Source organism: Hydrogenophaga sp. (assembly GCF_018780075.1).
Taxonomy (GTDB): domain Bacteria; phylum Pseudomonadota; class Gammaproteobacteria; order Burkholderiales; family Burkholderiaceae_C; genus Hydrogenophaga.
In genome coordinates this window covers 1-47,440 of the sequence record NZ_JADMKB010000051.1, presented here as the reverse complement: position 1 = coordinate 47,440, position 47,440 = coordinate 1, and the positions used below count along the sequence as shown (strand labels likewise).

Genomic DNA, 47,440 nt, shown 5'->3' with positions numbered 1-47,440 from the left:
TGTACTTCCTCATGAAACCCCTCGAAGTTTGTCCAACTTCTGGGGGTCAGTTCAGTGTGCAGGGTTTGTGGCACACAACCGATCTTGGGCGCGATCGAATCAATGGCTGCCCACAACGACGGGTACTCGCCTCGGTGCTCCTGGACCATGCGAACGGCACGTTCGCGCACTTCGGGTGAAAACTGGTTCGACTTCTTGCTCATGGCTCTATCCTCTCAAGGAAAAGAGCCTCCTCAAAACTCGGGGCTTTTCAGTTCAGGTTTTCAAGGGGACTTCATTCCGGCCCAAGTAGCCAGTACTGATGATTGGTCGCAGCATCGAAGTAAAGTGGATTGCTCGAATCGAGAGTCCCGAAACGTTGCTTCCATTGGAAGCGCAGACGCACCACCTTGGCAAACGCTTGCAGGGCGCCATCATCTCTAGCGAAACCGATTTCATGCTCGTAGGCCCAATACGCTGAGTTGAACTGCCGCACGACGCGCTCCCTACACTCTTCAAGTGACAAAGGTTGATAGCTAGAGTAGTAACGAGACACAAAATCCCATGCAAACTCCTGTAGCGCGCGCGCCGTGCTTAACTTGACCGATTCTGGTGCGCCAGCACCGACCGGACTTCTCCGATAGATCGATGAGTACGTTACCAGTGAAACGAAGTAGCCGCCGAGCGTGGAAACGTGCACGTCATCCGAAATCAACGCATCCATCGTCTCACGCACACTACCGCGACTTACGTCAAGCAAACCGGCCCCGGTCGTCGCGCGGTTGACGAGCTCTGCAAGAGCGAGTCCGGCCGGAATAGTCACTATGCGATCGGTACGACCTTCATGAGCGAGCGCGACGTTGACGCGCGTCGCGATGCACTGCCATATTGGTGATGCAGCCCGCTCATAGGTGATCCATTTTCGGGGGTCGGATTTGTCTGAGATGCTGATCCAAGGCTCGTAGAAGTAGGTGCTGCCCGACGGATTGGCCTCGATGAAGCGATCGTGAAAATGCCTCAGGTAGCGAACCGTGTCGTTCCATACCAAGGTCCCCAGAAGACCATGTTGTTCAGTGATCAACAGAACGTCGTATTTGCGCGCGTTGATGGTGCGCGGTGAGCGCAATTCCGCCAAGACGTCCATATTCTCGCTGTCACGATTGAAGCCGGTGCGGTAGCCAGCCCATACACCCTGACTTTCATCCAGCCCTCGCGTGCGGACGCGCACGGACGAGCCGGGTACAGACTGGCGATTCCATTCGATGGTCGTCCCGAGACTGTGCGCAATGGCAACAAGGGGATCCGGTAGAGGATCTGTCAGGCTGTGACCGGAGATCAACACAGTCGCCGAAGAGCGCGGTGTCGCGTCCCACCGAGTCCCGATGATCGAAAGGTCCTTCGGAATGCCCAATTTAGGCTCATCCTGTGAACGACACCCGACCACTCCAGAAAGAAGGGCCAGGGGCAAAGCTATCAAGAGGGATAGAAAATTCAGCCGCATGCGACAAAGTGTCGCATGGTTTCAGAGTGTGAAGAAAAAACAAGGGGCCCACTCATCGCCCTCTACTGTCTCCCCCACCAGCCGTGCCTTCTTCCAAAGGCCAACGCCTGACTTTCCCCCCAGAAATAGGTTCGAGCGAACACGATACCGACAAAAACTGCAGCGACCAAGGCAATCCAGGGCATCGGTGCATGGAACAGTCGAGCTACTAGCGACTTGACTTGGTAGTGGCTAAGGTACATGAACATCGATGCCCCTGCGACCTCGCCGACGATCCTTTTCACAGGAGCCGGAACAGATATCTCTGGCCAGAAAAGCAATAACGCACAGCCCCCACAGATATAGAACGTAGCTGACGTAACGCCATGATGAATCAACACGGCGACCGTTACGATTGCCATCACCATCAAACGAGTAGATAGATCGCGAGTGACAGCACTGGCAATAAGCATTCCACATGCAACAGTCCATAGATACCATATCGGCGTTCTATGGTAAATATAGTTGGTGTCCCACATCAACTCCATCAGATAGCTCAATACAATTGCAAAAAAAATAAAAGCAGTTCCACTCATCAAAGGGTTTTCTTTGAAAGAATTTCGCACCACTTTAAAAGAGAAAACCCCCGCAATCAACAGCAGAAGTTGCATGTATATTTCAGCAAAATAGAAGTATGCAACATGGTACTGACTGGGATCAAATAAGTTCGAAATCAGCAATAAAGGCTTCAACTCAGTTTCATGAGCCCAAAGCTGCAACGCAATGATAACAGCCACCGTTGGGACGGCGATGCGAACAATGGTTCCAAAAATCGATCCTACCTTTCCAGTGCGACTGATCTCTGGCCACTGAAAACGCATGAGGCTGTAACCAGCCAATAAAAAAAGAAAATACGCGGCACCCCAGTTGCTGCTGTATACGAACGTATCAAGGTGCAAGGCCACGATACAAATCATGAAAAACGCACGTGTCAGCGTTGCAGACTCCAGGCGAAGATAGGGTTTCTTCCCAAGCGTAGCGCTGATACCGCTCTGCAATTGCGCGACAGTTAGCGACTCCCATCCGCTCGGCAGAGGGCCAAACCGATCTTCGAATCCCATTGAAAACTGGATGTATCCAAGCGAATCACCCCCAAGGACTTCAAAGCTCGCGCCGGAGTCTATCTTGCGACCAGGAAAGAATTGCCGAAAGAAATCCAGCACGTCTTGCGCCATTGGTCGAATTGGCTTGCCAGCGTTGGCATTCGCGTCAATGGCTGCGTTTGAATGATTGAAATCCTCAGTCAGGAGTCGCCGCAGAGGTTTGCCAGTTGCCGTCTGCGGAATCTCTGTCACCAGCTTAACATGCAAGGCGCCCCCCACATCCAGCCCCATCGTCTTGAGTGCCTCAAATGATGCCTTTTTGAGTTGCGCCTCATCCAAATTTTCAGAATTCGCCACGACCAAAACCCCCTCCCCACGAAGCGCGTCAGGAACTTTGGTCACGACAATCTTCCCAGTATTTCGCAATAATTTAGTGATCCTCTCTTCCAAGATGTCTGGATTGATTTTCAGGCCACCGCTGTTGATCAGATCGTCAGCCCGACCATCATAGAAAAGATACCCATTGTTCAGATGACCCAAGTCACCGGTTACCAGCCAGCCATCAGATTCAGGTAACGCTTGCAGATCATCGCCGTCGATGCGCCACCGCGCAACATGCGGACCTCGAATACGGATTCGACCGTCTGGAGAGATACTGACCTCGGTTTGGCCAACAGCACGCCCCACAGATTCGAGCAATTCTTCTGGCGCCTCCGAAATCTGCAAAAAAGTGCTGCGGGATGCCTCGGTGAGACCATAGTGCTGAACAATCCGCGCGTTGGGGAATAGCTCTCGGATGCCTCTTTTCTCCGCGGCAGTCATGTATTGAGAGCCGATTTCCATCCAGCGCAGTTTCCCGCCCGCATCGCCAACCACTTGGGGGTCTTGCAGCAAAATCCGCAGGAGGGTGGGCACTGCGGAAAGCGAGTTAACCTCCCCGGCACCGAGCATTCGTGAAAACTCCAGTGGATCAAATCCACGCGGTGGTATGTAAGACTGCCCTCCCACTGCACTGATGACGCGTATGCGTGCCATTCCGAAGCTGTGTGTGACTGGGACACCGATGTATTCGCGCACATCAGATGTCAGGCCCATCTCGGAGATGATTCGCTCAGCCGCATCGGCAAGGTTGGAGTAACTGAGGACGATGCCCTTTGGCTTACCCTCTGTGCCCGAGGTAAAGGTCACCTGCGCAGGGAGATCATCATGAATCAATGCATGGTGTTCATTGAACCAGCCACCACCTGCATCGGGAACGAGACACTCCTCTATGACGATACCGACTGGCTCCCTGGCAGACAATTCGTCTGGAAAGCTAACTAAAGGTTGATGCACTTCATTGAGTGCAAAAACGTGTTCTACGTAGGAGCGTGAATTTCGCCGAATCACCCCTGTTGCACGTAACTTTGAATCTTGCATTATCAACACCTTTAGTTCTTTCACATCCGGGTCAGGCAGGGTAGCATTGAGCCGAGTTCGGGGTGTGGAATCAAGGCTCCAGAAACCAGGCCATTGTTCGTGACATGACCTCCACTTCATCCTTGCACCACTTCTCAACAAGGGGAATTTCTTTTAGGTTTCTGGTTTTCCTGTAACAGTTCTGACGCCCCAAGGGCATCTCACGACTTAGACTTGACCCCACAAGCAAGCTGCAGGGCTTCTTTGAGCATGGCGGAGTCTCCGTGGCGCTCGATGATGGATTGGGTGATTCGGGCTGTGGGTTCGCTGAGCCACATTGGTGACTTCTTGAGGAAGCCGAACCTTTGCTCTTGCAAGGACCAATGGGGCAAGGCATAGGCAGGCCCAGTGGCTGCTGTGGCCAAGAGAATGAAACGCCGCAATTCGACCAAATCAGAACGATCCGCGGGCTGTTCAATCAGCCTCTTCTGCTCTTTGCGCAGTTCAACATCCTCGGGAATGATCAAATGTTCAACCAGATCATACAATCTCGCAGAATCAAACTGCTCCAACTCCTGTTCAAACTGATTCAAATCCAGCGTTTCACCATGACTATATCCCCGATCGATGATCCAACGACTCAGGCCTATCTCGCCCCGGCGAATAGTCAACAGCTTGTCTGAAGTGAGTTTTAATTTCCGCCAAAACCGATTGAATTCTGGATCCCTCAAAACCTGGGAACCTAACAGCAACGCGAACGAACAGTAATGCAGCCGAGGTGCCAAGGGGTCGAAGACCCAGCGCCTTCCACGACCTGCATCTGTCAAATAGTCGACCCAACCATCGTTGGAGGCCGCTCCAGCCAAGTCCACATCCAGTCGCTCGGCTTTCGCCAGCCAATCAGAAGCTGCGGGGACCGGAAACCAGACCGAATCGTTCGCGAGCAGCAGCTGACGCATGCTGGGGACAGCTTCAAGAGCCAGCAGGACGCCGTCTCGATATGCTCCGAAATCGTATCCGTAGTTGGGCCTTTCCACCAACTGCCAGCACAAGGGCAGGAGGCGCTCACGCTCGGCAGGCATTAGGGTCAGGTTGCTGACTACCAATGGCGTGAAGCCCTTGCCCACCAGATACTCCAGCGAAGCCAAGTGCGAGTCCTGCAAGCCCATTCGGGGATAAAGGACATACACCGCACAACGCTCAGATTCTGCCAAGCGGCCTCGTGTCGTCCGCGCTTTGCGCTTGAGCCACAGGTCGTACCAAAAGTTGCCTAGCCATTGATTGAGGAGTCTCCCTGGAGCCTTTCGTGCACGCTTCCACCGCCAGGCCAGGTGGACCTTTAGTCGAGCGAACCAGCGACGTGCAGGGGTAGGTGTGTCAGGCGCCACTTGCATTGCTGGGCTCAGGTGACAGATCGCCGGAACATCGCGAGGACAAACCGGTGAGCAAGCGGAGCAAAAAAGCAGGACTGCAACAGCCCCAGCAACAACAGTCTCACGAAAGGAGGCTGAACAGCCACCCAGGGCACATATTGAACGAACCACCAACCGGCGGCCACAGCTGCCAACAGCAGGAACAGCAGCAGGATCTCCACCCGGAGATTGCGCAGACCCACCTTCCAGCCCAGATATTGGCTGGTGGCCGTCGCGATCACTTCGGCACTCAGCACGGCCAACACCGCCATCTCGATGGAGTAATCGAACTGCAAATACACCAGCAGAAACAGCAGGAATACAGACACTTTGATTGCGCTGACCTTGGCAATCCATTGCGACTTTCCCATGGCCAGGAATGCCGAACCGTAGATGCCACTGAGGCTACTGAACCAGACACCCACCGCAAGAACAGGCAAAAAGTCACCGCCTTTGACATAACGATGGTCATAGGCAAGCTCGAAAAACGAACTGGCCCCATTCACCAACAGGGCGACTAGAAAAGTAACTACCACCAGCAAAGGGACTCGGGTACGTTTGAAGGCATCCTGTAGCGGGATACCCTTATCGAGCATCCGAGAGTACCAGGGGAATACAATCGCCGATTGAAGAGCGCCATTGAGCACCGTCACCATAAGGGCCAGGCTGGCAGCAATCGAATACACACCAACCTCGGCCAAAGGAAAGATGGCCGCCAAAAGCACCCTGTCGATCTGGATCGCGAGAAACGAAATCAATGTACTGAGGAAGATCCACTTGCCGAACCTGAAAATGGCACGAACTGCTTCCCTATCGAGCCGGAATTTCTCGGGTCTGCCGGGTAGCAAGGCGTAGGACAACCAGAGACGCAGCGCACTGCTCGCAAGACCTGCAAACGCGAGCGCATAAACCGATCGCAGATACCAAGCGAGCCCCACCATCAGCACTGCATTCGACAACTGCACGAGCATCTCGATCTTCGTCACGCTCGCGATGTCCATTTGGCGTGCAGCACTGAGCATGCGAGACGACTGCAAGCCATCTGTAATGGCTCCGAACGCCACCAACGGAATCAGCCACATCAACTCTTTGGCTATCGGGTCATTGGCTCCATAAATGCGTGCCATGGGCCAGGCCAGAAGGACAGCACAAATGAACAACACCAAACCCCGAAGGACCTGCAATGTCCATGCTGTCTGCAGGAAAACCGGCTCATCTCCCCGGGGGTTCTGCACCACGCTAGGCTTGAGTCCAATGTCGGAGAACATGGCCAACCCCATCATCACAGCAGAGACAATGGCCATGAGAGCAAAGGCTTCTTCGAAGAGCAAAGCCGCCAAGGCGATGTTCGCAGCGAGGCGCAGAATCTGACCTCCTCCAAACGCTACAACGATCCAGATCGTCCCTGATCTAGCTCTATCCGAAAAGCTCGCCGCCTCAAGTTTGCCGGGCAGGCCTTCGGCCTTGTGCTTTGAATGCATCAAACCCGTCTCCCAGCGGTTTCCTCAATGACTGGCTGTGACAGCACCATCTGGTGGTAGGCAACGCTCATACCCAAAAAGAGCCAGTACACGATGGGAACCGCACCGATGCTACTTACCGTGTAAATCGTCAGCATGATGGACAGCAACACGGCGAGCAGCGATCTTCCAAGCAAGACGACGTGATCGCGGCCTCGCCTCGCCTTGCGAAGGGCTCTCAGCGTATGAAGTATTGCCAAGAGAAAGGCGCCCACAAAAAAGCTTAGGCCGACCATCCCGTAGTTCAGCACCACGGCCAGATAGGTGTTGACTATGTCGATAATCCCACCTGAATACATGGTCTGAAATTCCGGCGCGGATAAATAGTCGGTAGAACCGAACCAAAAACTCCTCTCGACCACGGGTAATGCTTGGGTCAGCAAATCCTCGCGGTACTCCACACTGCCCGCCTCGTTCGCGCCAATGAAAGGCAGCAGATCCAAGAGAAACTGACCGGCCGGAAACTGCAACGCAACCAGAAACGCCACGATCCCGAGGGCGGTGGCCTTGAACAATCGACTCACCACCTTGGTTCCCGTGAAGACAAACACCAACGAGAGCAGACACAAACCGACCCAAGGCCCCCTGGACAAAGACCAGATCACTCCTCCAACCAACAAACCAACACCAATCTGCCGCCGCCAGCTGTTTGGCATGTAGGCCAGCAGGAATATATGGCAACCAACCGCCACCATCATGACGTAACCCAGCACGATCGAGTTGCTCAAGGTGACGTCCGGGCGCAGTACTCCCATACGCTCCAAATAACCTCCTAACTGCCAGGGGCTGAAACCCAAGACCGCCAACACGCCTTGGTACAGCTTCCAATAACGCAGCACCTCGAACAAAGCCAAAGCAGAAAGAACACCAGCGCCCATGACAAACCCAAAAAAGGCGCCCCGAAAGTCTTCCATGTTCCGGAGACTTCGGCTAACAACGTAATAAGGTATAAATATATCAACGAAGTACGTGAACACCTGACGCAAACCACCGGTAAAAGATGTCTCACGGAAAGCCAGCCAGCAAGTGACCGCCAAATAGCCCAGCACCATCTTGTCTACCGAAGGTTTGCCAAGCCTCACGCTGTCGCGTCGCTGAAAAAGCGTCCACGCCAACGGCACCAGGAGCAGCAAGACAAGCAACTTGTAATGGTTGATCGGAAAGAGCTGGTTGAACAGCCCAAGCCCAGGGATGAACATCGCGGCTGGGGGCGCGACGAACAGCAGAAGCAAGAACAGCCCCACCACATGCTGCTCTCGGTTGGCCACATATCGCACCCAGACGATCAGCAGCAGTGCATAAACCCAGAAGTTGTGCGACAGGAACAAGGCCAGGGTGAGACCAAACCAAGCGGTCCTCCAGCGCGAGAAGGTCTCTGCCGGAACCACCTGAATGGCCACCGGTCTGGCCATATGAAAGACAACTGCCGCGATCACCAAGATCACCACCAAGGCACGTATGTGCTCAGGCATAGGCACCGCCGTTGCTCTTTGAACTCAACAACGGCCCGCTCCTACAAACGTGGCGGACTCCGCCCGAACGACGGTGACCGTGTTCACGAACGAGGCGCCGCTTCAGTAATAGGCATTGGTCACGACCGAAGCGTCCTTGTTCAGCACCACCCCTACTAGGGGAACCTTGGACAACCGCCGTTGGGCCGCTTCAATCTCCTTTTCGGAGGAGATGCCACTCCCGACGACAAACAGCACACAGTCAACATGGGGTAGAAGAGCCAGCACATCATCGGCCGCCAGTGCAGGAGGCAAATCCACCACCACCACCCGGTCGGCGTAGCGATCACGGAGCTCACCCAACAGGTCCGCCACCCTAGGCGACGCGAGCAGCTCCGACGGCCTATCGGCAGCCTGCAGCGTTGGCAATACCACCAGACGTTCAAACCCGGGATTGACCATCGCATCCGCAACATCGACGCCACGCTGCAACACATCGTTGAGCGAAACCTTTGGGCTCAATCCCAAATACTTGGCCACACTCGGGCGCCGCAGGTCGAAATCGAGCAGCAGCGCCGTCCGTTGGAGTCGCTGGGCGATGCTGATCGCAAGGTTGATGGCCACCACGGTCTTGCCAGAGTCCAAGGTCGGGGAGGTAACCGCCACCACCCGCCAGCCGTTTTCATCCATGCGCTGAAGGACCTGGGTCCTCAATGAGTCGAACGTCCAGCTGTTAGGGTGGTCTTTTCGGTGAGCGATGATCCGGTGCTGTTCCAGGTGCGCAAGATCGGGCCGTACCACGTGTGTCCGAGCGTACGTGAAGTCAAGGGGTGCATCCGAGGGCACTGCTGGCGGGTTCCCACCCATCCGGGACACGTCCGACCGAACGACTGAGACAGGTGCCTGACGCTGCCCCTTAAGAACCGCATCTCCTGCACGCGCTTTTAAGATGGCTTCTTTGATTCGTTCCATATGGTGGGTTCAGTCGCGATAGCCGACAATGCCTGACAGTAACTCCGGCAAAGGTTGTAGAGTAAAGTGCAGAAATAATAGAACAAGCGTCACGGCTGCCATCGCGCCCCACACGAGCCATTTCTTCGTATCCTTGATCATGCGGTCATCTTCGGCGTTCTTGATGTAAGGAATCACCACCAGCGGCTTTTGCCCAGTGATAGCTGTGACGGCATTCTCGCCCCGAACGCGGGGAAACATGGCCTCCAGCATAGCTGCCACACCCAAAGCAGCTGCCAATGCGGCGATCACCCCCAGAGCTACAGTCTTCCTTCGACCAGAACTTATGGGGTACTCTGGGAGGATTGGTGGCTCGATGACAGAAAATCGATCAGCACTCTGTGCGTCAATCAAGCTGGACGCAATCTGGGCCGAGCGCTGCTGTGACCGGATGTCCTCGAACTTGGTCTGTGCGATCTCATAATCCCGTTGCATTGCGGTCAAGTCGCGCTCTGCCTGAGGAGCACGGGCCAACTGGGTACGCATCCGAGCGATGCTTCCTCTGATCGTGCTCTGTTGCCCCAGCAGCAGATTTGCCCTAGATTGAGCCGCCGCCAGCAATGCCTCCAGGCGAGCAACCGCCAGCCTCCTTTGCCCCTCAGCGGCGTCCCGAGAAGGACTCCTTGTAGACGCCTCGCGGCTGAGAGCCTGTTCCAGCGACTGAATGCGTCGCAACTGAGCCCGAAGGTCAGGATGTTCTTCCGAGTACACCGACCTGAGCTGAGATAACTCGGCTCTGGTACGCGCCAGCTCCTGTTCAGCCACGGAAGGGGCAGCGACCGTCGTACCGCCTCCTGCAATCGACAAACCCGCCCGGGCACCGACCAGCTCCACCTCCAATGTCCTTTGCTCTTCAAGAGCCGCCCGATGACTTTGCTCTACCGCACGAAGATCGGCCTCAAGTGACTGGATGCTACTCATCGCAATCGCCTGGCCTTCAATCATCGCGCCTTCGTGGGACCGTCTGTAGGCAGCAATCCGGTTCTCATATACCTCCAACTCCTTGCGAAGCTTCTCGGCTTCTTGTTCCAGAAACGCTGAAGTCCGCGCCGCCTGCTGGGTCTGCTCAAGAGAACTGCCCTCGACGAAAAGCCGAGTCAACTCGTTGACCACTTGCAAAGCCTTATCAGGATTTCCATGCTGAAAGGAAAGATCGAACACGATGGTGGCGTCCGGACGTTGCCACGTGTGCTGGTTGTCGGTTCGCAACTTAAAGCCAAGGCTGCTACGCATCAGGCGTGCCAGATCAGCCTCTTTCAATGAAGGAACGTCAGGAGCCGTCTCAAAAACGTTCAGTCGATTGGCCAAATCGACCAAATTGTCACGACTCATGATGCGCTGGCTAGCCTGGCGCATGCGATCTTCCGCAGAGACTACTGCCGCTTGACGAGCAACGTCGGCTGCAATACGGGTTCCTTCTGCCATCAATACCGCCGAAACTTGGAAGGTCCGAGGCTGAAGCAGAGCCACGACCACTGATACCCCCAGCACGGTCACGAAAGCAACTGCCATGACCCAAGCCCATCTCCGAGCGATGGCCAGGTATTCAGATAATCCCAATTGATAGTCGGCCGCCATGTAGTCTTTGCCTGTGTGTCAGAAATCGGGGTGTGAATAGGTCAGAACCAAGCCAGCCACGTTCGCAGTCGCTGAACCGCCCACATTCGGTCGTGTTCGCAATTGGCCCAGTCGGCCCTCAATGGACCAGAAGTCGCTGAATGAATGGCGCAGACCAGCCATCCACGTGGATCCAGCTGCGCCCCCTGCCCCCTGGGACCGAGCCTGGCTGGTCGCTAAGTTGATCGATGTGCGTTCGGACCATGCATAGTCCGCGGTCCAACCAAGCAGCCGGGTGGCGGTGTACCCAGCCAGGGTACTCGAGATAGCAGTGGAACGCGACCACTCCAAGGTCGATGTCAGACGTTCGCCGGCATATTCCAACCGCAGCAGCGTTGAAGGTGTGCGCGCGGAATCAAGCCCCGAAGTCCGCACTGTCCCTCTCTCGGCCACGAAGCGGAAGGCGTCGCTCAATCGGGTCGCCAGACCAACTGCGAAGCCCCTGCGGGACGAGCGGGCTATGCCCTGATCGGGATGGAGCCGCGAGCCCTCCAACCGGGCAGTCAATTGCGTTTCATCGGTAAGGTCGTAATTGAGTCCGGCGGATGATCTGAACTCGCGGTAGCCCACCAGGCTGGATGTGTCGTATTGCACCTTTGCAACACCCAGTCCCAGCTCAAGTCGGGAGACATCGCTCAGATCTCGCCTCCAGGTTCCGTCCAACTCCGTGTTGCGTAGCGTCGCGTCTGAGGCGACAGCCCCAGTTTCTGCAAATTCCTCCGCTCGGGAGGATGACTCAGACAGTGCCGCCCTGAGTCCCAGGCTACCGACTGGCAAAACCTGCTCAATCGCAAACGACAGGTTGGGGTCCGATCGGTGATTGCTGACAGCCGTGTTGCTGGATCGCTCAAGCACGCCTCCAAGCGAGAGCCGGGTCTGCGTGGATCCGCCCTGACCTACAAGGGTGTATTGGGGCGACACTCGGAAGCGGGTGACCCCGATGGCTTCGCCGGTCGTCAGGGCCGGGTTGCTGCTGTGCTCAATCTCGACGGGCACACTCACATTGCTCTGAGCCATGGACACGAGGGGCAGTCCGACCAAGGCCCCCATCAGCAACGCAGGGCTCGCGAACAGGGAGCGGTTGAGGTTGTTTGGCATGCAGGTTGGCCTTGTCAAGGAACCAAGATGGTGTCACCAGGCATCAGGACCACGTTGGTTTGCAACTCGTTTCCTTTTACAAGGTCGTTGTAGCGTACATTCAAAGTCTGCGATCCACCAGATGTGCTGCGAAGCACCCGGATTCCGTTTCCATCGGCAAACCGATCCAGCCCACCCGCCTGGCTCAGAACCTGAAGCACAGTGGTGTTGGGTGAAGTCAGCAGCACCGGGCCAGGGGTTGTCACCTTCCCAAGCACATAGACGCGACTGCCGTCGATGCCCGTGACTGCCACAGTCACGGCCGCTTCCGGGATGAACTTGACCAACCTGGCTGCGATACGCGCTTCGGTTTCACTGGTGCTCAACCCTGCTACCTCGACCCGACCTGCCAGCGGAAACGTGATGCTACCGTCTGGCAATACCCGAACCTCCATCCGAAGTGCCTCTTCTTTCCATACCGACACCATTACAGTGTCGCCATGCCTCAGGCGATAGGGCTCTGCTGCCCCTGCCGATACTGTCGACAACAGCACGACAAGCAATATGCCCAGCCTGTCAATACGCAAATACTTCATGACAATCCTCCTGAAAACACAACCGAGACCGCGCTCACTGGATTCGAAATCCCAACCAAGCCCGTAGCCGTCAGGCGCTCGGGCAGCAGGTGAACAAAAGTATCAATCGGTATCTTACGCCCTCCGCGTCGGCGCACAACCCAAAAAGGTGGTACCCATCCTATGATCGTTCCGTCGAATCACGCCTATATGCAGAGAAAATCGCTCCCACGCGGGTTGAAGCTGGGCACAGGTTCATTCGCAGCACCTCCGAGCGACACATCACCATGTTATGTTCCATCAGCCCCGACTTGAGAATGCCGACGGCACGGGCACGTACCAACCAGGCCTCAATGCCGGCTGCCAAGCACCGCAGACAGCACGCGCACTGAAAACCAGACATGGACAGTAGCAACCGATACGTACTCATCTCGCCTTGTCGCAACGAGGCCGGCTACATGCGTAGCACCCTGGAATCTGTGGTGGCCCAAAGCCTGCAGCCAGCGCTATGGGTCGTTGTCGATGACGGCTCCACAGATGACACCGCGGCCATACTGCAGGAGTATGCTCGGCGCTATCCATGGATGCGCATCGTCACCCGACGGGACCGCGGCCACCGCTCGGTTGGCCCGGGTGTCATCGATGCCTTCTACGCGGGCTACCAGACGATTGAACCATCCGACTTCGAGTTCATGTGCAAACTCGATCTCGACCTGGAGCTGCCACCCCGATACTTCGAGATTCTCATGCAACGCATGGCCGACAACCTGCAGATAGCCACCTGCAGCGGCAAGGCATACGTCCGCGAAGACGGTACCCCCGTCCCCGAGCGACATGGCGACGATACCTCGCTGGGGATGACCAAGTTTTATCGCACCGCTTGCTTCGAAAAGATCGGTGGCTTCGTTCGTGAAGTCATGTGGGACGGCATCGACAACCATCGCTGCCGCATGCACGGTTGGATCGCCTGCAGCTGGGATGAGCCCGACCTGCGTTTCATCCACTTGCGCCCCATGGGATCCAGCCAAGACAGCATCTACTTTGGACGCATGCGACACGGCTACGGACAGTATTTCATGGGTACAGGGCCGGTGTTCATGTTTGCAAGCGCCCTGTTCCGGCTCAACCAGAAGCCCTATGTGCTGGGCAGCCTTGCCATGATGTGGGGCTGGTTGAAGGCCGCGCTGCAGCGCAAGCCTCGGTATGAAGACATGGCCTTTCGCCGGTTCCTTCGCCGCTATCAGTGGCGCGCGCTCCTCCTGGGCAAGCGACGCGCGCTCACCATGACCGGGCAGCAAGCCTGATGTGCGGCATTGCAGGCATCATCGGCGCGGGAGATGGCCGACATCGCGGTGCCCTGCAGCGCATGACCGATGCCATGCGCTTGCGAGGACCCGATGCCCAAGGTCAATGGGAATCTCCAGCGACCTCAGATGGCCATAGGGTCCTGTTCGGGCACCGTCGGCTGGCCATTCTGGATCTGTCACCGCTGGGCATTCAACCCATGGTGCTTCCCGAGACGGGTGACTGCATCGTCCTCAATGGGGAGATATACAACTACGGTGCGCTGCGTGAGCAGCTCAAGGATCGCCCGACGGCCCTTCAATCGCCCGGCGACACAGCCGTGCTGCTGCGGTTGCTGGCGCAGCGGGGAGAAAAGGCCTTGCAGGACCTGCGCGGCATGTTCGCGTTCGCCTTCCGGGACCAGCGATCTGGCAATGTACTGCTGGCACGCGACCCGCTGGGCATCAAGCCCTTGTATTTCGCCTCCAACCCGGCGACGGCTGGCGACTGGACTCTCGTGTTCGCTTCGGAGGTCCGGGCCATCTTGGCATCCGGTCTGCTGGCACAGCATCGTCTCGACGCCCGCGCTGTCGAATCGGTCTTGTGGAACGGCTTCACCGTTGCGCCAGTGACGGCGGTCCAAGGGATCGAGTCCCTGCTGCCCGGCGAAGCCGCCTGGTTCGACACTTCGGGGCGCCTGATGCGGCGCTTCACTTACTGGATCCCCCCCACACCTGGCCAGGGGCCGGTGGCGACGGAGGAAGAGCTTGAGGCCGCACTGCTGGATTCGGTTAGATCCCACCTGATCAGCGATGTCCCGGTGGGCGTCTTCCTATCAGGCGGGGTCGACTCATCGGCGGTGGTCAACCTGGCCGCCCGCTCTGGCGCGTCGACCGTGAACACATTCACACTGGCCTTCAACGAGGCCGAGCGCAACGAAGGTGACATCGCCCGGCAGGTCGCCAAGGCCATCGGCACACGTCACACCGAGGTTCTTCTGACAGAACAGGATTTCCTCGCCAGGCTGGAGCCTGCCCTCAACAGCCTGGACCAGCCCAGTTTCGATGGTCTCAACTCTTTCTTCATGTCACACGCCGTCAGGGATGCCGGCTTCACGGTGGCACTGGTGGGCTCCGGCGGTGACGAGCTGTTCGGAGGGTACTCGTCGTTCCGTGACTTGCCTCGCATGCAGCAGGTCAACCGCTTGATCGCCTCTGCACCCTCAATCACCCGGCAGTGGTTGGCCTGTGGCGTCCGGCGCATCCAGCAATCGTCCGGCCAGGCCTATGAGCCCCAGACGCGCTGGGCCAAGTTGCCCGACATGATCGCCGCAGGACCCGCCGCATGCGATCTCTACCAGCTGGCCTATGCGCTGTTCCTGCCTGCCAACCAGCGCGCTCTTCGGGCGGTACGGGCCAGTGACTCTGGACTGCTGAGCGGCCTCCCGCCGGAGCGATACCGCCAGCTGGCGCAGGAAACGGCCGGCCGTTCAGACTTGGGCGCCATCGCCATGCTCGAGCAGCGTCTGTTTCTTGGCGAACGGCTGCTGCGGGACACCGATGCCACCAGCATGGCGGCGTCCATCGAAACCCGCCTGCCGCTGGTCGATACGGCCCTGCTGTCGGTCGTGCACCGCCTGCCCGACACGATACGGTTTCACCCGGTACGTCTCAAAGCCCTGCTCAGACGCACGGGCCTCAAGGGACTGGACTCTCAGTTGTTCAACCGCCCGAAATCGGGCTTCGAGCTGCCCTTTGATCGCTGGCTACGGCAGGCACTGGGGCAGGAAATCGAAGCCACCTTGTTGGATGCGGCTGCGGTTTCAGGTGCGGGGCTGGATGCGGCTGAGGTGCGGCGCCTGTGGATGGCCTTCAAAGCTGGCGCCAAAGGCCTTTACTGGACGCGCCTATGGGCGCTTTACAGCCTCATCCGCTGGACCCAGGTCAACCGCGTGGGTACGTGACATGCGTGTCGGCTATATCGTCAGCGAATACCCCAAGGTCAGTCATACCTTCATCCGGCGCGAGATTGAAGCGGTCGAAGCCTGCGGCATCGATGTCGAAAGGATATCGATCCGGGACGGGGGCCCGGTGGTCGATCCGCAGGATCGGGTGGAACATGGCCGGACCACGCGGCTGCTGGATGGCGGCACCGCAGCGCTATTGGTCGCCGGCCTTCGTTGCCTGCTGCGTGTTCCGGTGCGCACCCTGAAGACCTTCTGGCTGGCCTGCCGAATGGGCTTGGGTGCGGACAGGCCCATGCCTGTGCACTGGGTCTATTTTCTTGAGGCTGCGATGGTGGCCGATCTGGTACGACGGCGCACGATCAACCACCTTCATGCGCACTTCGGGAGCAATCCGGCTGAGGTGGCCATGTTGGCGGCGCAGCTGAGCGGCATCAGTTACAGCTTCACTGCCCATGGCACCGTCGAAACCGACAATGCCCGGGCCATCGGGCTGCCCGCCAAGATCGGCGCCGCAGCCTTTGTTGTGGCTGTCAGCGACTATGGCAGGGCCCAGATGATGCGCTGGATACCTCCTGACCAGTGGTCGCGCATCCATGTGGTGCACTGCGGGCTGGGACGCGAGTACCTGGACTGCTCCGCGCCCCCCATTGAATCCGGTGCGGGATTCCTGGCGGTGGGACGCCTGTCAGAGGAAAAAGGCCACATCTGCTTGGTGAATGCGTTTGCCCGAATATTGAAGACAGGTGCCAGTTCCAAGCTGGTGCTCGCTGGAGACGGCCCGCTTCGCGCCTTGATTGAAGGCCGCTGTCGCGAACTGGGAATCGCCGATCGGGTCAGGATCACGGGTTGGGTATCGGGAGATCAGGTTCGCCAACTGTTGCTCGAATCGAAAGCTCTGGTGCTGCCCAGTTTTGCCGAAGGGCTACCTGTTGTCCTGATGGAGTCTCTTGCCTTGGGTCGGCCAGTGGTATCAAGCTGGGTGGCTGGCGTTCCGGAACTGGTAGAGGCGGGCACGAACGGTTGGCTGGTGCCTCCCGGTAACGAAGATGCCTTGGGACAGGCCCTACAGCAATGTCTTGATGCTTCGCCCGACACCCTGGCCAGCATGGGCTCGGCCGGCCAGCATGCCGTGCGGCAACGGCACGATGCGCGCATTGAAGGAGCACGGCTGGCCGAGTTGTTTCGCGCTTTCAGTTCGGTGCATCGGGAATTGGGATGACTGCAGCCCAACCCTTGAATACCCTGCTGGGCGCCGTGGTGATCGGGCGCAACGAGGGCGAACGCCTCAAGCGTTGCCTGGCCTCCCTGGCCGTCGTATCGACCCGGACCGTCTACGTCGACTCCGGCTCATCGGACGGCTCCGTGGACCATGCGCGCCGAACAGGTGTCGACGTCGTCGAGCTGGACCTGTCCATTCCGTTCACTGCGGCACGAGCACGCAACGAGGGCTTCGCGCGCTTGCTGTCCCTGCACCCCAACCTCCCCTACGTACAGTTCGTTGATGGCGACTGCGAGGTCGTAACGGACTGGATGCAGAAGGCTGTGGCGTTCCTCATGGAGCATCCTGATTGTGCTGTCGTTTGCGGCCGGCGCCGGGAGCGATACCCTGAGCAAAGCATCTACAACTGGCTGTGCGACCGCGAGTGGGACACCCCCGTGGGTGAAGCGACCAGTTGCGGTGGTGACGCCCTGATGCGATGTGATGCGCTGCATGCCGCGGGGGGCTACCGGGCGGGCCTGATTGCCGGCGAAGAGCCCGAACTGTGCCTGCGATTGCGTCGTGCCGGATGGTCCATCTGGAGAATCAACGCCGAGATGACCTTGCACGATGCAGCCATGCAACGCTTCGCTCAATGGTGGACACGCAGTGTCCGCTCGGGACATGCCTATGGCGAAGGCGCCTGGCTGCATGGTCGAAGCCCCTACCGGCATTGGGTGAAGGAAAACGTCCGCGCGCTGGCTTGGTCCATCGGAGTACCTGCTTCGGCCATGCTGCTGAGCCTGTTACAGGGCCCCTGGGCCTGGCTGCTATTGGGCCTGTATCCACTGCAGGTGATCCGGATGTGGTTCCGATCAGGTTCACTGGCCCACGCCTTGCTTTCCGTGCTGAGCCGTTTTGCAGAAACGGTGGGCATCTGGCGATTTCATGCCGGCCGCCGGCGAGGCCGAGCCGGCGCCCTCATCGAATACAAGTAGGAAGGCAAGGTGGCTCCCTGCTACCCAAGCGTCACCTCCGAACGAACCTTTGGCAAGCCCATGAAACCGGCCATTCGCAGAATCAAGTCGTATGTCAGGGATACCGTCGGCGAAAGCCTGCGCGTCACCGGCCTTTCGTCGCCGGCACTGTGGGCGAAAGACCAGTTGACCATCGTCACCTTCCACCGAGTGCTACCGCCGACCATGCTGGCCGGTTATCCCCTGCCTGCGATCGCGGTGACACCCGAGGAACTGGACCACTTCGTCGGTGCGTTCCAGAAATACTACACCGTTGGTTCGCTGCACGACATGATGCAACTCAAAGCATCGGGCAACCATGCCGGCAAACCACTGCTCGCGATCACCTTCGACGACGGTCAAATCGACAACTACCTGTTCGCGCGCCCAGTGCTGCAGTCACGGGGCGTGCGCGCCAGCTTTTTCGTCGTATCGGCGGCGGCCGACGATGGTGAACTGCTGTGGCATGACCGCATGGCCTTTGCCATCCACCACGCGCTGGCCAAAAGGTCCGCGGAGCTGAATCGCTGGCTGAAGGACCTTGGCATCAACGCATGGGAAGTCGATCCAGTTGCACTGGCGGTCACGGCCGCCAAGGCGTTGACGCCAGGCGAAAGGGCCTCGAGAGTCAGGCAGCTTGAACGGCTTGCCGGCAAGCCGTTGCGTCCCGAATGGGATGGCATGATGGACTGGAACCACATCCGTCAGATGCTGAAGGATGGACATGAAATTGGATCCCACAGCTCAAGCCACCCGATATTGCCTCTGGTCGACGACGAAACCCTTCGCAAAGAGGTGGAGGGGTCGCGACAACGCATGGAAGCACAAGTCCAGCAACCAGTGATCTCCTTCTGCTATCCCAACGGCGATCACGATGAGCGTGTGGTCCTTGCGGTGAAGCGAGCCGGCTACGCTCAAGCAGTGACCACCCGCTACGGCATCAACCGCCGCCTTGCTCCGCCATGGACGCTGCGGCGGATCGACCTCCAGGGCCGCTATGGGCGGGACAGTCGTGGCCATTTTGTCCAAGGCGCCTTGCTGGTGCGACTCTCTGGCCGGATGCCCGGCGCACGTTGACCGACAGGATGACCGGACCCATGATGCCCCTACACCCTCCATCCACCATCGTCGGGCGATTGCGTCGACCGGCTGGGCAAGACTCAGGACCGAGCCAGCACGACCACGCCAGCCATGATGAGCAAGGTGCCTGCGATGCGCGTGGCGGAAACCGCTTCGCCCATGAATGCCCAGGCAAGTACCATCGTCACCACAAATCCCAAACCCACAAACGGGTAGGCCAGGCTGACATCGACTTTGGCCAACACCAGCAACCAGACCACGGCTGCACCCGCGTACAAGGCCAGACCGATCATCACCCACGGATGAAGGAAAACGGTCACCAAAGCGGGCAGGCGAAGCCCACCGGCCAGCGCACGAACGACGTCCGGTGCGCTCATGCCTGCCTTGAGCACGATCTGGGCGAGGGATGTCATGGCCACATTGGCCAAAATGAGCATCAGCATCGAACGGTTCACCGGTGGCCTTTCAATGGGGAGCGCGCTTGAAATGACTTCCGAATGTACTCCGTCGATGTCGCAACGCCCCTCTGAGAAACCGTTGGCGCGTGCCTTGTGTATCGATCTGGATGGAACCTTGGTTCGAACGGATCTGACGTTCGAGTGTTTGCTGGGTGCGCTCAAGGGTCGGCCCTGGCTTGTCTTTGTGTTGCCGTTCTGGTGGCTGAAGGGCCGGAGCTATCTGAAGCATCGACTGGTTCAGGCTTCGCAACTCGACGTCACGGTGCTCCCGTACCAGGCTGAGGTGCTGGCCTTGATTCAAAAGGCCCGCGAAGAGGGTCGCCACGTGGCGCTGGTGACGGGCAGCCACGAAAGCCTGGCTCAACAGGTCGCTGACCACGTGCCATTGTTCGACACCGTCCTGGCCACCAGCGAAAGCCAGAACCTGATCGGTTCCAACAAGGCAGCCCTTCTGGAGCGGACATTCGGATCCAGACAATTCGAGTACGTGGCCAACGGACGCGTGGACTTGGCCGTCTGGCAAAAGTCAGGGGCTGCGGTGACCGTTCACGCACCGAGATCGGTGGTGCGGCAGGTCGCGGGCATGGGCATCCCTCACAGGGACATCCCACACCCAGGCACTGGATGGCGGACTTGGCTCAGGGCCATCCGGCTGCAGCAATGGCTCAAGAACTTGCTGCTGCTGGTGCCGATCATCACCGCCCATGAGGTACTGAACGTCCAGGCCCTGGGCGCGGTACTGCTGGCTTTCGTCAGCTTCGGCGCTTGTGCTTCATCCACCTACCTCATCAACGACCTGATGGACCTCGAAGCCGATCGACATCATCACAAAAAGAGAATGCGGCCGTTTGCCGCTGGGCACCTCGACGTGCGTGCCGGTCTGGCCGCCATCGTCGTGTTGCTGGTTCTCGGAGTGGGTCTGGCTCTGCTCCTTCCAGTGACGTTCCAGTGGGCGCTTGCCGCCTATCTGCTGACCACGTTGCTGTATTCGCTGTGGCTCAAGCGGTTGGCCAGCTTGGACGTGATCGTGCTGGCCGGGCTGTACACCCTGCGCATCATCGCCGGAGCGCTTGCCACCGGCATCAGCCTTTCGTTCTGGCTGCTGGCCTTTTCGATGTTCATCTTTCTCTCGCTCGCACTGGTCAAGCGGGTGGCGGAACTCGTGGAGGTGCGCAAGAAGGAGGTGGCAACAGGCCTGACCCTTGGCAAACTCCGCGGGCGAGAGTATTCAACCGAAGACGTGGCCGTGCTGCAGGGCCTGGGCGCGGCCAGCGGTTACCTTGCGGTCTTGGTGCTAGCGCTGTACATCCACAGCCCCGAGGTCTCGGAGCTCTACCGGTCGTCCGAGTTGCTTTGGCTGATCGCGCCCTTGATGCTCTTGTGGGTCACGCGCATGTGGTTGGTGACGGCCAGAGGCTATATGGACGAAGACCCTATTTTTTTTGCAGCCAAAGACCCTGAAACTTGGGCCACTGGCGCTGTGGTGGCTTTGATCCTCATGGGCGCTACCCTGCTCCAGCTTTGAACCAGCCAGTTACCCCGTCTTGATCCAAGCTTTCAAACACAGAATGAACGCGCAACCGTACAACCAAGAATCTCGCGAACTGCGCTGGACCCGCTCTCTGGTCCTGCTGACGGTGCTGGCAGTGGCGTTGCGTCTCATCTGGGCCTGGTGGGTTCCCGTGATCCCCTTTTCCGACGGCGCAGCCTACGATGCTTTTGCACGGACTCTTGTGCAGGAAGGCACCTTCGGCGTGGTCGCAAGCCACCCTACTGCGTTCTGGCCGCCGGGCACCACGTTCCTTCATGCCACCCTGTACGCGCTGTTTGGTATCCGCTACGAACCCATCATCGCGATGAACATCGCCCTGTCGGTGGGCATTCTCTGGGTGACGGCAAGACTGGCGGCCCGGTTCTGGAACCAGCAGACGGCGGTGCTGAGCGCCCTCATCTTGGCCACCTGGCCCACGCTCGTCATGTACCCAACCATCCTGGCGAGTGAACTGCCCTTTGTATTCTTCACTTTGCTTGCGCTGGACCTTTGGACCCATCCCAGGCTCGGCGCCACGTCCAAGTCACTGCTGGCCGGCTTGGTGCTCGGATTCGCGGCCCTGGTTCGCCCACAGGCGCTGCTGCTGCCGCTGGTGTACGCCGCTGGCTTGCTGCTCACGTCACGGGTCACCCTGCCCGCACTCCTTGCCCAGGCCCGCTGCGTGGCCTTGGCCGGCACCGTCATGGCCGTCGTCATCGCACCCTGGACCTGGCGCAACCATCAGCTTTACGGGGAGCCGGTGCTCATTTCCACCAACGGTGGAATCACACTCTGGATGGGCAACACACCCGGAACCGACGGCCGCTATATGGTGGTGCCACCTCAGTACAGCCACCTGCCCGAGAACGAAAAAGCGCGAGTGCTCAAACAAGAGGCCATGGACTACATCCTCCAGGACCCAGCGGCATTTGCGGAACGCGCCGTCAGGAAGCTGTTGATCCTGTACACCAACGAATCTGTGGGTGTGGGCTGGAACTCGCCAGGCATTCGCCAAACATTCGGCAAGACATGGGAACACCGACTCAAGCGCATGACCCAGGGCTCGTGGGCGCTGATCTGTCTGCTGGCTGCCGCAGGGATCTGGTCGTCGCTGCGCAGGTCCGGCCTCCAGAACACCCTGTTCTCTCCGATCATGCTGAGCATCCTGTACTTCACCGCGATCCACATGGTCGTGGTGTCCCAGGAACGTTACCACCTGGCCTTTGCCGGGCAGTGGGCCATCCTGGCAGCTCTTGGCCTTGTCCAGTTGGTCAACTGGCGCCAGAGCCGGCGCTCGGTCGAAGCCAACACACCTTTGCACTGATCAGCGGAAAGTCTTGTCGACGCCATGTCCACCGAAATCAACCTGTCGCCCGCAGACATACAGCGGCTTGCTTCTCCCCTCTATGCTGGAGCAGCCAGCGCCAAGGTCAGGCTGATGGCGACATACCGTTCGCACATCTGCCCATTGCACGAGGTGATCAATGAAGTTCCAGCGCAATCGAGCGTGCTGGACGTTGGATGTGGTCACGGGCTGCTGCTGAACCTGTTGGCAAGGCTGGGCCACATCCGTCAAGGTCATGGCTTCGACGTGGCGGCTCCGGCCATTGAGGTTGCACGCCAGATGGCTGACCAGCACGGGCTTTCGGCGGTGGTTGACTTCGAACATCGGTCCATTGCGCAAGGCATTCCCGACCTGGGTCATGAAGTGGTCACCGTGATTGATGTGCTCCATCATGTACCCAACCAGCACAAGGCTGCATTTGTGGGTGCCCTGTGCGATGTGGTGCCGGAGGGGGGACTGCTCATTGTCAAGGACATGGTGGTCCGCCCGCGCTGGCGTGCGGCTGCCAACCGGATGCACGATCTGATCATGGCTCGCCAGTGGGTCGAGCATCTGGACCCTGATCAGGTGGAAGCCTGGGCCGTCCCAAGGGGTATGCGCGTGATGCGGCTAGACCATTTCAACACGTGGTGGTACGGACACTGGCTGCTGGTGCTGGAGAAGCGATCTTCGACATCGGAAAGCGAACAGGTCCGGTGAAGATCATTCACCTGCAAGGCGCGTGTGATAGCTCAAGCGTTCGTAGATCTCGCGGATGCTGCGCGCCTTTGCTGACCAAGTGAATATCCTCTTTACCTGATCGCAGCCATTTCGGGAAAGCACTGCCAATTCAGAACGGTCTTTCGCCAGTCGGGCCAACGTCTCGTGAAAACCCGCGACGATATCCTTTCGCGTACCGATGGGTATCTTCAGTCCCGTTTCAGCAGTCACCAGTTCACCAGGACCTGCATAGTCCACCACGATCGGTACGACGCCCAGCGCCATGGCCTCCAGCACGACGCCCCCGCCGAACTCACGGATGCTGGGGAACGCCAAAACTTCGCACTGGCAGAGGATATCTTGCACCCGCTCATTTGCTACCCAGCCATGAAGCGTAACCACCGAATCCAAGTTGTGTATTTGAACGAACGCACGCAGTTCGGGCATCAACGGACCATCTCCGACAATATCGATGGTCATGGATCCCGAGCGCAATAACTCCAGTGCTGACTCCAGCAACATATCCGGCCCTTTGTAGGGCACCAGCCTCCCGACGAATACCGCTCGGAGCGCACCGGAATCACGGTTCTTTGCTGTTCGCCAGAAGCGTCCAGGATCGATCCCGTTCTCCGGCATATAAATGTACTTGTCCCGATATGCAGCAGGGAGGTCACCCTGAGTAAAGCGCGACCCCACCAGGACCTTCGTTGCATACCGGTAGGTCTGACGAATGCCCGGCAACATACGGTAGGCAGCCCGCACGTAAGACAACCACTCTTTCTCCTGCCTTCGCTCCCGGTCGAACCCCTCGGGCCAAGGAACTCCGCCGTTGAGTGGTCCCAGCACAAATGGCACACCCGCCTTAGCGCATCGCTTGGCCAGGGAACTGGGCGCGGTGGGCGTCAAGGGCGTGATTCGGTGAACAACACCAAATTCGCCATTGCTGATCCGTGCCCCGAACTGCTTCCAGACCAGATGCTCAAAGTAGGGATAGGACAGGCTGGACAAAGCAGTCTGGGTGGTCCAGCCGATCCCTTGGCCACCTCGCAGCCAGCCAGCCAGCCGCCAGAAGGGTCTCTCTATGGCTTCGGAATCGATAGCGGTGAAATCCACACCTTCTTTCAAACCGGCCCGGACAAAAGCATCCCGGTTACGGATCTGGGTAACGATATGGGCATCGATCTCTCCGGCAATCGCAGTTGATAGAGACCAGCCGATCAAAGGTACGCTGGACCACTCGGGATTAGCCGCCTCGGCGATCAAAAGAGCTCGGATGGATTTCATGGTCGACAAATGAGGCTGAGTCGAGCAAGACATCGTTTGGATCGTTCCGCCATCTGGCAATGCAGGCCGGCAAAACCCGTGACATGCACATACCTCACTGCCCTGCTCCGATGCAATCCCTCACAAGGCACCAGATGCCTCGGGGGTAGTTGATCAGGTATCGATGCCAAAGTCGCTGGGGCTCTTTGGCCAAGCGATATATCCATTCCAGACCAGACTTCTGCATCCACTGCGGAGCACGGCCGCCTTCAGGTCCCAGTATCTCGAACGTACCTCCGATACCGAGCACAACCAAGTGAGGCATGCGATGCCTGAGAAGCAAGGCCAGGCGATCCTGTTTGGGAACCCCAAGTGCAACAAAGACGACACGCACGTGGTGCAGGCCCAACTCATCACAGAAGAACGACAACTGTTCGCCTGACAGATCAACTTTGCCGTCGAACACAAACGCACATGCCTCCATAGCCTGTTGACCATAGCACTTGATGGTCTCCGTCGGACTCTTTCCACCAATGACCGCAAAACGGGGCACGTTGTCAAGACGAAGCATGGCGTCCACCAGATCCACTCCAGTGGTGCGACCGACAATCGCCGCCTTCCGGCTCTTGAACTTCGATGCCCAAACAAGAGGCATGCCATCTGCGGTGATGATGTCGGCCCGCTTGACAAGGTCCCAGTAGTCCGGATCCCGCACACCACGCGCGATCATCTCAGTATTGAGCGTCAAGAGCCAACAACCGTTGCCTCGATCAGCACGATCAACCAAGTCTCGGACGTGGAAATCCAAATCGTTGCGCGAGACCGGCAATCCGCAAAGCTCGCATGCCTGATCAACAGGTTGCATCAAAAACTATGGAAGTTGTTCAGTCATCACTCCATCGTATTCGATAATGAACCGGCTGCACCAACTCGCGGGTTCGCTTGTAAAACAAGGTGAAGGCTCTCCCGCAAAGCTCACTGGCAAAACGAACATGTACGAATCCTTCTACGAGCTGAAAGAAAAGCCGTTCTCGATACAACCTGACCCCGCCTTCCTCTACATGGGAAAGCGCCATTCACTGGCCTACACCATGCTGGAGTACGCGATACGCAGTCGGGCGGGCTTCACTGTCATTTGCGGCGACATAGGGTGTGGCAAAACCACGCTGATTCGCCGCCTGCTCAACGAGTTGGGGGACGAGGTCAAGGTGGGGCTGGTGACCAACACACACCCCGACCTGGCCGATTTGACCGAGTGGATCATGCTGGCCTTTGGCCAGCCCTACGACGGACTCTCGCCTGTCGCACGCTATGACGCGTTCCAGCGCTTTCTGATCGGCGAATATGCCAAGAACCACCGGGTGGTGCTCATCGTCGACGAGGCACAGAACCTCAGCCCGGCCGCCATGGAATCGCTGCGCATGCTCTCCAACATCAACGCCGACAAGGATCAGCTGCTTCAGGTCGTGCTGGTCGGTCAACCCCAGTTGCGCGATCTGCTCAGGCGCCCGGAGCTGCAGCAGTTTGCGCAGCGGGTGGCGGCCGATTTCTTCATTTCCCCCCTGAACTCGGTGGAGGTCGGAGACTACATCGAACATCGGTTGAAGGTGGCCGGGCGCGATCGTCAGCTGTTCACGCCCTACGCCACGGCCAAGATCGCCAGGGCAGCCCATGGCATCCCCCGCAGCATCAACATCCTTTGCGACATGGCCCTCGTCTACGGGTATGCCGCTGAGGCCCGTCTGATCGATGTGCATGTGGTCGATGAAGTGCTGCGCGACCGGAGCGAGTACGGCGTGCTGGGCGACACCAATTTCAACATCGGCCAATCCGGGGACAGCCAATGGGGAGACAGCGCTGTTTAAACGCCGTCCTATCCCCCAAAAGTGTGATCTCACTCACATCAAGTAACAAATTGTTGAGTCATAATGGTTTACCCGATGGGAGTGAGAACGGGTGTTCCTACCTGAGAGATCTGTGTGACCACGCCTTCAGCCGCTTCGAACGACATTGCCATCGTCGGCATGGCAGCGCATCTGCCAGGTGCGGCCAATCCGACGGCATATTGGTCCAACCTGAGCCAGGGAATCGAATCCATCCGGCGACTCACAGAGACCGAGCTGCTGGCCGCTGGAGAAAGCCCGGAACGCATTCGGCATCGCAACTATGTGCCCGCGGCGGCACCGCTTGAAGGATTCGAGCAGTTCGACGCCGATTTCTTCGGCTTCAGCCCCAAGGAAGCGGCCATCATGGATCCGCAGCACCGCCAGTTTCTGGAGGTGGCTTGGGAAGCGCTGGAAAGTGCCGGGCACCCGCCCGAGACCTTTGCCGGACCGATCGCGGTCTATGCCGGTTGCGGCATGGGCAGCTATTTCTACTTCAACATCTGCTCCAACCCCGACCTGGTGGCCAGCACGGGCATGTTCTTGTTGCGCCACACGGGCAACGACAAGGACTTCCTGTCCACCCGGGTGAGCCACATCTTTGACCTCAAAGGCCCGAGCGTCAACATCCAGACGGCCTGCTCAACCTCATTGGTGGCGACGCACCATGCCTGCCAGTCCTTGTTGCTCGGCGAGTGCGACATGGCCCTGGCCGGCGGGGTGACGATCGAACTGCCCCAGGCCCGCGGCTACATCTTCCAGGAGGGCGAGATTCTCTCGCCCGACGGGCATTGCCACGCCTTTGACCACCGGGCACAGGGCACCGTGTTCGGTTCTGGTGCGGGCGTGGTGGTGCTGCGCCGCCTGGAAGACGCCCTCAAGGACGGTGACCACATCTGGGCCGTGATCAAGGGAACGGCCGTCAACAACGACGGCGCGGCCAAGGCCGGCTATCTGGCCCCGAGCGTGGACGGGCAGGCCAAGGCGATTGCGGAGGCGCAGGCCGTGGCTGGCGTGAGCGCCGACACCATCGACTACGTCGAATGCCACGGGACCGGCACCTACCTGGGAGACCCCATCGAGGTGGCCGCGCTGACGCAGGCGTTCCGCGAGACCACGTCGGACACCGGTTTCTGCCGGATTGGTTCGGTCAAGACCAATATCGGGCACACCGACACCGCCGCAGGAATCGCCAGCCTGATCAAGGTCGCACTGGCGCTCAAGCACCAGGAGATTCCGCCGAGTCTGGGCTATGAGCAGCCCAACCCGTCGATCGACTTCGACACCAGCCCTTTCCAGGTCAACCACACCCTGAGCCCCTGGGTGTCGCACAAAGGGCCACGCCGCGCCGGGGTGAACTCCCTGGGCGTGGGAGGCACCAATGCGCACGCGGTGCTGGAAGAAGCCCCTGCCCGAGAAGCGTCCGATCCGTCCGACTGGCCATTCCAGCTGCTCGTGGTGTCGGGCCGCTCACGAGCGGCGCTCGACGCCAACGCCAAGGCCTTGGCCGCCCACCTGCGAGCCCACCCCGAACAGCCCTTGGCCGACGTGGCCTACACGCTCAAGCAAGGGCGCCGGGCCTTTGAACACCGGCGCGTGCTGGTGGCCGAGAGCCATGAAGAGGCCGCCACCTTGCTCGAAGGCAGCGATACCCGCCGCGTGTTCAACCACAGCCACCTGGACGACCCCGAAGTGGTGTTCCTGTTCCCGGGCGGGGGCGCGCAATATGCCGGCATGGCACGTGAGCTCTACGCCACCGAGCCCGTGTTCCAGGACTGGATGGACCGCGGGCTGGACGTGCTGCAAAAGCAACTGGACTACGACATCCGGGCTTTGTGGTTGCCCGAGCCGCAACAGCATGCCGCAGCGGTCGAAAAACTCAGGCGACCGTCGGTTCAGCTGCCACTGATCATGATCGTGGAGCACGCGCTGGCGCAGCTGTGGATGTCCTGGGGGGTCAAGCCCGCCGCCCTGCTGGGTCACAGCATGGGCGAGAACACCGCCGCCTGCCTGGCGGGCGTGATGTCGTTCGAGGACTGCATCGGTCTGGTGCTGCTGCGCGGACAACTCTTCGACACCGTGCCACGGGGAGGCATGCTCAGCGTGCCCCTGCCCGCGGATGAAGTGCGCGGCCTGCTGGGCCAGGAACTGGACATGGCCAGCGTGAACGCGCCAGAGCTGTGCGTGGTGTCCGGGCCGCAGGATGCGCTGGACCGGCTGGAGGCTCAGTTGCGCGAGCGCGAGATCGAGCCCCAACGCGTCCAGATCGACATTGCTGCGCATTCGCGCATGCTGGAGCCGATCCTGGGCCGTTTCGAGGCCTACCTGCGCAGCATCCGCCTGAGCGCACCCAAGCTCCCCATCATTTCCAACCGCGACGGGCAACCGCTGAGCGCTGCCGACGCCACCGATCCGATGTACTGGGTGCGGCACCTGCGCAGCACGGTGCATTTTGCCGATGGCCTGACCACGCTGAAGAAACAGGGCCACCGGGTGTACCTGGAGGTGGGCCCGGGCAAGGCGCTGGGCTCCCTGACCCAGGCCAACGGCGTTCCTGCCTCCCAGGTGATCAACTCGCTGCGCCACGCCGACCATGCGGTGGCCGACGACGTGTGGTTCCTGGGCACCTTGGGCCGGCTGTGGGCCACGGGCGTCCAGGTGGACTGGGAGCCCATCTGGGGCGAGGCACGCCGGCACCGCGTGCCCCTGCCCACCTACGCCTTCCAGCGCAAGCCCTACTTCATCGAGCCGGGCACGGCCCGCTCGGCGCCAGAAGCAGCGCCGCAACTGGTGCGTACCGACGACATCAGCGCGTGGGGTTACCAGCCGCGCTGGCGCCCTCGCCAGGCCAACATCGAGATCGATGTCACCCAGGACCTGGCCAGCACCGAACCACAAACCTGGCTGGTGTTTGCCGATGAGGCCGGCCTCACCGACAAGCTGGTCGAACGCCTGCGCAGCGCTTCACACCGGGTCACAGTGGTGCGCGCGGGCGACCTGTTTGCGCGACTGAACGAGTTCGAGTACCTGCTGGCACCGGAGCGCGGGCGCGAAGGCTACGACGAGCTGTTGCGCGATCTGGTCGCCGCGGGCAACACACCGCAGCAGATCGTGCACGGCTGGCTGGTCACGCAGGAGGAGCGCTTTCGCCCTGGCAGCAGCTTCTTTCACCGCAACCTGGAGCAGGGCTTTTTCAGCCTGCTGTTCCTGGCGCAGGCCATGGCCGGCGAAAACCTCCCCAAGCCCCAGCACCTGACCGTGTTGAGCTCCGGGGCCGTGCGGGTGCGCGACGAAGCCCTGCCCTACCCCGAAAAAGCCACCCTCATGGGCCCGGCCCGGGTGGCGCCGCGCGAACTGCCCGGCCTGACCTGTTCGGTGCTCGATGTCGCGCTGCCTGCCGTGGACAAGGGCTGGCGCGCCAGACCGGACGCGAATGCGTTGAACGCTCTGGCCGACCGTGTGCTAGAGGAACTGTTCGCAGCGCCTGACAACCGCGTGGCGGCCTTGCGGGCCGACAGACGGTTCGAACTGGGCTACGCCCCGCTGCCCCTGGCGCCCTCCGAAGGACTCTCCGGGTTCTCGCCAGGCTGCGTCTGCCTGATCACCGGCGGCCTGGGCGGCATCGGCCTGACGCTGGCCGAGCGTCTGGCGCGCGAAAAACAGGCGCACCTGGTGCTGCTGGCGCGCCAGGCATTGCCCGCATCCGACACCTGGGACGCACGGTTGCGCAGCGGCGACCCGCTGGACCCGGTGGTGCAGCGCATCCTGGCGGTGCGCCGTCTCGAAGGTCTGGGCGCCGAGGTGCTGGTGGTCGCCGCCGACGTGTGCAACGTCAAGGACATGCGGGCGGCCGCCGATCAGGCGAAGCAGCGCTTCGGACGCATCGAGGTGGTGATCCACGCTGCCGGTGTGGTGGACGACGGCCCTCTGATGACCAAGACCTCGGGCGGCGTGGAAGAGGTGTTTGCCCCCAAGGTGCACGGGGTTCAAATCCTTCACGACCTGTTCCCCGACGGCAGCATCGACCGGCTGGTCCTGTTCTCATCGACCAGCACCGTGACCGCACCGGCGGGTCAGGTCGACTATGTGGCGGCCAACGAGTACCTCAACGCCTACGCCCGAAGCCGCGCGGGGGGGCGAACCCAGGTGCTGGCGATCGACTGGGGCATCTGGAACGAGGTGGGCATGGCCGCGAGAGCGATGGCCAGCCGCCTGGGCGAAGCGGCACCGCCGCCCCGCCATCCCGCCGGCAGCCCGCTGCTGGACGATGCGACGTTCGACGCCGCCGGTCACCGGATGTTCACCGCCGCCTGGAAAACCGAAGGCCGCTGGATTCTCGACGGCCACCGCACCAAGGCCGGACAGGCCTTGCTGCCCGGAACCGGATACCTCGAACTGGCCGCCGAGGCCCTGCGCGGCAACGGCGAAACAGGGCCTTTCTCGATCAAGGACCTGTACTTCTTCCGCCCCCTGGAGGTCCACGACGGTCAGACCCGGGACGTGCGCGTGAAGCTGGCACGCAGCGACGAGGGTTATGCGCTGGAGGTGCGCAGTGACGTGCTGTTGGAGGGCCGCAAGGGCTTCCAGCTCAATGCCCAGGCCACGCTGGTCCCGGGTGCGCTGCCCAGTGCCGGACGGGTGGACACCGCCGCGCTGCAGGCCCGCTGCCCGCACCACCGTGCCGAGGACCCTGATGGCCTGCGCTCGCCTCAAGAGGAACACCTGAACTTCGGCCCACGCTGGCGGGTGTTGCAGTCGGTGGCCTACGGAGACAGCGAAGGCATTGCCCGCCTGCAACTGCCGCCGGCCTTCGACAACGACCTTGCGGCGGGTTACCTCCTGCACCCGGCGCTGCTGGACCTGGCCACCGGCTGGGCCATGCTCCTGATCGAAGGCTACAAGCCCGACCACCTGTGGGTGCCGGTGTCGTACCGGTCGGTGAACGTGCACCGGCCCTTGCCGGGCACCGTGTGGAGCTGGGTCCGCAACGCGCAAGACAACCGCTCCGACGCACCGTTCGCGGTCTTTGACGTGACGCTGTGTGACGCGCAGGGCGAGGTCTGCGTGGAGGTGCAAGGCTTCTCGATCAAGCGCCTGGAGGAAGGCGGCTTTTTGGCCTCGGGCAGCCGGCTCGATGCGCGCGAACTGGTGTTCGAGGACACGGGCGGAGCCGGGGCGCACACCAAGCTGTCCCCGGCCGAAGAGCAGCTCCAGTACAGCATGTCGCAGGGCATCCTCCCGCACGAAGGCGCAGACGCGTTCGGGCGCGCGCTGGCCACCGGTCTGCCGCAGGTGGTCATTTCCTCGATGAACCTGGACGCGCTGGTGCGAAAGGCGGGTGAGGTCGCCGCGAACGACGCGGGTTCCGGACAGAAGTTCCAGCGCCCCGACCTCGACAGCGACTATGTGGCCCCAGGCAACGATGTGGAGCGCACGCTGGTGGGCTTCTGGGAAGAGCTGCTCGGTGTCGATCAGGTGGGCGTTCAGGACAGCTTTTTTGATCTCGGCGGGCACTCGCTGATCGCGGTGCGCCTGTTCGCGATGATCAAGAAGGCCTACCGGGTCGAGTTCCCGATCTCTGTGCTGTTTGAAGCGCCGACCATCGCGCTGTGCGCGGCGATGATCCGGGAGCGGATCGGAGACAGTGGATCTGCGGACGCGGCGCCTTCCGCCGGGAACAGCGGTGCAGCACCGCAAGCCCGACGCCGCTTCGTTCACCTGGTGCCCATGCACGATGGCGAAGGCGGTGAGCGCACGCCCTTCTTCCTGGTGGCGGGCATGTTCGGCAACGTGCTGAACCTGCGACACCTGGCGCGCTTGCTGGGCGTCGACCGGCCGTTCTATGGCCTGCAGGCTCGCGGCCTCTACGGCGACCAGGCGCCCCACGAAACATTTGAGGAAGCTGCGGCCGACTACATTGCTGAAATGCGCCAGGTCCAGCCACACGGCCCCTACCTGCTGGGTGGCTTCTCGGGCGGTGGCATCACAGCCTTTGAGATCGCCCGACAGCTGGAATCTGCCGGAGAAAAGGTCAGCCTTCTGGTGCTGCTGGACACACCGCTGCCCACACACCCGCCGATCAACCGCATCGACAAAACCATCATCAAGCTGGCCGAGTTGCGCAAGAAGGGCGCGGGCTTCCTGTGGACCTGGGCGCTGGGACGCGCCCGCTGGGAGCTCGACCGGCTTCGCAACAGGCATGCGCCGCCCGTCCAGCCCCGAACCAACCAGCTGAACAACGAAGCGATCCAGGCGGCCTTCCTGGCTGCCCTTCCCCGCTACAAGCTGCACGTCTGGAACGGGTCTGCGGTGCTGTTCCGCCCGCCTCTCGACCTGCGCTGGAAGGTCTCTGGTGGACGCTGGGTCAGCGCAGAACGGGAATATGTCCATGCCGACAACGACTGGACCCGCTTCATGCCGGCCCTGCGCGTGCTGGAAGTGCCGGGTGACCACGACTCCATGGTGCTGGAACCCAACGTGCGCGTGATGGCCAGCCTGCTGAAGGGCTGCATCGAAGAAGCCCAACGACCCGGGACACACGCATGAACCAGCCCATGGGTCCCAGCGTGCTGACCATCGTGCTCAACTACCGCACGCCCCTGCTGACGCTGCGGGCGGTGGAGGCGGCCCTGCGCGAAATGGAAGGGCTGGCGGGCGCCCTCACGATCGTCGACAACCACTCGGAGGATGGGTCGTACGAAATCCTGAGCCAGGCGGTGCAGGAACGCGGCTGGAGCCGGGTGCGGGTGCTGCAATCGGGTCACAACGGTGGTTACGGGGCCGGCAACAACTTCGGCATCCGCCACGGGCTGCCCGATGGCTCGCCACCCGACTACATCTACATCCTCAACTCCGACGCCTTTCCTGAGCCCGGTGCCATCCGGGTGCTGGTCGGGCATCTGCAGGCCCATCCCCAGGTGGGTTTCGCCGGCAGCCGCCTGCATGGAGACGATGGCGTCTACCACCAGACCGCGTTCCGGTTCCCGACCGTGTTCAGCGAATTCGAGGGGGCGGCGGTGACCGGCCCCATCTCCCGCCTGCTCCGGCGCTACATCGTGGCCCTGCCGGAACCCAGGGAAGCGCAGGAGGTGGACTGGATGGCCGGCGCGAGCCTGATGGTGCGCCACCGCACTTTCGAGGAGGCCGGTGGATTCGATGAACGTTTCTTCCTCTATTTCGAAGAAACCGATCTGTGCCTGCGCGCACGTCGAGCCGGCTGGCTGTCCGTCTACCTGCCCCAGAGCCGCGTCATGCACATCGGGTCGGTCTCCACCGGCATGAAGACCTGGAAGCGGATGCCCCCTTTCTGGTTCGATTCGCGCCTGTGGTACTTCACCAAGAACCACGGCGTGCTCTACGCAGCCACCGCCACGTTGGCTTACGTCGCTGGCGCAGCGATCTCAAAGGCGCGTCAGGTTGTCGGGAGCAGGGGCAACGGCCAGCCTCAGCACTTCCTGGGGGACCTGGTCTCGCACGCCCTGCGCTGCGCCTGGCACCGCCGTCTCGTCGGGCGCACCAGCGGCACATCCGTCTGACCTCTCAGTTTTCGCGATTTCGGGAGTTTTCCATGAGCAATTTTTCCTGTGTGGTGATGGGCAACGAGTCCCTGCTGATCCAGTGTTCGGAGCGGCTGCTGCAAGGTGGCGACCGGGTCCATGCGGTGATCACCAGGAACCCGGACATCCGCGCCTGGGCGATGGGCCGGGGCCTGCGCGTGGAAGCACCCGGCGAGGGGCTCGCCGAACGGCTGGCCGGCGTGGGTTTCGACTGGCTGTTCAGCATCGCCAACCTCTCGGTCATTCCCCAGGCGGTGCTGGATCAAGCGGCACGCGGCGCCATCAACTTCCACGACGGACCCCTGCCGCGCCATGCCGGCCTGAATGCGCCGGTGTGGGCCATCCTGGCACGCGAGAAACAGCACGGCGTGACCTGGCACATGATCGAAGGCGGCATTGACGAAGGCGATATCGTCAAGCAGCAGCTGTTCGAGATGGCACCCAACGAGACCGCGCTGACCCTGAACACGCGTTGCTACGAAGCCGCCATGGAGAGCTTCTCCGAATTGCTGGTGGATCTGCACGGCCCCGGCCCGCAGCGCCAGCCGCAGGACCTGAGCCAGCGCAGCTACCACGCGCGGCTGGACCGCCCTGCTGCTGCTGCCCGCATCGACCTGACCCGTCCCGCCGACGAGGTGGTGGCCCTGGTGGGTGCGCTGGATCACGGCAGCTACTGGAACCCGATGACCTGTCCCAAGCTGGTGGTGGGCGAACGGGTTCTGCTCGTGTCTGCGGCGGCCGTCGAGGCCGGGCAAGCCACCGCAGCGCCGGGTGAGGTGCTCGAAGCGAGCATGGGGGGACTGGTGGTGGGCACCGGTTCGGCGCCGGTGCGCCTCACAGGCCTGAGAGACCTCCAGGGCGTTGCGGTATGCCCGACGACCGTGGCGAAGCCAGGGGACCGCCTGCCCCTGCTCGACGCCGACACGGCCAGGACACTCACCGATGCCATGGCGCGCGTGGTGGCCGGGGAAACCAATTGGCGCCGCTGCCTGCAGGCGCCGGAAGGCATCGACCTGCCTTTCGCGGCTTCCGCTTCGGTCCCCGGTCGCTGGCAGGCCATGTCCATGGCGGTGCCCGCCAGCCTGTCGGGCGATCGCCTGCTGGCCGCGGTGGCTGCCTGGGTGGCGCGCGTCAGCGGCAAAAGCAGCTTCGATCTGGCCTACCGCGATGCCGATGCACCCCGGGCCAGCGGCCACCTGTCGACTTGGGTGCCGTTGCGGCTGAAGGCCGTCGGAGACGCCCCGTTTTCAGCCTTTTCGACCCAATGTGCCGAGGCCCTGCAACGGGCCCGGCAGGCGCCGGCCTTCGCCCTCGACCTGGTGGCGCGAGACCCGGCGATCAAGGGGCTGACCGTGCCCCAGGTCGGCCTGGCGACGGACGCCGAAGCGGCCGGTGTCGAAGGCACGGCGATCACGGTCCAGGTCACCGCCCCTGGGGCGCTGACCTTGTGGCACGACGAAGCCCGTCTGACCGCCGAGGCCGCATCGACCTTGGCCCAGCGCCTGCAGCGGGTGCTGGATGCACTGGGCGATCCGGCGGCCCAGGAGACCGCGCTCGGCAGCCTGCCGGTCATGAGCCCGGCCGAACGCGAACAGGTGCTTTACGGCTGGAACGACACCCGTTGTGATTACGAACGGCAGACCTGCGTGCACCAGTTCTTCGAGCAGCAGGTGCGCCGAACACCCGACGCCACCGCGGTGGTGTTCGAAGGCGAAGCCCTGAGCTACGCCCAGCTCAACCGCCGGGCCAACCAGGTGGCCCATCGCCTGTCGGCCATGGGCGTGGGGCCTGGCACCCTGGTCGGGCTGTACACGCCCCGCTCGCTGGACCTGCTGATCGGTGCCCTGGCCATCCAGAAGGCCGGAGGCGGCTACGTGCCACTGGACCCGGCCTACCCGCCCGACCGCATCGCCCTCTACATCGAGGACAGCGGAGCTCCGGTGATCATTGCCCAGTCCACACTGGTCGACAGCCTGCCGCCCCACCAGGCCGAGGTGCTGGTGATCGATCAGGACACTGCCATTGGCGGCCAGCCCGACACCGATCCGGTCAGCGGCGTGAGCCCGTCCGACATCGCCTACATGATCTACACCTCGGGCTCCACCGGCCGGCCCAAGGGCGTGATGGTCGAGCACCGCAATGTGGCCAATTTCTTCCGCGGCATGGACGACCGCATCCGCCACGACCCGCCCGGTGTGTGGCTGGCCGTCACCAGCCTGTCGTTCGACATCTCGGTGCTCGAGCTGTTCTACACCCTGGCGCGCGGCTTCAAGCTCGTGCTCTCCAGCGACGAAAACCGTGCACTCGTCTCCAGCGGCACGATGCCGATCTCGGCGCAGAAGATGGACTTCAGCCTGTATTACTGGGGCAACGACGACGGCGCTGGCCCCAAGAAATACGAGCTGCTGCTGGAAGGCGCCAAGTTCGCCGACCAGCACGGCTTCTGCGCGGTGTGGACGCCCGAGCGCCACTTCCATGCCTTCGGCGGCCCCTACCCCAACCCCTCGGTGACGGGCGCCGCGGTGGCCGCGGTCACCAAGAACATCGGCGTGCGCGCGGGCAGTTGCGTGGGCCCCCTGCACCACCCGGCGCGCATCGCCGAAGAATGGGCGGTGATCGACAACCTCACCAACGGACGCGCGGGCCTCGCCATCGCGTCCGGCTGGCAGCCCGACGACTTCGTGCTGCGCCCGCAGAACACCCCGCCGAACAACAAGAAGGCCATGTTCGAAACCATCGAGCAGCTGCGCCGACTCTGGCGTGGCGAAGCCGTGGCCTTTCCCACCGCCACCGGCGAGCCGTTCAACGTGCTCACCCAGCCGCGCCCGGTCTCCAAGGAGCTGCCAGTCTGGGTCACCACCGCCGGCAACCCCGAGACCTGGAAGGAAGCCGGCGCCATCGGCGCCCACGTGCTGACCCACCTGCTGGGGCAGACCGTCGAAGAGGTCGGCGGCAAGATCAAGATCTACCACCAGGCGCTGCGCGACGCCGGCCACGACCCGGCGAACTTCACCGTCACCCTAATGCTGCACACCTACGTGGCGCGAGACCGCGAGCAGGCTCGCGAAACGGCCCGTGGCCCGATGAAAGACTACCTGCGCAGCGCGGCCGGCCTGATCAAGCAATACGCCTGGGCCTTCCCGGCCTTCAAGAAGCCGGTGGGCGTGAGCAACCCGTTCGAGCTGGACCTGCGGTCGCTGACCGAAGACGAACTGGAGGGCATCCTGGAGTTTGCCTTCCTGCGGTACTTTGAGGACTCCGGCCTGTTTGGCACCGTGGACGATTGCCTGAAACGGGTGGAGGAACTCAAGGCCATCGGCGTGGCCGAAGTCGCCTGCCTGATCGACTATGGCATCCCCGTCGAAAAGGTCATGGAAGCCCTGTACCCCCTGGCGGAGGTGCTGCGCCGCTCCAACGAACCCACCGCCGTGGCCCATGACGATTTCTCGATCGCCGCACAGATCGTCCGGCACGGCGTCACCCACCTGCAATGCACGCCCAGCATGGCGCGCATGATCGCCATGAACGACGAGGCCAAGGCCGCACTGTCGCAGGTGCAGCACCTCATGATCGGTGGCGAAGCGCTGCCCGGTACGCTGGTGGCGGAGCTGGGTCTGGTCACCAAGGCCTCCATCGAAAACATGTACGGCCCGACCGAAACCACCATCTGGTCGTCGACCGAAACCGCTGGCGCCAACGAGTCGGTCGTCAACATCGGGCGACCGATCGCCAACACCCAGATGTATGTGCTCGACGACCACCAGCAACCGGTGCCGGTGGGCGCACCCGGCGAGCTTTACATCGGTGGCGACGGGGTCACTCGTGGCTACTGGCAGCGCGACGATCTGACCGCCGAGCGCTTCCCGGCCGACCCCTTCGTGCGCCCTGAAAGCATGGCGCCAGGTGGCGCGCGCATGTACCGGACGGGCGATCTGGCTCGCTGGCGCCCGGACGGCCGCATCGACTTCCTCGGCAGGGCCGATTTCCAGGTCAAGATCCGTGGCTACCGCATCGAGCTGGGCGAAATCGAGGCCGTGCTCGAATCGGCCGACGGCGTGCGGCAGGCGGTGGTGGTTGCTCGCGAGGACCAGCCGGGCGACGTGCGCCTGGTGGCCTATTTGCGTGCCGATGCCGGCCTGTCGACCGAGCGCCTGCGCGAGTGGATCGCCACCCGCCTTCCCGAGCACATGGTGCCCGCCCACTTCGTGACGGTCGAGAAGTTCCCGCTCACCCCCAACCGCAAGGTCGATCGCAAGGCCCTGCCCGCCCCCACGCAGACCACTCGGCGCGAACGCACCGAGGTGTTTGTCGAACCCGAAAACGAAGTCGAACAGCAGATCGCCGCCATCTGGTCCCGCATTCTGGGCGTGCCACAGATCGGCTCGAAGGACAGCTTTTTTGCACTGGGCGGCCACTCGCTGCTGGCGGTGCAGGCCCATCGCGAAATCAAGCAGGCCCTGAACACCACGCGGTTGAGCATCACCGACATCTTCCGTTTCCCGACCCTGGCCGCGCTGGCCGCGCACCTCAACGACAAGCCCCGCGACACCCCGGAAGCGGCGGCCGAATCCGCGGAGCGGGCCCAGATGCGCACCGATGCCATGTCGCGCAGGCGGGCCATGCGTGCTGGACAAGGCAGCGTGACTTGATCGTGGCTCCTTCTGCGTTTGTGGACTATCAACGCCTCGAAGCGGGTTTGCAGGCACACCTCGGACGCCATGCCGCAGTGGCCTGCCGCTCAACAGACGGTGACGTCAGCACGCTCGCACCCATTGAGCGCCCTGCCATCGCAAGAGCCATCCCCCATCGACGGAAGGAGTTCGCCGCAGGACGTTCAGCAGCCCGCGAGGCGATGCAGAGGCTGGGAAGACCGGTCACATCCATACCCGTACAACATGATCGGTCACCGCAATGGCCAGCGGACCTCGTGGGCTCCATTTCCCATTCTCGCGAAACCTGTATTTCGGTGGTTGCTCTCAAGTCGCACTGGAACGCAGTCGGTGTCGACGTGGAGCCCGACCAAGACCTGCCCCGCGAATTGTGGAATTTGATAGGCCTTCCAAATGAGATATGGCGAGCGTCTGCACTTTCGAGGGCTGTTCAGGCCAGATGGATGACGCGCATCTTCTCTGCCAAAGAAGCGTATTACAAGTGGGCCTACCCTCAGACGTCGTGCATGCTGAACTTTCATGACGTGGAGATTGTCATGGACCCCACAATGGAGAGCACTGAATTTTCTGCGCATCCCCTCAATTGGCAAGACAATGGAGTTTTGCCGGAGCTTCTTACCGGAAGGCTGATGATCGATCAAGGCATGGTCATTAGCTTGCTTATCCAGTGAGTGTGGCCAAGCGCACACCGGGACCTACCTGCGGGGTCAACAGAAATGAAATCAGAAATACTTTTCCAAGCAAGCGATTTGGCGTAAGGTAGTCATTGGCCCATCTTCACACAAGAGCTTCCATGAAAAATACTCTTTCCTATCACCTGCCAAGATTGCTTCACCAGCTTGGGCGGCGAGTTCGCTTTGGCAACCATCAATTCAAGATGCCGGGCTACTATCCTTGCCGCTTCACAACCTCTTCGGACCAGCACGAAGGGTTCCTAGAAGCCATACTACGTCGGGTGCTGGAAACCCGCCGTGGGACCTTTATTGATGTTGGTGTCAACGCTGGCCAAACACTCGCCAAGGTCTTGAGCATCGACAAAGACAGGGCTTACGTGGGATTCGAGCCCCAAATTTCATGCTGCTTCAACGCCGATCAGTTCATCAAGGCCAACGGACTGGTGAATGCTCAAGTGCTACCTCTTGCGCTTGGCGACAGCAATCGTCTTCTTTCCTTTTTTTCCGAAGGTGAGACCGACGAGTGTGCGAGCCTGATAGATCGAAAAAGTCTTGCGAGCAACAGGACACAAACCTTTGTTCAGTGTCGAATGGGCGATGAAATATTGAGCGAGATGGGTATCACTCAGATTTCAGCCATCAAGATAGACGTTGAAGGCGCTGAGATCCAGGTCATGGAGGGTTTGAAAGAAACCCTCACATCTCAACGACCAACAATTATTTTCGAAGTTTTACCAAATTTCAGCGGAATAGAAGAAAGAATTTGGCATGATCCCGACACCTGCACAAGCAACCATGCATCTGCAGAAAAAATTCGTGTATTGCTTCATCAAATCGGGTACCAGATATTTCAAATTGATGAAGCGTCCGCCAGCGAGTCAAAAATTGATGCCTTTGATCTGGACAACATCAAAGATTTCAAGGGTAGCAACTTCATCGCACACCCCATCCCGATGTGAAGTGCCCATGTAGATTAATGCATCTGCATGGCAACTTGTTCATCCCCGGATTCGCGACACCTCCACACCTGGTTGATGCACCTTCCAAGGCACGCCGTCAATCGCTGGCGAGCAATTGCGCCATGTGCTCAATCCGGCGCTTGAACTCGTGCTCGAAGGTGTGTTCTCGCGCAAACGCTAGCCCGATCCGCGCCATCTCTGCAAAGCGCCGAGGATCAAGGGCTAGCTTCTCAATGACCGCAGCCATTGAAGACCAGTCGTTCATCGGAACACTTTCACCTGCCGGGCAGCGCCGCATCAAGCCCTCGAAAGCTTCATTGCCATAACCCACGATGGGCACTCCGCACGCAAGTGTCTCGAGATAGGTACAGGAAGGATCGCCTTGACGGTGACAGCAGACGAACAGGTCCACAGCATCACGCACGGTTGGCATGAGTTCGGATGCAAAGTCCAGCACGCCGCCCAGGCGGACGGTGTCTTGCAGCCCGAGTCGCGTGATGGTCTTCTGCAACTCTGCGACCAAGGGACCATCACCGTAGATGTCCATCGTGAACGGCACCCCGCGATCGCGCAAAGCCTGTGCCACCAGCGGCAAGTGATCGACACCTTTCATCCGGTTCAGTCGACCAGAAAATGCCAGGCGCATGGGCTTCGCGGAAGACCAGAGTACCTCGCGCACGGCCAGACGAGGTTCTGCGGGCAGCATGTCAGCCGTCACCCGACTGTCGAAATAAAGCATCGCCCGCTCATTCAGGGGCCGATAGGCGTCGAAGGTCGGCGTCCCATTGCACTGAACGGCGGCTGCCGCCTTCACGGCTGTCTGGTTCGCCCTCTCTTGGCGCCAAGCCCACACCTTCCTGCGCCAAGTCACCAAGGGATTCAGCCTTTCCGCGTCGATGATCTGCCAGCGCGTGCGCAAGGTGTATTCCGAGACCATCACGTAGTGGGCTCCCAACTCGGAACACCAGCCCGGCATGTGATTGAGGTTGTGATCGGCGCCGCCTTGCACCACCGCTGCGCGAGCGATCACCGACTTTGCCTCAGGGCTGTGAAAATCTGCGACCGTGACGCGGAACGGAAGATCTTCCAGCTTGACCCAGACATCGTCAAGATTTCCAGAATGATTCGCATTGTCTTTCTGGATCAGCACCTCAACTGGACCATCCCAGTGGTCAACAGTCATCCGAACGCCGCTGACGAATTTTTCGGTCAACAGGATACTGCCGCTGGGCGACAGATTGGCTCCAAGGCTGGGCAGGATCACAAGAGTGTTGTTGGGCATAGAGTGAACCGTCTGAAAGATTGACTGAACCAGGGGATGCTAATCCGAGCGGTCACTTCACGCGCAGGCTGGATTCAGCCGGTGCCCCCACAGGCTGGAAACTGAACTCCATCTAAAACCCTCGTCCTCAAGGAATGGGCCGTTGAAGTTCCCTCGAATGCCTGCGCCAGTCAGAAGTAGAGGTTGGGGAACAGTTTGACACGGTAATCGACCGGAGGGATTCGGCCGAGGGCTTCATGGGGGCGCTGGTGGCTGTAGCGGTGCAGCCAGTCGGTCGTCATGTCACGCACCTCCTGCAGTGACTCGAAGACGTAACAGTCCAGTACCTCGGTGCGCACGAAGCGCCCCTGGAGGCCTTCGCGCACCAGGACATGCCGTTCGAACTGTTGATCCGCGAACTGTCAGGAAGGACTGACGAACCTATACTCCACTTCCATGGAGTTCCCCAAGCGTTCCCCCCGTTCGATTCTCAAGCGCCGCGGCAGCATCTCAACTGCCGTGCAAACCTTGCTGGATCTCGTGGCTGTATTGGGGTTAGCGTTTCTGTTGATCAGCCATCAGATCGGTGGACTTTCTTCCGCCTATTCGATCCTGTTGTTCTTACTGGCCATAGGCATGCTGTTCGCTTACGATCAGTTTGGCGTCTATCGCAGCAACAGCAGTTTTGCGCGCAAGGCCTTGACTCTCTTCAAGTCTTGGTCGTTGGCCTTTGCTTTCTTACTGTTGGTGGGCTTTGCCACCAAACAGACAGACGAGTATTCGCGCTTGCTTTTGGTTCAGCTCTACCTTCTCGGCTACTTGCTGCAAGTGGTGTTGCATTACTTCAGCCGCGAAATACAAACCCGGGTCATGCGACGGGCTGTACCGACCGAGAACGTGCTGATCATCGGCACCGGGAAACTCGCACGCTACTTGCAGGGAAAAATATCCGGCAACCCTTGGCTGAATCAGAAGGTGGTGGGTTGCCTAGAACTGCCAGCCGACCAGAATGAACGCCCTGGCAAACCAGTCGCAACGATGTACCACGGCTCCGACTTCGCTGCCCTAAGGGAAACAGAAGTCATCGGCACCATAGAGAACATGCTGGAGATCATCGGGGAACACGATGTCCGAACGGTCTACTTTGCTATTCCGCTCGGCGAAACGGACATGATCGAAGAGATCTACTTCCAGCTGCTTGATCGCAATGTCGCAGTGCACTGGATACCCGACATTTTTTCGCTTCTGCTGGTCAACCACAGTGTGCGGGAGATGGCTGGCCTGCCTGTGCTCACCCTGTCTGAAACGCCGCTGACTGGTACCCGCCTGCTGCTCAAGGCGGTAGAAGACAAGGTGCTGGCCACACTGATCTTGATCATGGTCGCGCCACTGCTGCTGATCATCGCTTCTGCCATCAAACTCGATAGCTCCGGGCCTGTCTTCTTCCGGCAGGCTCGCCGAGGCTGGAGTGGCAAGGTTTTCCACATCTGGAAATTCCGCAGTATGTACGTTCACCAGCCCGATGGCGGCGGCGTTAAGCAGGCCACACGTGACGATCCGCGCATCACCCGCGTCGGCGCATTCTTGCGCAAGACCAGCTTGGACGAACTGCCTCAAGTGTTCAACGTGCTGACCGGTGAAATGTCCCTCGTCGGTCCCAGGCCGCACGCGGTGCAGCACGACGAAGAATACTCGCAGCGTATTGGCTCCTATTTTGCACGCCACAACATCAAGCCGGGCATTACTGGCTTGGCACAAGTGCGTGGTCTGCGTGGTGAAACGCGCGAAATTGACCGCATGCAACAGCGCATCGAGGCCGACATCGAATACATCAACAATTGGTCGCTCTGGCTGGACCTGGTGATCCTGGTCCGTACGTTAGGGGCGCTGACGGGCAGAAATGCATACTGAATTGGCACGGTCATTTCATGGCGCGAAAACACTTTGGCCCTATGTTCCCAGCCCCCCACACTGGAGAATAGTACTAAGGCGCTGGTCGGCTCGCTGGGCTAGGCGGCCCCCTCCTGCGTCCCGCTTGCTCAAGCCCCCGACGGGCCCCGGTCGGTGGCTGATGTACTTCATGTTTTTGCCACGGGGCCAATTGTCGGCGCAACACCGCTTCACGCTTGATCGCTTGGCCGCAGAGGATGCTCGACTCATGATCGTCTGCGCCTGCCCTCCTGATCATCCGACGCTGACGGAACTGCAGGGGCAGTGTGACGCCTTGTGTTGGAAGGCGCTCAATGGCTACGATTTCTCGGCCTATGCGGTTGGCCTGACCGAACTGGCACGGCACGCGTCGGGATCGGACGTATTGGTGCTCAACGATTCGATGCTCGGACCTTTCGCCCCCTTGGTGCCCTTTATGGAGCAAGCACCCTGGCGCTTAACAGGTCTCAGCGCTAGCGCCTTGGCAGAAAATCACCTTCAGTCATTTGCCTTTATCGTGCGCCAGCTTGATGCCCATTTTCTGCAGGCTGTCACAGAAGTGTTGTCCACTGAGTGGAGTTACGACAATTCCAACGCTGTCATCCTGCTGCAGGAAACACGCTTGGCCCGCGTGGCCAGCCGCCACATGAGTGTGGGAGCGTATTGGTACACCGACGGCTCGCAACACCTAGACCTGTGCCTGAATTGTCCCGAGCAAATGCTGGAAGCAGGTTTCCCGCTGCTCAAGCGGTCCTTGTTCGACAAGTTTGCACAGGTCTTTCAGGATCCACAGGAAATGCAAGCATTGCTGAGACGCCTGGGACACCCGGCAATACAAAACGAACCCGTTTGTGGTGGTTAGGGCTTGGGCAGCAGTAAACCGCCCCAAGCATGAACTGCCCCCAAAGAACTGAATGAGCTTCAAGTGATCTCTTCCCCGAACTCCAGACTCTTCACAACTAGATCGGGGACAAGGTCAGTGTCCTGGTTCAAAAATCAGGTTGCGTGGACCCATCGGATATATCCCGTCGGCAAAAGCTGGGGCAAACTACTATCTGTACCTCGCCATTCAAACCTCACCAGTGGAAGCTTGACTGGACCGCCACGCATACCGGCCTGGGTCACTCGGCGGAATCTTACTTTCCCAAAAGCGTGCATTTGAAAACTGTCACTTGACCTAAAAAATCTCGGATCACGTCATGAGTTATACATCGAAAAAAATAGGATATCTCGTTCCTGAGTTTCCCGGTCAAACTCATAACTTTTTTTGGAGGGAAATTGGTGCACTAAAGGATCTTGGAGTCGATGTGCAGTTGTATTCAACCCGACGCCCTCCACAGGGAATCCAATCAACCACCTGGGGCAGACAGGCCTCATCTCAAACGGTTTACCTTCACCCTCTGAGTCCATTTGAAATGCTAAGAGCGGTGTGGATTTTTGCTTCATCTCCCACCAGAACGATAAATGCACTTACAGCTTGGCGAGATTCAAGCAGCAAACTTTTGAAGGGAGAGAGCAAGGCCAGATTGTTTGCCCTGATGATCTTGGGTCTGTGGCTTGGTCATCACCTCAAGAAAAATCGAATGAAGCATCTGCATGTGCACTCCTGTGCAGATGCAGCCAATATTGCAATGTTCGCTCACAGAACATTTGGCGTTAGCTACAGCATGACACTGCACAACCCCATATCAATTTGGGGAGGGAATCAGGAAAATAAATGGAAACATGCCTTGTTTGGCATCATCATCACCAACTGGATTAAAAAAGATCTTGATTTGAAACTGGGACCCCATTTACCCAAAGCACTCTACTTGGCACCGATGGGGGTGGACGTAGCCAAGTTTCAAAGAACCGTTGCTTATGTTCCGCGGGGAAATGAGGAGCTTCGGGTTTTTTCGTGTGCAAGACTCAATCCTGCCAAGGGTTTCTCTGTGCTGTTGAACTCTATTGCTCTGGTTAATCGTTCCGGTCTACAGGCCACGCTCACGATTGCTGGGGAAGATGATGAGGGGGGCACTGGATACCGAAAAGAAATTGAACAACTCATAGATGCACTGAAAATCAAAGACTGCGTCAATCTGTTGGGCTCTGTCTCGGAGGAAAGGGTGAAGCAAGAATTGGAGCATTCTCATGTATTCGTATTGGCCAGCCATGAAGAACCTCTCGGCGTTGCAATAATGGAAGCCATGTCTATGGAAGTGCCAGTGATTTCAACGAATGCAGGCGGCGTTCCCGATCTATTGGGCAACGATCATGGGATCATGGTACCGCCGGGCGATGCATCAGCACTTGCTGAAGCCATATCATTGATAGGCCAAAACCAAGAAAAAGCAAAGGCACTGAGCATAAAAGGGCGCGCTCTGATTTCTGAAAAATACCACCATCAGTTAAGTGCAAGAATAATTTCCAGCCAAACTGGATAAGCTGGAACTGAATCAAAAAAGATCAGGGCGGGCTTCTAAACCAACAACCCTCTCTTTATTCGATAGCGATCAGAACCGGCTGGGGGTCGGCCTGCTGTTGGCGGATTCATTAATCACGGGCCCATTGAACGTCGTATTGTCTCCGACGTTTCGGTTTGGTGGAGCTGTGTTTGCCGAGATGTAGGTGCCTGCACCCATACTCCTTCGATTGTTTCTCCAGAAGTTGTACTGCCCATACAGTTCACCGTTCTGAATAGTGATAGCAACATCACCGCTTTGATAAAACACGTTGTCCTCCATACCAATGAGTCTAGGATAGACAAGACTGGATCCAGATGGATTCCCCCCACCCACTGACGCGATGGCATTGGTCACATACGAGCCAGCTGCATACATCTGATTGTTTTGCAGTATCTGTTTCTCCGAGATATAGCCGTAGTTTTGGCCGTTGCTGGTCGCCGTGAGTGGTCCAACCGTATCGTCATCTCGCCACTGGGTGGCGGTTGTACCATTCACAGCAAGCATCCCAATCAGGGTGCCATTTGCTGGCCCGCCATTGGCTTGGGAGAACCAAAGATTGTTCCTGAACGAGAAGTTCGATCCGTACACCCGCAGCATCAAATAGGTCGTGGGGCCGTTTTCCACATGAACAAACCTGGTGTTGCGAGCATGGAGTCCGTTAAACGTTCCGAACATGATGTATCCGCTGCCACCCACTGCGCTGCGCACTTCTGTGTCCTGCAAGAAGAGGCCCCTCGGGAAGCGAACATTGGATTTGATGAGTTCAGTGCCTTCGTGCCAAAGAAACGCCTGGCCACCGTCAGAGAACTGTCGCATCAGCCCGCCGATCACACCCACATAGTCATAGCCCCTTTGACCGGAAGAAAAGTTATCCATATCAATGTTGACCAGACGGATATGGGCAGCTCGGAACTCTCCCTGGCGCGTTGCCGAAAACTTGCTGCGCCCATCCGGGCTGAAGGATGCGATCCTCGGGTCAGCTCCGCTGCCAACCTTTTCAATCACGATGTTGTGCCGACCACCAGTCTCCAGCGCGCCGAAGGACCGATAGTCACCGTTGGCTTCGAGGGCGTATCGGGCGCCGCTGACGAAGTTGGGCCAGCCGCCAGCGGTGGGTCGGATCAGGACCGGGGCCGGCGGTGCGTTGACGACGACGTTGAACCGCACATCTGCCTCGTTGCCCAGCGCATCACGGGTGCGCAACCGCACGGGATACGAACCTGGGGTCCGGTACACATACGAGAAAACGGGCGGCCCGGTATCCTCGTCCCGCGAATGCGCAGAGCCCTGCGGGTACTGCCAGGCGCCACCTCGGTTCTCGCCGTAGTTCAAACGGTATCCGGCCATCAGGAAGGCATGGGCTTCCGGATCTGTGATCGCCGACTGGGCACCAAAAGCAGCCGATGCCCGTGTGCCTGACGCGTCGAACTTGACCAGGAACGGCGCGACACCCGAGACGGTGGTTTGGCCGGAGACCACCCGCACCGACTGCCGAACCCCCTGAGCGTCCACGAACTCAACCCCCAGCGCGGGCGAAAGAACGCCCGCTGGTGCTGGTGCTGGTGCTGGTGCTGGTGCTGGTGCTGGTGCTGGTGCTGGTG

31 protein-coding genes and 2 pseudogenes are annotated in these 47,440 nt (G+C 60.0%); 17 read left to right on the top strand and 16 right to left on the bottom strand.

The features are described from left to right. The 10 genes and pseudogenes from IV088_RS11215 to IV088_RS11170 all read right to left on the bottom strand — a co-directional run. Window positions 1–203 (bottom strand): annotated as a pseudogene (locus tag IV088_RS11215) (hypothetical protein); the annotation flags it as partial. Window positions 204–274: 71 nt separating this feature from the next. After that, window positions 275–1,480, bottom strand: coding sequence for a hypothetical protein (locus IV088_RS11210; protein WP_291101861.1), 1,206 nt, complete (start codon window positions 1,478–1,480; stop codon window positions 275–277). 62 nt (window positions 1,481–1,542) lie between these two features. After that, complete coding sequence (locus IV088_RS11205) at window positions 1,543–3,981, bottom strand: AMP-binding protein (RefSeq protein WP_291101859.1); 2,439 nt, start codon at window positions 3,979–3,981, stop codon at window positions 1,543–1,545. A gap of 200 nt (window positions 3,982–4,181) precedes the next feature. Beyond that, window positions 4,182–5,108: a rhamnan synthesis F family protein gene (locus tag IV088_RS11200; RefSeq protein WP_291101856.1), complete on the bottom strand. Its 927-nt coding sequence runs from the start codon at window positions 5,106–5,108 to the stop codon at window positions 4,182–4,184. 254 nt (window positions 5,109–5,362) lie between these two features. Continuing rightward, complete coding sequence (locus IV088_RS11195; RefSeq protein WP_291101854.1) at window positions 5,363–6,853, bottom strand: oligosaccharide flippase family protein; 1,491 nt, start codon at window positions 6,851–6,853, stop codon at window positions 5,363–5,365. Next, window positions 6,853–8,340 carry an O-antigen ligase gene (locus IV088_RS11190; RefSeq protein ID WP_291101865.1) on the bottom strand — a complete coding sequence of 496 codons (1,488 nt, stop codon included), beginning with the start codon at window positions 8,338–8,340 and terminating at the stop codon, window positions 6,853–6,855. Before IV088_RS11190 ends, IV088_RS11195 begins: the two co-directional genes overlap by 1 nt. A gap of 126 nt (window positions 8,341–8,466) precedes the next feature. Further along, window positions 8,467–9,033 carry a CpsD/CapB family tyrosine-protein kinase gene (locus IV088_RS11185; RefSeq protein WP_291101852.1) on the bottom strand — a complete coding sequence of 189 codons (567 nt, stop codon included), beginning with the start codon at window positions 9,031–9,033 and terminating at the stop codon, window positions 8,467–8,469. Window positions 9,034–9,324: 291 nt separating this feature from the next. Beyond that, window positions 9,325–10,932 carry a hypothetical protein gene (locus tag IV088_RS11180; RefSeq protein ID WP_291101850.1) on the bottom strand — a complete coding sequence of 536 codons (1,608 nt, stop codon included), beginning with the start codon at window positions 10,930–10,932 and terminating at the stop codon, window positions 9,325–9,327. Window positions 10,933–10,950: 18 nt separating this feature from the next. After that, window positions 10,951–12,069, bottom strand: a complete 1,119-nt coding sequence (locus IV088_RS11175; RefSeq protein WP_291101848.1) for a hypothetical protein — start codon at window positions 12,067–12,069, stop codon at window positions 10,951–10,953. A gap of 14 nt (window positions 12,070–12,083) precedes the next feature. Beyond that, window positions 12,084–12,644, bottom strand: coding sequence for a polysaccharide biosynthesis/export family protein (locus tag IV088_RS11170; RefSeq protein WP_291101846.1), 561 nt, complete (start codon window positions 12,642–12,644; stop codon window positions 12,084–12,086). A 380-nt stretch (window positions 12,645–13,024) separates the two neighbouring features. On the opposite strand from IV088_RS11170, the gene IV088_RS11165 reads away from it, so the two are divergent. From IV088_RS11165 to IV088_RS11145, 5 genes are read left to right on the top strand one after another with little or no spacing between them, the layout of a single operon-like run. Next, window positions 13,025–13,927, top strand: coding sequence for a glycosyltransferase family A protein (locus IV088_RS11165; RefSeq protein WP_291101844.1), 903 nt, complete (start codon window positions 13,025–13,027; stop codon window positions 13,925–13,927). Continuing rightward, window positions 13,927–15,870, top strand: coding sequence for an asparagine synthase (glutamine-hydrolyzing) (gene asnB, locus IV088_RS11160; RefSeq protein WP_291101842.1), 1,944 nt, complete (start codon window positions 13,927–13,929; stop codon window positions 15,868–15,870). Before IV088_RS11165 ends, asnB begins: the two co-directional genes overlap by 1 nt. A 1-nt stretch (window position 15,871) precedes the next feature. After that, entirely contained in the window at window positions 15,872–17,092 is a 1,221-nt protein-coding gene (locus IV088_RS11155) for a glycosyltransferase (protein WP_291101840.1), read from the top strand. Window positions 17,093–17,106: 14 nt separating this feature from the next. Continuing rightward, window positions 17,107–18,069 carry a glycosyltransferase gene (locus tag IV088_RS11150; protein ID WP_291101838.1) on the top strand — a complete coding sequence of 321 codons (963 nt, stop codon included), beginning with the start codon at window positions 17,107–17,109 and terminating at the stop codon, window positions 18,067–18,069. A 60-nt stretch (window positions 18,070–18,129) separates the two neighbouring features. Continuing rightward, on the top strand, window positions 18,130–19,164 hold the full coding sequence (locus tag IV088_RS11145) for a polysaccharide deacetylase family protein (protein WP_291101836.1): 1,035 nt from the start codon (window positions 18,130–18,132) through the stop codon (window positions 19,162–19,164). An 83-nt stretch (window positions 19,165–19,247) separates the two neighbouring features. Here IV088_RS11145 and IV088_RS11140 read toward each other — a convergent pair whose 3' ends face one another. Beyond that, window positions 19,248–19,610 (bottom strand): hypothetical protein, encoded by a 363-nt coding sequence (locus IV088_RS11140; RefSeq protein ID WP_291101834.1) that lies wholly within the window; start codon window positions 19,608–19,610, stop codon window positions 19,248–19,250. Here IV088_RS11140 and IV088_RS11135 point away from each other — a divergent pair. The 3 genes from IV088_RS11135 to IV088_RS11125 are packed head-to-tail and all read left to right on the top strand — an operon-like array spanning window position 19,597 to window position 23,200. Beyond that, on the top strand, window positions 19,597–21,150 hold the full coding sequence (locus IV088_RS11135) for a UbiA family prenyltransferase (RefSeq protein ID WP_291101833.1): 1,554 nt from the start codon (window positions 19,597–19,599) through the stop codon (window positions 21,148–21,150). The two genes, IV088_RS11140 and IV088_RS11135, sit on opposite strands and share 14 nt — an antisense overlap. Window positions 21,151–21,193: 43 nt before the next feature. Beyond that, on the top strand, window positions 21,194–22,480 hold the full coding sequence (locus tag IV088_RS11130; RefSeq protein ID WP_291101831.1) for a glycosyltransferase family 39 protein: 1,287 nt from the start codon (window positions 21,194–21,196) through the stop codon (window positions 22,478–22,480). Between the two features lie 24 nt (window positions 22,481–22,504). Further along, window positions 22,505–23,200 (top strand): class I SAM-dependent methyltransferase, encoded by a 696-nt coding sequence (locus IV088_RS11125; RefSeq protein WP_291101829.1) that lies wholly within the window; start codon window positions 22,505–22,507, stop codon window positions 23,198–23,200. A gap of 3 nt (window positions 23,201–23,203) precedes the next feature. Here IV088_RS11125 and IV088_RS11120 read toward each other — a convergent pair whose 3' ends face one another. Continuing rightward, entirely contained in the window at window positions 23,204–24,484 is a 1,281-nt protein-coding gene (locus IV088_RS11120; RefSeq protein WP_291101827.1) for a glycosyltransferase family 4 protein, read from the bottom strand. A 94-nt stretch (window positions 24,485–24,578) separates the two neighbouring features. Continuing rightward, the gene (locus IV088_RS11115) at window positions 24,579–25,328 is read right to left on the bottom strand and encodes a WecB/TagA/CpsF family glycosyltransferase (protein ID WP_291101825.1); all 750 of its coding nucleotides are present in this window, start codon (window positions 25,326–25,328) and stop codon (window positions 24,579–24,581) included. 46 nt (window positions 25,329–25,374) lie between these two features. Between IV088_RS11115 and IV088_RS11110 the strand changes: the two genes are divergently transcribed. The 6 genes from IV088_RS11110 to IV088_RS11085 all read left to right on the top strand — a co-directional run bounded on the left by IV088_RS11110 (window position 25,375) and on the right by IV088_RS11085 (window position 40,205). Then, on the top strand, window positions 25,375–26,328 hold the full coding sequence (locus IV088_RS11110) for an AAA family ATPase (protein WP_291101823.1): 954 nt from the start codon (window positions 25,375–25,377) through the stop codon (window positions 26,326–26,328). Window positions 26,329–26,442: 114 nt separating this feature from the next. Continuing rightward, window positions 26,443–32,892: a type I polyketide synthase gene (locus tag IV088_RS11105; RefSeq protein WP_291101821.1), complete on the top strand. Its 6,450-nt coding sequence runs from the start codon at window positions 26,443–26,445 to the stop codon at window positions 32,890–32,892. Further along, window positions 32,889–33,881, top strand: coding sequence for a glycosyltransferase family 2 protein (locus IV088_RS11100; RefSeq protein WP_291101819.1), 993 nt, complete (start codon window positions 32,889–32,891; stop codon window positions 33,879–33,881). Before IV088_RS11105 ends, IV088_RS11100 begins: the two co-directional genes overlap by 4 nt. Before the next feature lie 32 nt (window positions 33,882–33,913). Beyond that, window positions 33,914–38,551: a MupA/Atu3671 family FMN-dependent luciferase-like monooxygenase gene (locus IV088_RS11095; RefSeq protein WP_291101817.1), complete on the top strand. Its 4,638-nt coding sequence runs from the start codon at window positions 33,914–33,916 to the stop codon at window positions 38,549–38,551. Window positions 38,552–38,553: 2 nt separating this feature from the next. Beyond that, window positions 38,554–39,243 carry a 4'-phosphopantetheinyl transferase gene (locus IV088_RS11090; RefSeq protein ID WP_291101863.1) on the top strand — a complete coding sequence of 230 codons (690 nt, stop codon included), beginning with the start codon at window positions 38,554–38,556 and terminating at the stop codon, window positions 39,241–39,243. A 122-nt stretch (window positions 39,244–39,365) separates the two neighbouring features. Beyond that, window positions 39,366–40,205: an FkbM family methyltransferase gene (locus IV088_RS11085; RefSeq protein ID WP_291101815.1), complete on the top strand. Its 840-nt coding sequence runs from the start codon at window positions 39,366–39,368 to the stop codon at window positions 40,203–40,205. A 97-nt stretch (window positions 40,206–40,302) separates the two neighbouring features. Here the strand turns inward: IV088_RS11085 and IV088_RS11080 are convergent, their stop codons facing one another. Further along, window positions 40,303–41,487: a glycosyltransferase gene (locus IV088_RS11080; RefSeq protein WP_291101813.1), complete on the bottom strand. Its 1,185-nt coding sequence runs from the start codon at window positions 41,485–41,487 to the stop codon at window positions 40,303–40,305. Window positions 41,488–41,657: 170 nt separating this feature from the next. Next, complete coding sequence (locus IV088_RS11075) at window positions 41,658–41,852, bottom strand: integrase core domain-containing protein (RefSeq protein ID WP_291101811.1); 195 nt, start codon at window positions 41,850–41,852, stop codon at window positions 41,658–41,660. Window positions 41,853–41,922: 70 nt separating this feature from the next. Between IV088_RS11075 and IV088_RS11070 the strand changes: the two genes are divergently transcribed. The 3 genes from IV088_RS11070 to epsE all read left to right on the top strand — a co-directional run bounded on the left by IV088_RS11070 (window position 41,923) and on the right by epsE (window position 45,818). Then, window positions 41,923–43,377, top strand: a complete 1,455-nt coding sequence (locus IV088_RS11070; RefSeq protein ID WP_291101809.1) for an undecaprenyl-phosphate glucose phosphotransferase — start codon at window positions 41,923–41,925, stop codon at window positions 43,375–43,377. A 160-nt stretch (window positions 43,378–43,537) separates the two neighbouring features. Next, on the top strand, window positions 43,538–44,257 hold the full coding sequence (locus IV088_RS11065) for a hypothetical protein (protein WP_291101807.1): 720 nt from the start codon (window positions 43,538–43,540) through the stop codon (window positions 44,255–44,257). A gap of 337 nt (window positions 44,258–44,594) precedes the next feature. Beyond that, the gene (gene epsE / locus IV088_RS11060) at window positions 44,595–45,818 is read left to right on the top strand and encodes an exopolysaccharide biosynthesis GT4 family glycosyltransferase EpsE (protein WP_291101805.1); all 1,224 of its coding nucleotides are present in this window, start codon (window positions 44,595–44,597) and stop codon (window positions 45,816–45,818) included. 69 nt (window positions 45,819–45,887) lie between these two features. On the opposite strand, the pseudogene IV088_RS11055 reads toward epsE, so the two are convergent. Further along, window positions 45,888–47,440, bottom strand: a pseudogene (locus IV088_RS11055) (hypothetical protein); the annotation flags it as partial.

What these genes read in the sequence shown, in the direction of transcription:
- IV088_RS11210 (WP_291101861.1), bottom strand. Translation starts at nt 1,480, where the DNA reads ATGCGGCTGAATTTTCTATCCCTCTTGATAGCTTTGCCCCTGGCCCTT.
- IV088_RS11205 (WP_291101859.1), bottom strand. Translation starts at nt 3,981, where the DNA reads ATGCAAGATTCAAAGTTACGTGCAACAGGGGTGATTCGGCGAAATTCA.
- IV088_RS11195 (WP_291101854.1), bottom strand. Translation starts at nt 6,853, where the DNA reads ATGCATTCAAAGCACAAGGCCGAAGGCCTGCCCGGCAAACTTGAGGCG.
- IV088_RS11185 (WP_291101852.1), bottom strand. Translation starts at nt 9,033, where the DNA reads ATGGATGAAAACGGCTGGCGGGTGGTGGCGGTTACCTCCCCGACCTTG.
- IV088_RS11180 (WP_291101850.1), bottom strand. Translation starts at nt 10,932, where the DNA reads ATGGCGGCCGACTATCAATTGGGATTATCTGAATACCTGGCCATCGCT.
- IV088_RS11175 (WP_291101848.1), bottom strand. Translation starts at nt 12,069, where the DNA reads ATGCCAAACAACCTCAACCGCTCCCTGTTCGCGAGCCCTGCGTTGCTG.
- IV088_RS11170 (WP_291101846.1), bottom strand. Translation starts at nt 12,644, where the DNA reads ATGAAGTATTTGCGTATTGACAGGCTGGGCATATTGCTTGTCGTGCTG.
- IV088_RS11165 (WP_291101844.1), top strand. Translation starts at nt 13,025, where the DNA reads ATGGACAGTAGCAACCGATACGTACTCATCTCGCCTTGTCGCAACGAG.
- asnB (WP_291101842.1), top strand. Translation starts at nt 13,927, where the DNA reads ATGTGCGGCATTGCAGGCATCATCGGCGCGGGAGATGGCCGACATCGC.
- IV088_RS11155 (WP_291101840.1), top strand. Translation starts at nt 15,872, where the DNA reads ATGCGTGTCGGCTATATCGTCAGCGAATACCCCAAGGTCAGTCATACC.
- IV088_RS11145 (WP_291101836.1), top strand. Translation starts at nt 18,130, where the DNA reads ATGAAACCGGCCATTCGCAGAATCAAGTCGTATGTCAGGGATACCGTC.
- IV088_RS11135 (WP_291101833.1), top strand. Translation starts at nt 19,597, where the DNA reads ATGAGCATCAGCATCGAACGGTTCACCGGTGGCCTTTCAATGGGGAGC.
- IV088_RS11140 (WP_291101834.1), bottom strand. Translation starts at nt 19,610, where the DNA reads ATGCTGATGCTCATTTTGGCCAATGTGGCCATGACATCCCTCGCCCAG.
- IV088_RS11130 (WP_291101831.1), top strand. Translation starts at nt 21,194, where the DNA reads ATGAACGCGCAACCGTACAACCAAGAATCTCGCGAACTGCGCTGGACC.
- IV088_RS11125 (WP_291101829.1), top strand. Translation starts at nt 22,505, where the DNA reads ATGTCCACCGAAATCAACCTGTCGCCCGCAGACATACAGCGGCTTGCT.
- IV088_RS11120 (WP_291101827.1), bottom strand. Translation starts at nt 24,484, where the DNA reads ATGAAATCCATCCGAGCTCTTTTGATCGCCGAGGCGGCTAATCCCGAG.
- IV088_RS11115 (WP_291101825.1), bottom strand. Translation starts at nt 25,328, where the DNA reads ATGCAACCTGTTGATCAGGCATGCGAGCTTTGCGGATTGCCGGTCTCG.
- IV088_RS11110 (WP_291101823.1), top strand. Translation starts at nt 25,375, where the DNA reads ATGAACCGGCTGCACCAACTCGCGGGTTCGCTTGTAAAACAAGGTGAA.
- IV088_RS11100 (WP_291101819.1), top strand. Translation starts at nt 32,889, where the DNA reads ATGAACCAGCCCATGGGTCCCAGCGTGCTGACCATCGTGCTCAACTAC.
- IV088_RS11095 (WP_291101817.1), top strand. Translation starts at nt 33,914, where the DNA reads ATGAGCAATTTTTCCTGTGTGGTGATGGGCAACGAGTCCCTGCTGATC.
- IV088_RS11085 (WP_291101815.1), top strand. Translation starts at nt 39,366, where the DNA reads ATGAAAAATACTCTTTCCTATCACCTGCCAAGATTGCTTCACCAGCTT.
- IV088_RS11080 (WP_291101813.1), bottom strand. Translation starts at nt 41,487, where the DNA reads ATGCCCAACAACACTCTTGTGATCCTGCCCAGCCTTGGAGCCAATCTG.
- IV088_RS11070 (WP_291101809.1), top strand. Translation starts at nt 41,923, where the DNA reads ATGGAGTTCCCCAAGCGTTCCCCCCGTTCGATTCTCAAGCGCCGCGGC.
- IV088_RS11065 (WP_291101807.1), top strand. Translation starts at nt 43,538, where the DNA reads ATGTACTTCATGTTTTTGCCACGGGGCCAATTGTCGGCGCAACACCGC.
- epsE (WP_291101805.1), top strand. Translation starts at nt 44,595, where the DNA reads ATGAGTTATACATCGAAAAAAATAGGATATCTCGTTCCTGAGTTTCCC.